The sequence below is a fragment of the Clostridioides sp. ES-S-0123-01 genome (genome assembly GCF_020658415.1).
GTDB lineage: Bacteria > Bacillota > Clostridia > Peptostreptococcales > Peptostreptococcaceae > Clostridioides.
Genome location: NZ_JACVWD010000008.1, coordinates 57,672 through 115,342 on the forward strand (window position 1 = coordinate 57,672; position 57,671 = coordinate 115,342).

66 protein-coding genes and 1 riboswitch (2 of these 67 cut by a window edge) are annotated in these 57,671 nt (G+C 29.3%); of the genes, 63 read left to right on the top strand and 3 right to left on the bottom strand.

Annotation, left to right across the window (positions count from 1 at the left end; all coding sequences use genetic code 11):
- The 42 genes from mazG to IC175_RS17095 all read left to right on the top strand — a co-directional run.
- Positions 1 to 172 carry the 3' end of a nucleoside triphosphate pyrophosphohydrolase gene (gene mazG / locus IC175_RS16890; protein ID WP_227436296.1) on the top strand. Its footprint begins 1,277 nt before the window's first position, so only the last 172 of its 1,449 coding nucleotides appear in the window; its start codon lies beyond the left edge, outside the window; it ends in the stop codon at positions 170 to 172.
- Between the two features lie 88 nt (positions 173 to 260).
- Positions 261 to 539, top strand: coding sequence for an HU family DNA-binding protein (locus IC175_RS16895; protein WP_227436295.1), 279 nt, complete (start codon positions 261 to 263; stop codon positions 537 to 539).
- Between the two features lie 71 nt (positions 540 to 610).
- The gene (locus IC175_RS16900) at positions 611 to 853 is read left to right on the top strand and encodes an RNA-binding S4 domain-containing protein (RefSeq protein WP_227436285.1); all 243 of its coding nucleotides are present in this window, start codon (positions 611 to 613) and stop codon (positions 851 to 853) included.
- A 61-nt stretch (positions 854 to 914) separates the two neighbouring features.
- Positions 915 to 1,169, top strand: coding sequence for a YabP/YqfC family sporulation protein (locus IC175_RS16905; RefSeq protein WP_003421411.1), 255 nt, complete (start codon positions 915 to 917; stop codon positions 1,167 to 1,169).
- Complete coding sequence (gene yabQ, locus IC175_RS16910; RefSeq protein WP_227436283.1) at positions 1,170 to 1,700, top strand: spore cortex biosynthesis protein YabQ; 531 nt, start codon at positions 1,170 to 1,172, stop codon at positions 1,698 to 1,700.
- Positions 1,701 to 1,705: 5 nt separating this feature from the next.
- Positions 1,706 to 1,990: an FtsB family cell division protein gene (locus tag IC175_RS16915; RefSeq protein WP_227436281.1), complete on the top strand. Its 285-nt coding sequence runs from the start codon at positions 1,706 to 1,708 to the stop codon at positions 1,988 to 1,990.
- Positions 1,991 to 2,102: 112 nt separating this feature from the next.
- Positions 2,103 to 3,023 (top strand): Ppx/GppA phosphatase family protein, encoded by a 921-nt coding sequence (locus tag IC175_RS16920; protein ID WP_227436279.1) that lies wholly within the window; start codon positions 2,103 to 2,105, stop codon positions 3,021 to 3,023.
- A gap of 89 nt (positions 3,024 to 3,112) precedes the next feature.
- Positions 3,113 to 5,485 (top strand): stage II sporulation protein E, encoded by a 2,373-nt coding sequence (spoIIE, locus tag IC175_RS16925; RefSeq protein ID WP_227436277.1) that lies wholly within the window; start codon positions 3,113 to 3,115, stop codon positions 5,483 to 5,485.
- A gap of 350 nt (positions 5,486 to 5,835) precedes the next feature.
- Positions 5,836 to 7,725: an oligoendopeptidase F gene (pepF, locus tag IC175_RS16930; protein WP_227436275.1), complete on the top strand. Its 1,890-nt coding sequence runs from the start codon at positions 5,836 to 5,838 to the stop codon at positions 7,723 to 7,725.
- Between the two features lie 117 nt (positions 7,726 to 7,842).
- Complete coding sequence (gene galU / locus IC175_RS16935; RefSeq protein ID WP_227436274.1) at positions 7,843 to 8,808, top strand: UTP--glucose-1-phosphate uridylyltransferase GalU; 966 nt, start codon at positions 7,843 to 7,845, stop codon at positions 8,806 to 8,808.
- 509 nt (positions 8,809 to 9,317) lie between these two features.
- Positions 9,318 to 10,937, top strand: coding sequence for a transcription termination factor Rho (gene rho / locus IC175_RS16940; protein ID WP_227436272.1), 1,620 nt, complete (start codon positions 9,318 to 9,320; stop codon positions 10,935 to 10,937).
- A 151-nt stretch (positions 10,938 to 11,088) separates the two neighbouring features.
- Complete coding sequence (gene rpmE, locus IC175_RS16945) at positions 11,089 to 11,289, top strand: 50S ribosomal protein L31 (RefSeq protein ID WP_003421397.1); 201 nt, start codon at positions 11,089 to 11,091, stop codon at positions 11,287 to 11,289.
- Positions 11,290 to 11,433: 144 nt separating this feature from the next.
- Positions 11,434 to 12,327 (top strand): DUF1385 domain-containing protein, encoded by an 894-nt coding sequence (locus IC175_RS16950; RefSeq protein WP_227436270.1) that lies wholly within the window; start codon positions 11,434 to 11,436, stop codon positions 12,325 to 12,327.
- Between the two features lie 17 nt (positions 12,328 to 12,344).
- Positions 12,345 to 13,196, top strand: coding sequence for a peptide chain release factor N(5)-glutamine methyltransferase (gene prmC / locus IC175_RS16955; protein WP_227436268.1), 852 nt, complete (start codon positions 12,345 to 12,347; stop codon positions 13,194 to 13,196).
- A 43-nt stretch (positions 13,197 to 13,239) separates the two neighbouring features.
- Positions 13,240 to 14,304, top strand: a complete 1,065-nt coding sequence (gene prfA / locus IC175_RS16960; protein WP_227436258.1) for a peptide chain release factor 1 — start codon at positions 13,240 to 13,242, stop codon at positions 14,302 to 14,304.
- A 128-nt stretch (positions 14,305 to 14,432) separates the two neighbouring features.
- The gene (locus IC175_RS16965) at positions 14,433 to 15,113 is read left to right on the top strand and encodes a ZIP family metal transporter (protein ID WP_227436256.1); all 681 of its coding nucleotides are present in this window, start codon (positions 14,433 to 14,435) and stop codon (positions 15,111 to 15,113) included.
- A gap of 28 nt (positions 15,114 to 15,141) precedes the next feature.
- Positions 15,142 to 16,182, top strand: a complete 1,041-nt coding sequence (locus IC175_RS16970; protein ID WP_227436254.1) for an L-threonylcarbamoyladenylate synthase — start codon at positions 15,142 to 15,144, stop codon at positions 16,180 to 16,182.
- 16 nt (positions 16,183 to 16,198) lie between these two features.
- Positions 16,199 to 16,648, top strand: coding sequence for a low molecular weight protein arginine phosphatase (locus IC175_RS16975; protein ID WP_227436252.1), 450 nt, complete (start codon positions 16,199 to 16,201; stop codon positions 16,646 to 16,648).
- 16 nt (positions 16,649 to 16,664) lie between these two features.
- Positions 16,665 to 17,117, top strand: a complete 453-nt coding sequence (rpiB, locus tag IC175_RS16980) for a ribose 5-phosphate isomerase B (protein ID WP_227436250.1) — start codon at positions 16,665 to 16,667, stop codon at positions 17,115 to 17,117.
- 35 nt (positions 17,118 to 17,152) lie between these two features.
- On the top strand, positions 17,153 to 17,782 hold the full coding sequence (gene upp, locus IC175_RS16985) for a uracil phosphoribosyltransferase (RefSeq protein ID WP_227436248.1): 630 nt from the start codon (positions 17,153 to 17,155) through the stop codon (positions 17,780 to 17,782).
- A gap of 291 nt (positions 17,783 to 18,073) precedes the next feature.
- Positions 18,074 to 18,889 carry a selenium-dependent molybdenum cofactor biosynthesis protein YqeB gene (gene yqeB / locus IC175_RS16990; protein ID WP_227483593.1) on the top strand — a complete coding sequence of 272 codons (816 nt, stop codon included), beginning with the start codon at positions 18,074 to 18,076 and terminating at the stop codon, positions 18,887 to 18,889.
- Positions 18,890 to 19,116: 227 nt separating this feature from the next.
- Complete coding sequence (locus IC175_RS16995) at positions 19,117 to 19,554, top strand: deoxycytidylate deaminase (RefSeq protein WP_227436245.1); 438 nt, start codon at positions 19,117 to 19,119, stop codon at positions 19,552 to 19,554.
- 199 nt (positions 19,555 to 19,753) lie between these two features.
- Complete coding sequence (locus tag IC175_RS17000; protein ID WP_227436243.1) at positions 19,754 to 19,981, top strand: AtpZ/AtpI family protein; 228 nt, start codon at positions 19,754 to 19,756, stop codon at positions 19,979 to 19,981.
- Positions 19,982 to 19,985: 4 nt separating this feature from the next.
- Positions 19,986 to 20,372 (top strand): ATP synthase subunit I, encoded by a 387-nt coding sequence (locus tag IC175_RS17005; protein WP_227436241.1) that lies wholly within the window; start codon positions 19,986 to 19,988, stop codon positions 20,370 to 20,372.
- A gap of 2 nt (positions 20,373 to 20,374) precedes the next feature.
- Positions 20,375 to 21,079 carry a F0F1 ATP synthase subunit A gene (locus IC175_RS17010; protein WP_227436239.1) on the top strand — a complete coding sequence of 235 codons (705 nt, stop codon included), beginning with the start codon at positions 20,375 to 20,377 and terminating at the stop codon, positions 21,077 to 21,079.
- A 70-nt stretch (positions 21,080 to 21,149) separates the two neighbouring features.
- Entirely contained in the window at positions 21,150 to 21,410 is a 261-nt protein-coding gene (atpE, locus tag IC175_RS17015; RefSeq protein WP_021386434.1) for an ATP synthase F0 subunit C, read from the top strand.
- A gap of 123 nt (positions 21,411 to 21,533) precedes the next feature.
- Positions 21,534 to 22,031: a F0F1 ATP synthase subunit B gene (atpF, locus tag IC175_RS17020; protein WP_227436237.1), complete on the top strand. Its 498-nt coding sequence runs from the start codon at positions 21,534 to 21,536 to the stop codon at positions 22,029 to 22,031.
- Positions 22,028 to 22,573 carry a F0F1 ATP synthase subunit delta gene (locus IC175_RS17025; protein ID WP_227436235.1) on the top strand — a complete coding sequence of 182 codons (546 nt, stop codon included), beginning with the start codon at positions 22,028 to 22,030 and terminating at the stop codon, positions 22,571 to 22,573. The genes atpF and IC175_RS17025 overlap by 4 nt, the downstream gene beginning before the upstream one ends.
- A gap of 16 nt (positions 22,574 to 22,589) precedes the next feature.
- On the top strand, positions 22,590 to 24,092 hold the full coding sequence (atpA, locus tag IC175_RS17030) for a F0F1 ATP synthase subunit alpha (protein WP_227436234.1): 1,503 nt from the start codon (positions 22,590 to 22,592) through the stop codon (positions 24,090 to 24,092).
- 27 nt (positions 24,093 to 24,119) lie between these two features.
- Positions 24,120 to 24,998 (top strand): ATP synthase F1 subunit gamma, encoded by an 879-nt coding sequence (atpG, locus tag IC175_RS17035; protein WP_227436233.1) that lies wholly within the window; start codon positions 24,120 to 24,122, stop codon positions 24,996 to 24,998.
- Between the two features lie 12 nt (positions 24,999 to 25,010).
- A complete protein-coding gene (gene atpD / locus IC175_RS17040) occupies positions 25,011 to 26,405 on the top strand; it encodes a F0F1 ATP synthase subunit beta (RefSeq protein WP_227436232.1) in 1,395 nt (464 codons plus the stop codon).
- Positions 26,406 to 26,407: 2 nt separating this feature from the next.
- Complete coding sequence (atpC, locus tag IC175_RS17045) at positions 26,408 to 26,668, top strand: ATP synthase F1 subunit epsilon (RefSeq protein WP_227436229.1); 261 nt, start codon at positions 26,408 to 26,410, stop codon at positions 26,666 to 26,668.
- Positions 26,669 to 27,140: 472 nt separating this feature from the next.
- Positions 27,141 to 27,521: a holo-ACP synthase gene (acpS, locus tag IC175_RS17050; protein ID WP_227436228.1), complete on the top strand. Its 381-nt coding sequence runs from the start codon at positions 27,141 to 27,143 to the stop codon at positions 27,519 to 27,521.
- 14 nt (positions 27,522 to 27,535) lie between these two features.
- Positions 27,536 to 27,997: a CBS domain-containing protein gene (locus IC175_RS17055; RefSeq protein WP_227436219.1), complete on the top strand. Its 462-nt coding sequence runs from the start codon at positions 27,536 to 27,538 to the stop codon at positions 27,995 to 27,997.
- Positions 27,998 to 28,017: 20 nt separating this feature from the next.
- Complete coding sequence (gerS, locus tag IC175_RS17060) at positions 28,018 to 28,608, top strand: germination lipoprotein GerS (RefSeq protein ID WP_227436217.1); 591 nt, start codon at positions 28,018 to 28,020, stop codon at positions 28,606 to 28,608.
- A gap of 14 nt (positions 28,609 to 28,622) precedes the next feature.
- Positions 28,623 to 29,780: an alanine racemase gene (gene alr / locus IC175_RS17065; protein WP_227436215.1), complete on the top strand. Its 1,158-nt coding sequence runs from the start codon at positions 28,623 to 28,625 to the stop codon at positions 29,778 to 29,780.
- A 32-nt stretch (positions 29,781 to 29,812) separates the two neighbouring features.
- Positions 29,813 to 30,100 (top strand): antitoxin, encoded by a 288-nt coding sequence (locus tag IC175_RS17070; protein WP_227436214.1) that lies wholly within the window; start codon positions 29,813 to 29,815, stop codon positions 30,098 to 30,100.
- The gene (locus IC175_RS17075; RefSeq protein ID WP_003421356.1) at positions 30,069 to 30,452 is read left to right on the top strand and encodes a type II toxin-antitoxin system PemK/MazF family toxin; all 384 of its coding nucleotides are present in this window, start codon (positions 30,069 to 30,071) and stop codon (positions 30,450 to 30,452) included. The genes IC175_RS17070 and IC175_RS17075 overlap by 32 nt, the downstream gene beginning before the upstream one ends.
- A gap of 171 nt (positions 30,453 to 30,623) precedes the next feature.
- A complete protein-coding gene (locus IC175_RS17080; RefSeq protein ID WP_227436212.1) occupies positions 30,624 to 31,451 on the top strand; it encodes a transketolase in 828 nt (275 codons plus the stop codon).
- The gene (locus IC175_RS17085; protein WP_227483591.1) at positions 31,444 to 32,385 is read left to right on the top strand and encodes a transketolase family protein; all 942 of its coding nucleotides are present in this window, start codon (positions 31,444 to 31,446) and stop codon (positions 32,383 to 32,385) included. The genes IC175_RS17080 and IC175_RS17085 overlap by 8 nt, the downstream gene beginning before the upstream one ends.
- A gap of 433 nt (positions 32,386 to 32,818) precedes the next feature.
- The gene (locus IC175_RS17090) at positions 32,819 to 33,913 is read left to right on the top strand and encodes a hypothetical protein (RefSeq protein ID WP_227436206.1); all 1,095 of its coding nucleotides are present in this window, start codon (positions 32,819 to 32,821) and stop codon (positions 33,911 to 33,913) included.
- 214 nt (positions 33,914 to 34,127) lie between these two features.
- Positions 34,128 to 34,544: a hypothetical protein gene (locus IC175_RS17095; protein ID WP_255613098.1), complete on the top strand. Its 417-nt coding sequence runs from the start codon at positions 34,128 to 34,130 to the stop codon at positions 34,542 to 34,544.
- 179 nt (positions 34,545 to 34,723) lie between these two features.
- On the opposite strand, the gene IC175_RS17100 is transcribed toward IC175_RS17095, so the two are convergent.
- The gene (locus IC175_RS17100; RefSeq protein WP_227845470.1) at positions 34,724 to 35,293 is read right to left on the bottom strand and encodes a 5-formyltetrahydrofolate cyclo-ligase; all 570 of its coding nucleotides are present in this window, start codon (positions 35,291 to 35,293) and stop codon (positions 34,724 to 34,726) included.
- Between the two features lie 154 nt (positions 35,294 to 35,447).
- Between IC175_RS17100 and IC175_RS17105 the strand changes: the two genes are divergently transcribed.
- Positions 35,448 to 36,605: a S41 family peptidase gene (locus IC175_RS17105; protein WP_227436200.1), complete on the top strand. Its 1,158-nt coding sequence runs from the start codon at positions 35,448 to 35,450 to the stop codon at positions 36,603 to 36,605.
- Positions 36,606 to 36,842: 237 nt separating this feature from the next.
- Here IC175_RS17105 and IC175_RS17110 read toward each other — a convergent pair whose 3' ends face one another.
- On the bottom strand, positions 36,843 to 37,715 hold the full coding sequence (locus IC175_RS17110; RefSeq protein ID WP_227825288.1) for an aldose 1-epimerase family protein: 873 nt from the start codon (positions 37,713 to 37,715) through the stop codon (positions 36,843 to 36,845).
- 393 nt (positions 37,716 to 38,108) lie between these two features.
- Positions 38,109 to 38,300 carry a hypothetical protein gene (locus IC175_RS17115; RefSeq protein ID WP_227436177.1) on the bottom strand — a complete coding sequence of 64 codons (192 nt, stop codon included), beginning with the start codon at positions 38,298 to 38,300 and terminating at the stop codon, positions 38,109 to 38,111.
- Between the two features lie 213 nt (positions 38,301 to 38,513).
- Between IC175_RS17115 and cobT the strand changes: the two genes are divergently transcribed.
- The 20 genes from cobT to cobA all read left to right on the top strand — a co-directional run.
- Positions 38,514 to 39,560 carry a nicotinate-nucleotide--dimethylbenzimidazole phosphoribosyltransferase gene (cobT, locus tag IC175_RS17120; protein ID WP_227436176.1) on the top strand — a complete coding sequence of 349 codons (1,047 nt, stop codon included), beginning with the start codon at positions 38,514 to 38,516 and terminating at the stop codon, positions 39,558 to 39,560.
- Positions 39,561 to 39,588: 28 nt separating this feature from the next.
- Positions 39,589 to 40,149 (top strand): bifunctional adenosylcobinamide kinase/adenosylcobinamide-phosphate guanylyltransferase, encoded by a 561-nt coding sequence (gene cobU / locus IC175_RS17125; protein ID WP_227436174.1) that lies wholly within the window; start codon positions 39,589 to 39,591, stop codon positions 40,147 to 40,149.
- 9 nt (positions 40,150 to 40,158) lie between these two features.
- On the top strand, positions 40,159 to 40,932 hold the full coding sequence (gene cobS / locus IC175_RS17130) for an adenosylcobinamide-GDP ribazoletransferase (protein ID WP_227436172.1): 774 nt from the start codon (positions 40,159 to 40,161) through the stop codon (positions 40,930 to 40,932).
- Between the two features lie 20 nt (positions 40,933 to 40,952).
- Positions 40,953 to 41,567 carry a histidine phosphatase family protein gene (locus tag IC175_RS17135; protein ID WP_227436170.1) on the top strand — a complete coding sequence of 205 codons (615 nt, stop codon included), beginning with the start codon at positions 40,953 to 40,955 and terminating at the stop codon, positions 41,565 to 41,567.
- 47 nt (positions 41,568 to 41,614) lie between these two features.
- A riboswitch (cobalamin riboswitch) is annotated at positions 41,615 to 41,794 on the top strand.
- A gap of 119 nt (positions 41,795 to 41,913) precedes the next feature.
- Complete coding sequence (locus IC175_RS17140) at positions 41,914 to 43,428, top strand: cobyric acid synthase (RefSeq protein ID WP_227483586.1); 1,515 nt, start codon at positions 41,914 to 41,916, stop codon at positions 43,426 to 43,428.
- Positions 43,429 to 43,467: 39 nt separating this feature from the next.
- Entirely contained in the window at positions 43,468 to 44,844 is a 1,377-nt protein-coding gene (locus tag IC175_RS17145; RefSeq protein ID WP_227436165.1) for a cobyrinate a,c-diamide synthase, read from the top strand.
- Positions 44,845 to 45,807, top strand: a complete 963-nt coding sequence (gene cbiB, locus IC175_RS17150) for an adenosylcobinamide-phosphate synthase CbiB (protein ID WP_227851754.1) — start codon at positions 44,845 to 44,847, stop codon at positions 45,805 to 45,807.
- Between the two features lie 32 nt (positions 45,808 to 45,839).
- Positions 45,840 to 46,910 carry an aminotransferase class I/II-fold pyridoxal phosphate-dependent enzyme gene (locus IC175_RS17155; RefSeq protein ID WP_227851755.1) on the top strand — a complete coding sequence of 357 codons (1,071 nt, stop codon included), beginning with the start codon at positions 45,840 to 45,842 and terminating at the stop codon, positions 46,908 to 46,910.
- 1 nt (position 46,911) lies between these two features.
- Positions 46,912 to 47,799: a cobalamin biosynthesis protein gene (locus IC175_RS17160; RefSeq protein ID WP_227836407.1), complete on the top strand. Its 888-nt coding sequence runs from the start codon at positions 46,912 to 46,914 to the stop codon at positions 47,797 to 47,799.
- The gene (locus IC175_RS17165) at positions 47,787 to 48,419 is read left to right on the top strand and encodes a cobalt-precorrin-8 methylmutase (RefSeq protein ID WP_227436158.1); all 633 of its coding nucleotides are present in this window, start codon (positions 47,787 to 47,789) and stop codon (positions 48,417 to 48,419) included. The genes IC175_RS17160 and IC175_RS17165 overlap by 13 nt, the downstream gene beginning before the upstream one ends.
- 8 nt (positions 48,420 to 48,427) lie before the next feature.
- Complete coding sequence (cbiD, locus tag IC175_RS17170; protein WP_227836408.1) at positions 48,428 to 49,654, top strand: cobalt-precorrin-5B (C(1))-methyltransferase CbiD; 1,227 nt, start codon at positions 48,428 to 48,430, stop codon at positions 49,652 to 49,654.
- Positions 49,651 to 50,259 (top strand): cobalt-precorrin-7 (C(5))-methyltransferase, encoded by a 609-nt coding sequence (locus IC175_RS17175; RefSeq protein ID WP_227483580.1) that lies wholly within the window; start codon positions 49,651 to 49,653, stop codon positions 50,257 to 50,259. Before cbiD ends, IC175_RS17175 begins: the two co-directional genes overlap by 4 nt.
- The gene (locus tag IC175_RS17180; protein WP_227825293.1) at positions 50,249 to 50,824 is read left to right on the top strand and encodes a decarboxylating cobalt-precorrin-6B (C(15))-methyltransferase; all 576 of its coding nucleotides are present in this window, start codon (positions 50,249 to 50,251) and stop codon (positions 50,822 to 50,824) included. The genes IC175_RS17175 and IC175_RS17180 overlap by 11 nt, the downstream gene beginning before the upstream one ends.
- Positions 50,817 to 51,569, top strand: coding sequence for a cobalt-precorrin-4 methyltransferase (locus tag IC175_RS17185; RefSeq protein WP_227436149.1), 753 nt, complete (start codon positions 50,817 to 50,819; stop codon positions 51,567 to 51,569). Before IC175_RS17180 ends, IC175_RS17185 begins: the two co-directional genes overlap by 8 nt.
- Complete coding sequence (gene cbiG / locus IC175_RS17190) at positions 51,553 to 52,677, top strand: cobalt-precorrin 5A hydrolase (protein WP_227851756.1); 1,125 nt, start codon at positions 51,553 to 51,555, stop codon at positions 52,675 to 52,677. Before IC175_RS17185 ends, cbiG begins: the two co-directional genes overlap by 17 nt.
- Positions 52,674 to 53,399: a precorrin-3B C(17)-methyltransferase gene (cobJ, locus tag IC175_RS17195; protein ID WP_227436145.1), complete on the top strand. Its 726-nt coding sequence runs from the start codon at positions 52,674 to 52,676 to the stop codon at positions 53,397 to 53,399. Before cbiG ends, cobJ begins: the two co-directional genes overlap by 4 nt.
- Positions 53,396 to 54,148 (top strand): precorrin-6A reductase, encoded by a 753-nt coding sequence (gene cobK, locus IC175_RS17200; protein ID WP_227851757.1) that lies wholly within the window; start codon positions 53,396 to 53,398, stop codon positions 54,146 to 54,148. Before cobJ ends, cobK begins: the two co-directional genes overlap by 4 nt.
- Positions 54,149 to 54,166: 18 nt before the next feature.
- The gene (locus IC175_RS17205) at positions 54,167 to 55,645 is read left to right on the top strand and encodes a cobalt-factor II C(20)-methyltransferase (protein ID WP_227436141.1); all 1,479 of its coding nucleotides are present in this window, start codon (positions 54,167 to 54,169) and stop codon (positions 55,643 to 55,645) included.
- Between the two features lie 29 nt (positions 55,646 to 55,674).
- A complete protein-coding gene (gene hemC, locus IC175_RS17210) occupies positions 55,675 to 56,580 on the top strand; it encodes a hydroxymethylbilane synthase (RefSeq protein ID WP_227835025.1) in 906 nt (301 codons plus the stop codon).
- Positions 56,570 to 57,671 carry the 5' portion of a uroporphyrinogen-III C-methyltransferase gene (gene cobA / locus IC175_RS17215; protein ID WP_227851758.1) on the top strand. Its footprint extends 398 nt past the window's final position, so 1,102 of the gene's 1,500 nt are visible here — the first part of the coding sequence; it begins with the start codon at positions 56,570 to 56,572; its stop codon lies off the right edge, out of view. Before hemC ends, cobA begins: the two co-directional genes overlap by 11 nt.

Consider the following 57,671-nt stretch of genomic DNA (forward strand, 5'->3'; position numbering starts at 1 on the left):
TCTAGCTAGATTTTTAGACATAGACTCAGGAGAAGCCTTGAACTGTACTACAGATAAATTCATAAATAGATTTGAGTTTGTAGAAAAAAGTGCAATGAATTTAAATAGGAAATTAGAAGACATGACACTTGAAGAGATGGATGAATTTTGGAATCAGGCTAAAAAACAATAAAATTGTGGAAGGAAATTTGTCAAAAATCTAGAACTTTTATCAGAAAGATAGGAGTCTATATTATAAACATTTTTAGGAGGTAAATATCGTGAATAAAGCTGAATTAGTATCAAAGATGGCAGAAAAAAGTGGATTAACAAAGAAGGAAGCAGAGGCTGCGTTAAACGCATTTATGAGTTCTGTTCAAGATGCACTAGTAAATAATGAAAAAGTTCAATTAGTTGGATTTGGAACATTTGAGACAAGAGAAAGAGCTGCTAGACAAGGAAGAAATCCAAGAGATCCAGAGCAAATTATAGATATACCAGCTTCTAAAGCACCAGTTTTCAAAGCTGGAAAAGGATTAAAGGATACAATAAATGGATAATTAGAAATCTTGTGAAAAAGTGTGGATAAATTTACCACACTTTTTCTATAGAGCTAAGGAAGGTGATAATTATGAGATTAGATAAGTTTTTAAAAGTATCTAGGATTATAAAGAGAAGAACTGTTGCTAAAGATGCATGTGATAAAGGAATTGTCACTATAAATGGAAAAGTCGCTAAATCTTCTTCAGAAGTGAATATTGGAGATACATTAGAAATACAATTTGGAGAGAAGAAGATGAAGTTTAAGATAAATGAAGTAAGAGAGCATGTATTAAAAAATGATGCGAAAGAAATGTACGAAATTTTAGAATAAAATTAATAGTCCTCTAGTATATTAATAGTAGTATTAGTGAAATATTTACTGGGGGGATATTATGGAACAGAACATAACTTTGAAAGATAGATCAAAGCTGGTTATTTCAGGAGTTGAGCACATATATTCTTTTAATGATAAAAGAGTAGAGCTTAAAACTTCTGTTGGTGAGATGGTAATTGAAGGCGAAAACCTAGATATGAGCAAGCTAAGTATAGACGAAAATATAATTAGCATAGATGGAACTATAAATTCTATGGTATATGCAAAGCCTAAAAAGCCACAAGAAAGTTTTTTGAAAAAGGTATTTAGATAGATGATACCTTTTACTCAAGATGTAAGTATTTTCTACGCTACTATTTATGGTGGAATACTCATAGGAGTGTTGTTTGATTTTTATAGAAGCCTGAGAGGGAGTTTTAAATTCATCAATTATTTTGCAATAATTTTTGATGTATTATTTTGGTTTCTAGCAACCATTATAATATTTATAACAATAAACCTTACAGAGTTTTTTAATTTAAGATATTACCATTTTGTGGCTTTGTTTATTGGTTTTATTTTATACTATAACACCATAAGTAAAATTGTTTTATCAATTATCAATAAAATAATTCGTTTTGTGAGGAATTCTTTTAAAAAAGTTACATACTACATAGTCAGTTTTTTAAACAATTTGTATTACGTTATAATCTATTCACTACACCTACTATTTGATATTATATTTTATATACCAAATATATTTATAGCAACAAAAAAAAGTATAAAGAGAAAATCAAATAAAAAATCAAAAAACAAGAAAAAATCAAAATCTAAGAAAAAAACTAAAACTAAAAAAAGGGTGTAGGAAAAATGAACTTAAGAAAAAAATTTTCAGGACAAATTATTGTTATCAGTTTATTTTTAGGAATATCAATTTTTAGTATAATGACAGGATTTGTATTTGAGTACGAAAAAGCTAAAGAATATAAAACAGAAATAGCAAGTCTAAATAAACAATTAAAAAAGACTGAAATACAAATAAACAGCTTAAAGAAAGATGAAAAATCATATGAAGGAGACTTAGAAGAAATAGCTAGAAAAAGGTTAAACATGGTAAAGCCTAATGAAACCGTTTATGTAGATATAAATCGTTGATTAAAAGTTGCCAATAAGTCTACGAGTATTGATTTTAAAATTTAAGATTGAATAAAAAAGTCATTCAGTTTAAGGATGACTTTTTTATTTTGATTTAAGGAGGAATTTTATAATGAAAATAGGAGCTATTGATATTGGAACAAACTCAATGAGATTGTTGATAGTAGATTATGTGGATGGAAAACTTATAAATAGAAAAAAATTTGTTAACACAACTAGAATTGGGCAAGGTGTAGATAGCAAGGGATATATAAAGGAAGATGCGATTCAAAGAAATATAGAAGCATTAAAAGAATTCTCTGACAAGTGTAATGATGAAAAATGTGAAAATATTTATTGTATGGGGACATCTGCTCTTAGAGATAGTAAAAATGGAGATTATTTTGTTAAACTAGCAAAAGAAGAGGCTGGTATTGATGTTGACATAGTTACAGGTATAGAAGAATCAAATTTGGGCTTTAAAGGTGTTTTAGAAGGCATACAAGAAGAGAATGATATTATTGTTATAGATATTGGAGGAGGCTCAACAGAATTTATTATAGGTGATTCAGATGGAATTAAATTTAATAAAAGTGAAAATGTAGGAGCTCTTAGAATGACAGAAAAATTTTTAAAACACGATATCATTGAAAATGAAGAGTTTGAAGCTATGAGTTCATTTATATATAACGAAATCAGTGAGACTTTAAATTACATAAAAGAAAAGGGATTAAAAACTCTTATAGGTATAGGAGGTACAATCACATCATTGTCAGCAATGAATCAAGAATTAGAAATTTACTCTATGGAAAAAATACATAATAGTAAGATATGCAAAAAAGAAATAGAAGAAATTCTACAAAAATTAATAAAGATGACATTAAGTGATAAAAAGAACTTAAAAGGGCTACAAGAAAAACGTGCGGATATTATAACTGCTGGTGTAAAAATATTGAATATAATAATGGAAAAATTAGAAATAGAAGAAATAACCGTAAGTGAATACGATAATTTGGAAGGCTTAATATGTCAAAAGTCAAAAAAAATGTATTAATATTTTTTGATATTTGGAACCGATTATGACAAAAAAAATTACTCCTCTTTGTTACAATTCTTAATATAAACAAAAGAGGAGGTTTTTTTATGCAAAGAAGTGTAGCAGTTGTAAAGAACAAAACTGTAAAACCAAATGTCATAAAATTAATAAGCGGATATATTGATTTTACTACAGTGTCATTCGCTGTAATGGGATTTTTACTTAGTAGGTCTATCATAGTAGACTCTGTAGCTCCTTTAGGGATTGCCTTTTTTATATGTGCATCAAAGATTGATAAGTACAAGATACCTGTATTTATATCAGCATTAATAGGGATATTGTTATCATTCAATGATTTTGGAAATGTAGCAAAATATGCTGTGTGCCTTACAATATTTATGGCATTAAATAAGAAACTAAAACTATTAGATTCAATTGCCAAAGTGGCGCTTATAGGTTCAATGGTATTACTTCCAATTTCCATGGGACAAGCGTTCTTTTCTGATAGGTGTGTGTATAATCTGCTTGTTGCAGGTGTAGAAGCAATAATAATGTTTATATCTATATATGTATTTTCTTATGGTATAGGTTTAATGGCCAATGTAAACAATAGGATGTCTGTACGGACAGAAGAAGCCATATCAATAAGTTTACTGCTAACCTTTAGTATAATGGGGATAGGAGATATATCTTTATTTGGAATATCGATAAGGACCATTTTGTCAACGGTATTGATATTACTGACCTCAATAGTAGGTGGAGCTACCATGGGAGCATCTAGTGGTGTAATTATTGGAGTGGCATCTATTTTAAATAATATGACATCAGCTATTTATATGGGTATATATTCTTTTTCAGGATTAATAAGTGGTGCATTTAATAAAATAAATAAATATTTCTGTATATTAGGATATATTCTAAGTTGGACAATAATATACCTATATACTTCTGGTATTACTTCAAATATGATGCAACTAAGAGATATATTGTTAGGATGCTTGATAGTGATTGTGTTGCCTGAAAGGTTATTCAATAAGATTGAAAAATTAATAAAAAGTAATGTAGCTTCAAATGAAATTGTATACGATTATATTATGAGAAGCAAAAACTTAACGAATAGCCGATTAAACAGTATCTATAAAACCTATGATGACCTTGCAGATACATTTGACAAGATAAGAGAAAAGGATAAGGTTTTAGACCAAAGAGACATAGCTAATGTAATAGATATGATTCATAATGATGAATGTAAAAGTTGTAGTATGAGAAGAATGTGTTGGGAATCAAGATTTAATCATACATACACTATGATATATAATATTCTTGAAAAAATTGAAGAGAAAGGAGAATTAAGTGTAAACGATATACCTAAAAACTTTAGAAAGGAATGTATGAAGCCAGAGTCAATAGTGAAAATATCAAATCACTATTATAAAATGTTTGTATTAGATTATGATTGGAGTGTGAAGTTTTCAGAAAGTAGAAAATTAATAGCAAATCAGATAAGGAGTATTTCAAAATCAATTAAATCGCTGTCTCAGGATTTAGAGGGCGATATAATGTTAGATATAGAAAAAGAAAAAAATATATATGAACAATTAGAGAGATATGATATAACTGTTGATAAAGTAAGTTACTTAACAAAGAGTAACAGCGAGTTTGAAATATCAATAGAAAAGAAAACTTGCAATGATGGTTGCATGTGTGAAAATAAAATTGTAGATATAATTTCAGACCTAGTAGGAGAGAATATGTCTGTTAGAAAAATAGGATGTCACTGTTTAGGAGGTAAATGTAAAGCAACATTTGTTAAGTCTCAAAAATATAAGGCTGTTACAGAAGTTTCAGCAATGTCAAGGGATGGACATATCCTTTGTGGAGATAACTACACATATATGGAGATAAATGATGGCAAATATATGATGGCTATAAGCGATGGTATGGGAAAAGGTAAAAAAGCTTATGAAGAGTCTTCTGCTACTATTGATATACTAGAAAAAATGATAGATGCAAAGATTAAAGATGAAATAGTTATAGATACTATAAATAATATGTTGTTATTAAAGTCTTCAGAAGAAATGTTTTCAACTCTCGACTTAGGTATTTTAGATTTAAAACGAGGGAGTTTAGAAACTATAAAGATGGGAGCATGTTCTACCTATATAAAAAGAGAGGATGGAGAAGTTGATTTAATATCATCATCATCTTTACCTGTGGGTATATTGTCAGATGTAAAGATTGATAGAAAAAATGTAAAAGTTAAGGAAGGGGACTATGTTATAATGGTTTCTGATGGAATTGTAGATGCAGGAAGAAATAACAATTTAGGTGATAATTGGTTAATATATTTCTTAAAAAACATAGAAACTACTAATCCAAAAGAAATTTCAAATTTAATATTAGATAGAGCATTGGAGTTACAAGCGTTACAAATCGAAGATGACATGACTGTTCTAGTTACAAAAATATGTACAAAATAAACTTTATAAATTTCTGTGTATAATATGTGGATAACTTGTGTATAATGTGTTAATAGACTTTTGAAAAAAGTAAAGTTATTAACAAAAAAAACGTATAAATCAACAAAATTTGTTGATAAGTATGGCATAAATGTTAATAAAATGTAAAAAAAGAAAAAACAAAAGCTATTATCAAAAGAGATTCATGTTGAAATAACTAAATTTCTAAGCAAGTAAAGCCTGTGAATATGTTGATTATTATGTGGATAACTATTAATTCGATATTTATTTATATAGTATGAATAATTGAATAATATATCTAAAAAAAGCCATCCTATTATTAAGTAAACTTATTGAAAGGATGGCTTTTTATGAATAGGAAATTGTGCAAAGCAATAATACCTTTATTTATCTCTATTTTTTGCATGTTAATAATAAGTATAAAAGCTGACCAAGGATATCAAAAAAATAATGATAGAGCAATTACTGTCATGAATAATGATACTGAAGATGATGCTGAAAAAAAACAAGAAATAGATTATGAAAAAACATGTTGGAATTTACAGTCTCTATTTAAAAGTGATGACCAATGGAAAAAAGAACTTAAGAGTTTTAATAAAGATACAAAAGAACTTAAAAATTACATAGGTAAAGTTACAAAGTCACCAACGCATTTGTCTTTTGCGTTAGATATCAAAGAGAAACTTGATATAAGATTAAATAAACTTTCTGCTTATGTAAAATTAAAACAAGATACTAATAAAAATTCATATAAATATTTAGATATGAGTGATAGTATGGGTAAATCTTATGGAGACTATATGGGGATTTGCTCAGATTTAGAGTTAGAGATATTAAAATTATCAAATAGAGATTATAAGAAGATTATTTCAAATAAAAATATAAATAGAAAATATGGTGTGTATTTAAGAGATATAAGAAGAAATAAAGTACATTATTTGGACGATAAATCAGAAGATATTCTAAGTAAAGTGTCTTCAATAAGTAGTCTTCCAAGTCAAGTGTATGAGTTATTTAGAAATATGGATAGAAAAACTAATTTGACACCAGCTCAATATGCAAGTGAACTGGAATCGCCAGATAGAGAAAATAGAAAAAAAGCTTATCAAGATGAACTCATTACTTATAATGATAATATAAATACAATTGCGGGCTTGATTACTGGCCAAGTTAAAAAGAATATATTTTATTCTCAAGAAAGAGGTTATGAGTCGTCTTTAGAAATGTATTTAGAATCTGATAATGTAGATGAAAAAGTATACAATAATTTAATAAGAACTGTAAACAGTAATATGGATAGTTTACACAAATATATAGATTTAAGAAAAAAAGTCTTAAAGTTGGATAAGGTTCATTCATATGATATGTCTGTACCTATAGTTAAGGCTGTTGATAGTAATATTAACTATGAAAAAGCTCAGAGTATAGTATATTCAGCATTATCACCTTTGGGAAAAGAATACAATGATGTAGTATACAAAGCGTTTAATGAAAAATGGATAGATGTTTATTCACATGAAAATAAAGTGAGTGGTGGATATTGCCTATCTGTCTATGAAAATCATCCATATATACTTTTAAATTATAATAATTCGCTAGGCTCAGTTTCAACTTTATCACATGAGTTAGGTCATGCTGTATATGAATATCTAAGTTCTAAGAACCAAAATTATTTTAATTCAAGTCCATCTATATTTACTCATGAAGTTGCGTCTACTACTAATGAGGCATTACTTTATGAGATGCTTATAAGAGAATCTAAAAGTAATGGTGAGAAAGCTTATTATATAACACAATATCTAGATTTAATAAAGGATACTCTTTATACACAAACTATGTATGCTGAATTTGAAAAAACTATACATGAATTAGTAGAAAAAGGAAAAAGTGTAAATGCATTAGTGTTAAATGATGTTTGGGGACAACTTCTCAAGAAGTATTATGGGCAAAACTATGAATTAGACCAATTATCTAAGGTCGGATGGGCAAGAATCCCACATTTTTATAATAGTTTTTATGTCTATAAATATGCTACAGGCTGTAGTGCAGGAGTCAGTTTCGCCCAAGATATACTAAAAAATGGCTCAGATAATTATATAAATTTTCTTAAAAAAGGAAGCTCAGATTATCCAATAGACTTATTAAAAGGAAGTGGGATAAATTTAACTAATACAAAACCTATAGAAAATACAATCAAAAAATTTGACAGCTTAGTAGCAGAACTTGAAAAGCTATTATAAAAGATTTATTATAATCCACATGGAAAATATATCGAATTAATGTTAAAATATACTAAAAGTTTAAAGTCCTATTTATAAATAGGGCTTTTTATCTATTAATTAGTGGGAGATGATTCTATGCAAGTTAAAGTTAAGAAAGCTGTAATACCAGCAGCAGGTTTAGGCACTAGATTTTTGCCAGCTACAAAGGCACAGCCAAAAGAAATGTTACCAATAGTTGATAAGCCAACACTACAATACATAATAGAAGAGGCTGTAGCTTCAGGAATAGAGGAAATATTAATAATAACAGGTAGAAATAAAAAATCTATTGAAGACCATTTTGATAAATCTGTAGAATTAGAACTTGACTTAGAAAAAAAAGGTAAAAAAGAGTTATTAGAAATAGTACAAAACATATCTAATATGATTAATATACATTATATAAGACAGAAAGAACCAAAAGGACTGGGAGATGCGATTTATTGTGCTAGACATTTTATAGGTGATGAGCCTTTTGCTGTAATGTTAGGAGATGACATTGTAGACAATGATGTACCTTGTTTAAAACAATTAACAGACGCATATGAAGAGTATAGAACTACAATATTAGGTGTGCAAAAAGTGAATCCAGAAGATACTAATAAATATGGTATAATAGAAGCTAAAAATATAGAGGGTAGGGTTTATAAAGTAAAAGATATGGTGGAAAAACCAGAATCAGGGAAGGCACCTTCAAATATAGCTATTTTAGGTAGGTATATAATAACTCCTGAGATATTTGACATCCTCAAGGATTTACCACCAGGCAAAGGTGGAGAAGTACAACTTACAGATGCTTTAAAAGTATTATCTAAAAAGGAAGCCATGTATGCATATAACTTTGAGGGTAAGAGATATGATGTAGGTGATAAATTAGGATTTTTAGAAGCGACTGTCGATTTTGCTCTAAAGAAAGAAGACCTTAAGGAAGATTTTATTAAATATCTAAGACATGTCTGTAATGAATTTGATAAAGATGACAATGTGTTATACAATAGTACAAATGAAGGAATAGATTCAGATAAGATTTGCGAGATTAAAGAACTCGAAGTTCAAAAATAATTAGGAAAGGTGATGTAGTGTGGCAAAATCAAGTCAAAAAAAGATTAATAGAATAATAGCTGTTGGGATTGTAGGTGTTCTTGTATTAACAAGTATAACAGCTGTTTTAAGCATGATTGCAACTATGTTGTAGAAATAAATAACTACTGTAGTATACATAAATATAAAAACCATATATAACTTGATGTAGTTAAAAATTTACAGAATTCTAGTTATGTATGGTTTTTAGAATTTATAAAGATAAAAAATAATTTTTATAATAGTTGCATATTTTAAGGGAAAATATTATTATAAGATATAAATATAGTGATAAATTTATAAAAACGTGCTAAGATTGGACTTGAGATATAATAAATAAATGGATAATATGGATAATAATGTTTTAAATTTTATTTATTGACCATAATGTATAAATAGTGATATTATTAGACTTAACTGTTTGAATAAAACTTTTCTTTTTCATGCCTTCAATTTCCAAAAAAAAAGTATGTATATAAATGAATATATAGATGAGGAGGATTTTTTTGATTTTAGATGATAAAGTATTAGAAGGATTGGGTAGTAAAACATTAGTTGAACTACGAGAAATAGCAAAAGAATTAAAAATAAAATCAATTACTACATATAAGAAAAATGAGCTAATTGAGATTATAAATTCTAAGAGCAAGAACGAAGTAAAAACAAGTGATATTAAAGTGAGTGAAGAAATTAAAGATAAAAATGAAAATATAAAAGAAGACATAAAAAATAGAAAAGAAAATATAGAGAGCGAAAGCATAGAAAAAGAAGTTGAATATAAGAGCCCTGCCAAATCATATAACAAAAAAGATATGGATAATCAAAATATTTCCCAAAGCCAAGATAACAGAAACCAAAAAAATGATTATAATAAGACATCAAATACAAATGATTACAATAAGGCGTCAAATACATGTAATAGAATGGTCAGAAATAATAATAAAAACTATTATATGCCTAAACAAGTTGATGAATCTAAGATAGTAGATGAATTTAACACATCAAAGGAAGATGAAGTGGTCGGTGTACTTGAGATTTTACCAGATGGATTTGGTTTTTTAAGAGGCTCAAATTATTTATCTACTGAAGGCGATGTATATGTTTCGCCATCTCAAATAAGAAGATTTAATATGAAAACAGGAGATAAGATTAAGGGTATAACTAGACATCCAAAAAGTGGAGAAAAGTTTAGAGCACTTTTATATGTTCAAAAGATAAATGATGAAAATCCTGATACAGCTATACAAAGAAATGCATTTGAGACATTGACACCAATATTTCCAGAAGAACGACTTACACTGGAAACAAATAGAAATGAGATAGCCACAAGAATTATAGATTTAATTTCTCCTATAGGTAAAGGACAAAGAGGATTGATAGTCGCACCTCCAAAAGCTGGGAAAACAGTTCTTTTAAAAAGTGTCGCAAACAGTATAGCTAAAAACCATCCAAATGTTGAACTTATAGTACTTCTTATAGATGAAAGACCAGAGGAAGTTACTGATATGAAGGAATCTATTGAAGGAGATGTTATATATTCTACTTTTGACCAAGTATCAAGTCATCATGTTAAGGTTGCAGAAATGGTATTAAATAGAGCTCAAAGACTAGTTGAACACGGTAAAGATGTAGTAATATTACTAGACAGTATAACTAGACTTGCAAGAGCATATAACCTTACAATATCTCCTACAGGTAGAACTTTATCTGGAGGTATTGACCCTGGGGCACTTCATGGACCTAAAAAATTCTTTGGAGCTGCTAGAAATATAAGACAAGGTGGTTCCCTGACAATACTAGGAACAGCATTAGTTGAAACTGGTTCTAGAATGGATGATGTAATTTTCGAGGAATTTAAAGGTACAGGAAATATGGAATTACATTTAGATAGAAAATTAGCTGAAAAAAGGATATTCCCTGCAATTGATATTTATAAGTCTGGGACAAGAAGAGATGACCTATTGCTTGATGATGAAGAAAAAACAGCTCTTTGGAGATTAAGAAGAGAAATGAGTAATAATTCAGTGATGGAAATCACAGATAAAGTCATTGAACTTATAAAAAGAACCAAAGACAATAAAGAATTTGTAAAATCGATAAAGAGTTTGTAAAATCAAGGAATAATTGTAAAAATAGATTATATAAAGTAATAGAAAAATCACTTGAATGGCATAATAAGTTATGCTATAATAATGTAGTTGATAATGTAAAAAGAAAGTTAATATAATTAATTTTTTTAAATAAAGAGAAGAGGTGACTATAATGCAAAAGGAAATACAACCAAAATATAATCCAGTTGAAGTGCGTTGTGCTTGTGGGAACACATTTGTTGCTGGTTCAACTAAGGACGAAATAAAAGTTGAAATATGTTCAGAGTGCCATCCATTCTATACAGGAAAACAAAAGAACATAGAAAAAGGTGGAAGAATCGACAAATTCAAAAAAAGATTCAAAATGGACTAATTTTTATAAAAGTGGAGTTGGAGGAAGCCAACTCCTATTTTATTACAAAAAAAGGTTCATATTCTACTTTAAATTGTCTTTTTGTATTATAATAATAAATATGTTAAATTAAGTATTTAAAATGCAATTGAATGAGGTGAGTGGATGGGAAAGCAATCTGTAGGTGGTCAAGCTGTTATTGAAGGCGTAATGATGCAATCAAAAGATAAAAGAGCTGTAGCTGTTAGAAAAAGTGACGGAGAAATAGCCTTAAAAGAAGATAGAATAAAAAGTTGGGTAAGAGATAAGAATATAGACAAGATACCTTTTATTAGAGGTTCTTTTGTTATGATAGATACAATGATTCAAGGAATAAAGAGCTTGAACTTTTCTTCAGAGTTTTTTATGGAAGAAGCTGAAGAGGACAAATTTGACTTATTTATGAAGAAGATTTTTAAAGATAAGGCAAATGATATACTTATAGTATTTTCCTTGGTTATAGCCATGATACTTTCAGCTGGTTTATTTATTTTTATACCTACACTAGTAGGAGGGGCTTTTTCTAAGGTAATACCTAGTGATTTTATGCTCAATTTAATAGAAGGTATTATAAGGATAGTTATATTATTTGCATATATAGTATTGATTTCTAGAAGTAAGGATATAGAAAGAGTATTTCAATATCATGGCGCAGAGCATAAATCCATATATTGTTATGAAAATAATTTGGAACTTACAGTAGAAAACGCTAGAAAATTTAAAAGACTTCACCCTAGATGTGGTACAAATTTTTTGTTTATAGTTATGGCTGTATCAATAATACTATTTGCATTTTTTGGTTGGCCAAATCCAATACTTAGGATATTTATGAGAATCATATGCGTTCCTATAGTAGCAGGATTATCTTATGAAGTAATTAGAATTCTTGGAAAATACGACAATGGATTTACTAAGATTATTGCATATCCAGGTATGATGTTGCAATACTTTACGACTAAAGAGCCTGATGATGAGCAGTTAGAAGTAGCTTTAGAAGCATTAAAGGCAGTAGTAGATTAAAGAAAAGGGTATTTATTATGACGATAAAAGATATAATTATTAAATATTCAGAGGAATTTAAAGGTATAAGTGATACTCCAAGACTAGATACAGAATTATTGTTACAAAAAGCATTAGGTGACGTTGATAGATTGTATATTCACTTAAATCTAAGTAAAGAATTAACTGAAGAACAGAAAACAGAATTTATAGGTTTTGCAGAAGAAAGAATAAATGGAAGACCAATAGCATATATAGTTGAAAATAGGGAGTTTATGGGACTAGATTTCTTTGTTAAGGAAGGAGTATTAATCCCAAGACCAGATACAGAAACTTTGGTAGAAGAAATAATTGAAATATGTAAAGGTAGAAAGAATGTAAGCATACTAGATATAGGTACTGGTTCAGGTGCGATTACAGTTAGCTTAGCAAAATATATTGAAAATTCTAAATTGATGTCTTTTGATATATCAGAAACAGCCTTAGAAATAGGAAAGAAAAATGCTATTATAAATGAAGTTGATGAAAAAATAGAGTACATTAAATCAGATTTATTTACAGTATTGAATAATAGTGATATAAAATTTGATATTATAGTTTCAAATCCACCATATATAAAAAAACAAGACATAGAAACACTACACACACAAGTTAAAGATTATGAGCCATATAATGCACTTGAGGGTGGAGAAGATGGATTGGATTTTTATAGAAAAATAACAGAGCAAGGTAAGAAATATTTAAATCAATGTGGAATATTAGCATATGAAGTTGGTCACAATCAAGCTGAAGATGTAATTAATATTATGAAAAGTAATGGATATAAAAAAATATATACAAAGAAGGATATACAAGGCATTGATAGAGTTGTTATAGGATACAATATATGATATAATCAACAATTGATATGTTACATTTAATCGAGGTGAAAGTATGTTAAAAAAATTAGAGGTATTGGAAGATACATATAAAGACTTAAGTGAAAAAATAGGTGATCCTGATGTAATAAATGATCAAAAAGTTTGGCAAAAGTATATAAAAGAACATGCTGACTTAGAGCCTATTGTTATGAAATACAGAGAGTACAAAAGCGTTTTAGATAGCATAAAGGAATCAAAAGAAATTTTACAAGAAGAGTCAGATGAAGAGTTAAGAGAATTAGCTAAAATGGAACTATCTGAAATGGAAGAAAAAGTAGCTCCAATAGAAGAAGAAATAAAAATACTACTATTACCTAAAGACCCTAATGATGACAAGAACGTTATAGTTGAAATTAGAGGTGGAGCTGGAGGAGATGAAGCAGCTCTATTTGCAGGTGATTTATTTAGAATGTATTCGAGATATGCTGAGAGAAGAAGATGGAAAATAGAATTATTAAGTGCTAGTGATACTGGAGTGGGTGGATATAAAGAAGTATCTTTTATGATAAAAGGTAAAGGAGCTTACTCAAGATTAAAGTATGAATCTGGAGTTCATAGAGTTCAAAGGATACCATCAACTGAATCTGGTGGAAGAATACACACATCAACTTCTACTGTTGCAGTATTACCAGAGGTTGAAGATGTAGAAGTTGACATAAATCCAAATGATTTAAGAATAGACGTTTTCCGTTCTTCAGGTAATGGAGGGCAAAGTGTCAATACTACTGACTCTGCTGTTAGGGTAACACACATACCTACAGGTGAAGTAGTATCTTGTCAAGATGGAAAATCACAATTAAAAAATAAAGAGCAAGCTTTAAAAATATTAAAAGCGAGACTTTACGATAAAGCATTGGCAGAACAACACAAAGATATAGCAGCAGAAAGAAAAAGCCAAGTCGGAACTGGTGACAGATCAGAAAGAATAAGAACATATAATTTCCCTCAAGGTAGAATAAGTGACCATAGAATAAATTTAACTTTATATAAGCTAGATGCATTCTTAGATGGGGATATAGATGAAATGATAGACGCTTTAATTACTGTTGACCAAACAGAAAAAATGACTGCAATATAAGGAATGTTTTAAAAGAGCTGTTTCTTTCTAGAAATTATTTTCTATTTTGAAACAGCTATTTTGCATTTTAGGTCATGTTATCATATTCTACTGTATATAATTGTTATATACAAGTACAGGAGGGTTATATGATACTAAAAGTAACAATAATTGGACTTTTGGCAGGTGTTATAGGGACAGGATTAGGAGGAGTTATATCAGCTATCTTCAAAAGAGAAGTTGATAAATACCTAAATTTCTTTATGGGATTGTCTGGCGGAATAATGTTGGCTGTAGTAGTATTTGATTTGATGAAAGAATCCATGGATAAAATGGGAGTAATCAATACAGTTATATTTACATTTGTTGGAGCTCTCATAACTATGTACATAAAAACAAGATTGGATGTATCTGGAAGTATGGCATCTGGATATCTTATATTCATAAGTATATTACTACATAATTTACCAGAAGGATTGGCTATTGGTTCTTCTTTTATGTCAACAGAAAGCTTAGGTATCACTCTTGCTATAGTAATAGGTCTACATAACATACCAGAAGGATTAGCTATGGCATTGGGTCTGATATGTAATAAAATGAGGATGAGTAAAGTTATTTTATTTACAATAATAGCTGGATTGCCTATGGGTCTAGGAAGTTTTTTAGGTGTTTATTTTGGAGGAGTGTTTACTTCTCTTATAGGTGTATTTCTTGCTACAGCAGGAGGTACAATGATGTATGTTGTATTGGAAGAAATTTTTCCGCATTCAAAAAGTGTGTATTGTATAGTTGGTTTTTTGTTAGGTACAATAATTGTAAACTATATCTAAAATTAAAATGAAAGCAGGCATACGAAAGATGAAGACTATTATAAGTAATATTGATATAAATAATATTGATTATGAGGAAATAAAAATACAAGCAAAACTTCTTAGAGAAGGTAAGACGGTTATTTTTCCAACTGAGACAGTATATGGATTAGGTGCAAATGCATTAGATGAAAATGCAGTAAAGAAGATTTATGAAGCTAAAGGTAGACCTAGTGATAATCCACTTATAGTCCATATTTATGAAAAAGAAGAAGTTTATGATTTAGCTAAAGATATAAGTGATAAAGCTAAACTTGTTATGGAAAAACTTTGGCCAGGGCCTATAACCATAATACTAAATAAAAAAGATATAATTCCATATAGAACTAGTGGAGGACTTGATACAGTTGCAATAAGAATGCCTTCTCATATTATTGCCAGGGCAATAATAAAAGAAGCAGGCATACCTATTGCAGCTCCTTCTGCAAATATATCAGGGAGACCATCCCCAACAAAAGCGAAACATGTATATGAAGAAATGAATGGAAGAGTTGATGGAATAGTTTTAGGAGGAGATAGTAACTTTGGACTAGAATCAACTGTATTAGACCTTACAGAAGAGATTCCTATGATATTAAGACCTGGAAGTATAACTAAAGAAGTCTTAGAAGAAATTCTTGGTGAAGTAAGGCTTGACCCATCATTAAGTAAAAAAGAAGATAATCAAAAAGCCAAGGCTCCAGGAATGAAATATAAACATTATTCACCAAATGCAGACGTATATATTATATCTGGCAAAAGGGAGAATGTAGCAACAAAGATTAATGATATGATAAAATCTAATAAAGAAAAAGGTCTAAAAACAGGTGTAATGTGCATTAGTAGAAATAAAGAGTTTTATAATGGAGAAGTAATAGATTTGGGGAGTACTCTTGAGGAAGTAGCAAGTAATTTGTTTGATGCTCTCATAGAAATGGATAAAAAAGGTATGGATGTTATATATTCTGAGGAATTTCCTAAGAGCGGTGTCGGACAAGCAATTATGAATAGATTACTTAAGTCAGCAGGATATAAAGTAATAAAAGCTTAAAAAGGAGTTGTGAAATATGAATATACTTATTGTATGTACAGGAAATACTTGTAGAAGTCCTATGGCTGAAGTTATATTAAAGAAAGCTATTGAGGAGTCTGGAAAAAATATTGAAGAATATTGCATATCCTCAGCGGGTATATCTACAGCAAATGGTATGGATGCTTCTAATAATTCTATAGAAGCTTTAAAAGAGCTTGGAATAGATTTATCAAATCATAAAAGTAGAGTAATTACTAAGGATTTATTAGATAAATCAGATATCATACTAACAATGACTAAATCTCATAAAGAAATTTTAGTCCAAGCAGTTCCAAAATGCAAAGAAAAAGTGTATACTTTTAAAGGGTTCGCAAATCAGGATGAGTCAGATATATCTGACCCATTTGGTGGAAGCTTGGATACTTATAGAGATACTATGAAAGAAATAATATATTCTGTCAACCAAATAGTAAAAAATATATAAAACGGAGGATAAAGAAATGAAAATAGGATTAGGCTGTGACCATGGAGGATATAATTTAAAAAAAGAAATAATAAACTATTTAGAAGGAAAAGGGATTGAATGTGTAGATTATGGAACTAAGAATGCTACAGATTCTGTTGATTATCCTGCGTATGGAGAAATAGTTGCAAATGCAGTTATAGATAAAGATGTAGATTATGGAATATTATGCTGTGGTACAGGGATAGGAATATCTTTAGCTGCCAATAAAGTTCCTGGAATAAGATGTGCAGTTGTATCAGATGTATTTTCTGCAAAAATGTCAAAAGCACACAATGATGCAAATATGTTGTCATTAGGTGAAAGAGTTTTAGGTAAAGGTTTAGCACTTGAAATAGTTGAGGCTTGGATTAGTACAGATTTTGAAGGTGATAGACATGCTAGAAGAGTAAATATGATTAAATCAATAGAAGAAAAACACAATAAATAATAAAAATTACAGTTTTATCAGGAGGAATTATCAAAATGAGCAAAGTGGTAGAGACAAACCATCCATTAATACAACATAAACTAACTTTAATGAGAGATAAAAATACTGGTTCTAAAGATTTCAGAGAACTTTTAACTGAAATTGCAATGCTAATGGGATACGAAATAACAAAAGATATACCATTAAAAGATGTAGAAATAGAGACTCCTATTCAAAAAACATCATCTAAAGTTGTTGCAGGTAAAAAACTAGCTATAATTCCAATTTTAAGAGCAGGGCTTGGAATGGTAGATGGTTTAGTAAGTTTAATGCCTGCAGCAAAAGTTGGTCATGTAGGATTATATAGAGACCCAGAAACATTAAAACCAGTTGAATATTATTGTAAACTTCCTCAAGACATAGGAGAAAGAGATATAATAGTAGTTGACCCTATGCTTGCTACAGGAGGTTCTGCTGTTGCAGCAATAGATTTACTTAAATCTAAAGGAGCTAAAAGTATAAAATTAGCTAATTTAGTAGCTGCACCTGAAGGAATACAAGAAGTACAAAAATATCATGATGATGTTGATATATATGTTGCATCAATTGATGAGAAATTAAATGAACATGGATATATAATTCCTGGTCTTGGTGATGCAGGAGACAGATTATTTGGAACTAAATAAAAATTAATAACTATAAATATTTATTGGGAACTTTCTTATATAGTAAAAATTATTTAATATAAGGAGGTTCCTTTTTATATGTATTTTCTCATAATAAGAATTCTTGAATTGATAAATTTCTCGAATTGAGAATAAAAAGCTTTTACCAATTAATAAAGAATGGCTATTTTACTTGAGTTTACAAATTATGAGCAATTTTAAATATGGCATGTTAGTTGCTTACGATTAAATTGATATATATTAATTGAGTTTAAATTAAAATATTAATGATATTATTGGGAGTGATAATACATGAAAAAATGTATAGTAGTAAGAGGAGCTGGAGATTTAGCAACAGCAGTTATACATAAGTTACACAATAGTGGTTTTAAAGTGGTTGCATTAGAAATAGAAGAGCCTTTAGCAATAAGAAGACAGGTCTCTTTTTGTGAGGCTGTATATGAAAAGGAAGTTACTATTGAAGGTATAGATTGTAAACTTTGTAAAAATAAAGATGAAATCGAAAAAACGTTATCTCAAGATAAAGTAGCACTTATTGTAGACCCAAAAGGAGAAAAACTATCTGAGATAAATCCAGTTGTTTTGATTGATGGAATATTAGCCAAAAAAAATTTGGGTACAACTAAGGATATGGCTCCACTTACAATAGCTTTAGGACCTGGATTTTGTGCAGGAGAAGATGTTGATGTGGTCATAGAGACAATGAGAGGTCATAATCTAGGAAGAATAATAACCAGTGGTAGAGCTGAAAAAAATACAGGAATACCAGGTGCAATAAAAGGGATTTCTAAAGAAAGAGTAATACACTCAGAACATAGCGGAATAATGGAAAATGTATGTAAGATAGGCGATATAGTTGAAAAGGGTGATTTACTTTGTTATATTAATGATTATGGACAAAAATATGAAGTTAGAGCAACAATATCTGGAGTTCTTAGAGGATTACTAAAAGAGGGAGCAAAAGTAAATAAAAATTTAAAAATATTAGACATAGACCCTAGAAAAGAGGAAGTTAAGAATGCTTTTACCATATCAGATAAAGCTAGATGTATAGCTGGAGGGGTTTTAGAAGCCATATTAAAAAATGGAATCTATCCAATAAATTAATTTATGATAAATAAGACTATTAATATTTCATTAAGGTGATATAATAAATTTAATAGATTAAGGAGAGCATATAAAGGGTATTTAAAATTTAAATGGTAAAAATGCTCTTTTTTTATTGGACATTCAATTGACATGTGTATATAATATAAAAATAAGTATTTATTTAGGAAGAAATCTAATAAATATATATGAGACCAGTACATAAACAAAGAGGAGAAAAGTAAATTATGAGACCATCATGGGATGAATACTTTATGGAAATTGCAGAAGTGGTAAAAAAGCGTTCAACTTGTATTAGGAGACAAGTAGGAGCTGTTATTGTAAGAGATAAACAAATTCTAACAACTGGATATAATGGTTCCCCAAGAAATCTTGAACATTGTGAAAATATTGGGTGCAAAAGACAGGAACTAAATATTCCTTCAGGAGAAAGACATGAACTGTGTAGGGCATTGCATGCTGAGCAAAATGCTATAATACAGGCTGCCCATAATGGTATTAGTGTAGCTGGAGCAACTTTATATGTTACTACAAGACCTTGTGTTTTGTGTGCAAAAATGTGCATAAATGCAGGGATATTGAAAATTGTTTATGAAGGCGATTATCCAGATGATATGTCTACAGAATTGTTAGAAGAAGCAGGAATAGAACTTATAAAATTCTAGTAGATAAATTTTTAGTGAATAATTTTAGAATGACAATAAACGATAAAATTTGACACTGAAATACATGCTCATGAAATGATTAAAAGAAAGTGTTTGAAAAATAATCAGATTAGTAGTAAGATATATTTTATAATTAAATAAATTTATGATATAGATTAATTACATGTTATTTATTTTGTAATAATGAGGGATACTATTTATGAGTAAAAAAAATACACATATGGAAATTGCAAAGCTGTTTAGTTTAATAAGTCAAATAGGATTGATGATTGTAATATCAATATTAGGATGTACTTTCTTAGGAAAATTTTTAGATAGTAAATTAAATACAAGTCCAGTTCTAACAATAATATTTTTACTGTTAGGGGTTGGAGGTGCTTTTAGTGGTGTTTATAAAACTCTGATAGTATATACACGAAGGAAGTGATATATTGGATATAAAATTACTTAACCAAGTAAGGTCAGTAACAAAGGGTATAGTAATATTTGATGTAATTTTAATTGTGCTAATGTTGATAACATCAACATTAAGTAAGCCAGTATTTTTAGGACTTATATTTGGCTCTATAATAGCTATGTTAAATTTTAGATTATTAGCAATCTCACTAGAAAAAACAGTGTCATTGCCAGCTGGAAAAGCACAAGCTTATGCATCAGCACAATATACCATTAGGCTATTTATAATGGCAGTTGTTCTATTTGCTTCAGCTAAGGTTCCACATTTAAATATAATCGGAACAGCACTAGGATTATTGAGTACAAAGTTTGTCATATTATCAAAAAACTTTATAAATAAATTAAAGAGGAAGGAGGCGTAAGTATGAGTCAAGCGCATTATTATCTCATAGGAAACTTTAAAATTAGTGAAACAATACTAGTGAGTTGGGGAATAATGGCCTTTTTAGCGATAGCATCTTATTTTTTAACTAGAAATTTGAAAAAAGTTCCAACCAGTAAAGTTCAAATATTTTTGGAATTTGCAATAGGTGGTCTTGCTAAAATGGTTACAAATGTTATGGGTAAAAACACAGTAAAAAGAATGCCATATATGATACCATACATAGGAAGTTTGTTTTTATTTTTCGCGTGCTCAAATTTAAGCCCATTACTTGGATTAAGATCACCAACAACCGACCTAGATACAACTGCTGCATGGGCAATGATTACATTTTTTATGATTTATTTTGCAGGAGTTAAATTTAAAGGAGTATCATACTTTAAAGAATTGGCTCAACCACTTGCCATAATGTTACCAATTAACATTATAGGTGAGTTAGCTAGACCAATATCATTAAGTTTCCGTCCATTTGGAAATATCTTAGGTGGAACAATTATAATGGGTCTATTTTATCAACTTTTAGGTTTTATATCTAGTCTAATACCAGGATTATCAATACCAATTGGACAGATACTAATACCAGTACCATTACACTTGTACTTCGATTTATTTGCAGGATTGTTACAAGCATATATATTTATAATGTTAACAATGGTGTTTATATCAAGTGCAGGGGAATTAGATTAAGAAATCAACTTATATTAAGATAAAAAATAAAAAACAATTTAAATTTTTAAATTTTAAGGAGGAAATAATTATGGAAACAGCAATAGTAGCGGCAGCATCAGCAATAGGAGCAGGAATAGCAGTTGCAACAGGTATAGGTGCAGGAATTGGTCAAGGTGTAGCAGCAGGTAAGGCAGCAGAAGCAGTAGGAAATCAACCAGAAGCTAAAGGTGATATAACTTCAACTTTATTACTAGGTGTTGCTATAGCAGAGTCTTCAGCAATATATGGCTTGGTTGTATCAATAATACTTCTATTCGTAAATCCATTCTTCAAATACTTAGGAATGTAGATTTAGTCCTTAAATATTTTGAGATAGGTTTTATAGATAAATCATCTCAAACTTATAATCATGAGATGAATTTTATCATCTCGTGATTATAAGTAGTTATGATTTATGGAAAGGAGGATAATTATGGAGAAAGCACTAGTAGGTATAACATGGGAATTTGTATTCCAAATTGTTAATACTTTTATAATATTTTTACTTCTAAGAAAGCTTTTATTTAAGCCAGTTTTAAATATAATCCAATCAAGAGAAAATGATATTAAAAATGACTTAGCAGAAGGCGAAAAAGCAAAAAACGAAGGATTGGCACTAAAAAAAGAATATGAGTCAAAAATCAATTTTGCTAAAGACGAAGGTCAAGAAATCATAAAACAAGCAACTATAAGAGCAGAGAAAAAATCAGATGACATAATAAGTACTGCAAAACAAGATGCTCTTAATATAAAAGATAAAGCAAGCAAAGATATAGAACAAGAAAAACAAAAGGTTATGAATGAAATTAAGAGTGATATATCAAATATAGCACTACTTGCAGCATCTAAAGTTATTGAAAAAGATTTAGATAAATCTAAACATGAAGAATTGATAGAAAACTTTATAAAAGAGGTAGGGGAGGCTAAATGATAAACGTAGTAGCAAATAGATATGCCGAAGCCCTGTTTCAATTAGGAGAAGAAGAAAATTCAACTGATATATTATTTAAAGAATTAGAAAAAGTAGTAGATATGATGACTAAAGTTAGCAAAGATTTCTACAAAGTTTTAAAATCACCATTAGTTTCAAAATCAGAAAAGAAAAACTTGGTAGAAATCATTTTTGATAAGGAAGTAAGCTCTAACATAAAAAATTTCTTAAAAGTTTTGGTAGATAAAGATAGAATAGCGTTTTTGGAAGACATAGAGTTAGCTTATAAAGACTTATTAAATAAGAAAAATAATATAATTGATGGTGTCGCAATAAGTGCGATTCCAATGAGTGAAACAGATATTAAAGAACTTGAAGTTAAACTTTCAAACAAATACAACAAAAATGTTACTATAGAAAATGTAGTTGACAAGACTATACTAGGGGGAGTTCTAGTTAGACTTGGAAATGAGCAGATAGATGGCACTGTAAAAACTCGTCTAGATAAGATGAAAGAAAAGCTATCTGAAGTAATATCTTAAGAATGGCGGTGAACCCATGAACTTAAAACCTGAAGAAATAAGTTCTATAATTAAACAGCAAATAAAGAATTATGAGAATAAAGTTGAATTGACAGATACAGGTAGTGTTTTAACCGTTGGGGATGGTATAGCTAGTGTATATGGATTAGAAAAAGCTATGTCTGGTGAGTTACTAGAGTTCCCAGGTGAAGTATATGGTATGGCACTTAACTTAGAAGAAGAAGTAGTTGGAGCTGTTATACTTGGAGATGACAGTGGAATAAAAGAAGGCGATATAGTTAAGAGAACTGGAAGAATAGTTGAAGTTCCAGTTGGAGAAGCCTTAATAGGTAGAGTTGTAAATTCTCTAGGTCAGCCAATAGATGGAAAAGGACCTATAGCTTGTACAAAAACTAGACCAGTTGAATCTGAAGCACCTGGTATAATAGATAGAAGATCTGTTTATGAGCCATTACAAACAGGTATAAAATCAATAGATTCAATGATACCAATTGGTAGAGGTCAGAGAGAGTTAATAATAGGTGACAGACAAACTGGTAAAACATCTATAGTTGTCGACACTATATTAAATCAAAAAGGAAAAGATGTTATCTGTATATATGTAGCAATTGGGCAAAAACGTTCTACTATAGCTCAATTAGTTAGCTCATTAGAAAAAGGTGGAGCTTTAGACTATACAATAGTAGTTTCAGCAACAGCATCTGAATCAGCGCCACTTCAATATATAGCACCATACGCTGGAGCAGCTATGGGTGAAGAATTTATGTACAATGGAAAACATGTGCTTATAGTATATGATGATTTAAGTAAACAAGCCGTTGCATATAGAGAAATGTCATTATTACTTAGAAGACCACCAGGACGTGAGGCATATCCTGGAGATGTATTCTACTTACATTCAAGATTACTTGAAAGAGCAGCTAAGTTATCTGATGAATTAGGAGGAGGCTCAATGACTGCCTTACCTATAATAGAAACTCAAGCTGGAGACGTTTCTGCGTATATACCAACAAATGTTATATCTATAACAGACGGTCAAATATACTTACAACCAGAATTATTCTATTCAGGTGTAAGACCAGCAGTTGACCCTGGTATATCAGTATCGAGGGTTGGTGGTTCTGCGCAAATTAAGGCAATGAAAAAAGTTGCAGGTACATTGAAACTTGCATATTCACAATATAGAGAGCTTGCAGCATTCTCACAATTTGGTTCTGACTTAGATGAAGATACTAAAAAGAGACTTGCTCAAGGTGAAAGAATCGTTGAGATATTAAAACAAGGTGAGCATCAACCAATAAAAGTTGAAAATCAAGTTATGATAATATACGCTGTTATAAATAATCACTTGGAAGATATTCCAATAGATAATATAGCTAGATTTGAATCAGAATTGTATGCATTTGTAGATAATAATTATCCAGAAATATCAAGAAAAATATTAGATGGAGAAGACTTCACTCATGATTTAACAGATGCAATAAATGAATTTAAAGAAAAGTTTGTTGTTGAAGTATAATCCTTTTTAAAAAAGGAGGTAAATTAATTGGCAGGAGCTGGAATTAAAGCGATTAAAACACGTATGGGGAGTGTTGAAAGTACAAAACAAATAACTAAAGCAATGGAACTTGTTGCATCTTCTAAGCTTAGAAAAGCAAAAGAAAAAGCTGAAGATTCAAGAGAATACTTTAATACTTTGTACGATACAGTAAAAGATATTGCCCAAACAACACGTGGAGTTAGAAATGAATTTTTAAAAGTAAGAGAAGTAAAAAATAAATGCTATATAGTGGTAGCTGGAGATAGAGGTCTTGCAGGTGGATACAATTCCAATGTATTAAAGGAATCTGTATCTCACATGGAAGGAAAAAAAGAAACAGTTATCACAGTAGGAAAGAAGGCACACGAGTTTTTTTCTAAGAGAAATTACAATATAGCAAAAGATATAAATAGTGTTGAAGCTTGTGGATATGAAGAAGCGATAGAAATTTCACAAACTGTTATTGACCTGTATAAAAAAGGTGAAGTAGATGAAGTTTATATAGCTTATACAAAGTTTAAATCAGCGTTATTACAAGAAGTTGAAGTTTTAAAATTGCTTCCATTGGTGTTTGAAAAAGATACAGATGACCATGGAATTGTAATAAAAGAAGAAAAACAAAATAAATCGAAAGTACAATATATACCATCAGCAGAAGCAGTCTTAAGTTATATTGTGCCTCAGTTTGTATCAGGTACAATATATGGTGGGATTTTAGAATCTTTTGCATCAGAGCAAGGAGCTAGAAGAACTGCGATGGAATCAGCCACAGATAATGCGAATGAAATGCTATCTAATTTAGAGTTAAGTTATAACAGAGCAAGACAGTCAGCTGTAACTCAAGAAATAACAGAGATAGTTGGTGGAGTTGAAGCTCTAAAATAGGGAGGTTAGGAAATGGCAAATGTAGGTGAAATAGTACAGATTGTAGGAGCTGTACTAGATGTTAAGTTTGATAATGAACAAAGCCTACCTAACTTATTAAATGCGTTAGTAATAAAGTTAGGAGATAAAGAAATAGTTGCAGAAGTTGCTCAACATATAGGTGATGATACAGTAAGATGTATCTCTATGAGTGCAACAGATGGACTTGTAAGAGGTATGGAAGTTGTAGATACAGGAGGACCAATAAGTGTTCCTGTTGGAGATGAAACTTTAGGTAGAATATTCAATGTTCTTGGAAAACCAGTTGATGGAAAACCAGCTCCAAAGTCTGCGCCTAAGTTACCTATACATAGACCAGCACCAGCATATGACGAACTAGAAACTACAGCTGAGATACTAGAAACAGGTATTAAGGTAGTTGATTTGCTAGCACCATATCTGAAAGGTGGAAAAATAGGTCTATTTGGAGGAGCAGGAGTAGGAAAAACAGTTTTAATACAAGAACTTATAAACAATATTGCTAAGCAACATGGTGGTATTTCTGTATTCTCAGGAGTAGGAGAAAGAACAAGAGAAGGTAATGACCTTTATGGAGAAATGAGTGAGTCTGGAGTTATAAATAAGACAGCTCTAGTATTTGGTCAGATGAACGAGCCACCTGGAGCAAGAATGAGAGTTGCTTTAACTGGACTTACAATGGCAGAACATTTTAGAGATGAGCAAGGACAAGACGTCTTACTTTTCGTTGATAATATATTCCGTTTCACACAAGCTGGTTCAGAAGTTTCAGCACTTCTAGGACGTATGCCATCAGCTGTTGGTTACCAACCAACATTAGCTACTGAAATGGGTGCACTTCAAGAGAGGATAACGTCAACTAAGAAAGGTTCAATAACATCTGTTCAAGCAGTATATGTACCAGCAGATGACTTAACTGACCCAGCACCAGCTACAACATTCTCTCACTTAGATGCAAAAACAGTTTTATCTAGACAAATATCATCACTTGGTATATATCCAGCGGTTGACCCTCTTGAATCTACATCAAGAATTCTTGACCCTAGTATAGTAGGAAAAGAACATTATGAAGTAGCCAGAGGAGTTCAATCAATACTTCAAAGATATAAAGAACTACAAGATATAATTGCCATACTTGGTATGGATGAATTGTCTGATGAAGATAAGTTAATAGTTGCACGTGCTAGAAAAATACAAAGATTCTTATCTCAATCGTTTACAGTTGCAGAGCAATTTACAGGAAATCCAGGTCAATATGTTCCTGTTAAAGAAACTGTAAGAGGATTCAAAGAGATACTTGAAGGTAAACATGATGACTTACCAGAGTCAGCATTCCTGTTTGTAGGTACAATAGAAGATGCTGTTAAAAAAGCGAAGGGAAGTATGTAGTCATGGCTAGTGAATTTTCATTGAAAGTTGTAACTCCAAATGATACATTTTATGATGGAGAAGTTGAAATGATAGTAGTTAGAACTACAAAGGGAGACAAAGGGGTATTGAAAGGTCATATACCATTTGTTTCAGGCATACCTGTAGGGACTTTGAAGATAAAAAAAGATGGAAATTTTAAAGAAGCAAAAATATCAGAAGGATTTGTTAATGTAGATCAAAATAAAACCGTTATATTGACAGAATCTGCTGAATGGATTTAATAACTTAATATAAAACATGAAAAGTCATTTTTACTAAAAATATTTTTGGTCAAAGTGACTTTTTTATGTTTTGGTGTTAATAAAATAATAACAAATAGAGTGTAAAGTATGCAGAAAATGTACTGACAATAAATTCACAAAATGTTTGAATTTACTGCAAAATTATGTTGTAATTAATAAGATAAAGAAAGTTTAGATAGATTATATAGAAGTGAAAAAATATTCATATAAGGAATCTATATAAAATTTTTATAAAATTTAAAAAATTTGCTTAGTTGTGTAGTATAATAAATAATATAATAGATTTACATAGGTTATTTATTATAAATAATTTTAAAAGTTACAATTTTATTATAATGATTATTAAATTGGGATAAGTAACATAAACTAAACAATAATAGGTATTATCAATAGTAAATTTATAAATTCATTATTAAATGGAAAGAGCTATTATAAATTTTCTGGAGGAAAAATGGATATATTTGATATTGGAGTAGACATAGTTGAAATTGACAGAATAAAAAAAGCTGTAGAAAAAAATAATCGGTTTTTAGAGAAAATGTTTACAGATAAAGAAATTGAATATTTTAATTCTAAAAATTTTAAGGCAGAAAGTATAGCTGGTAATTTTGCGGCTAAGGAAGCTATAAGTAAATCTATGGGTACAGGAATCAGAATGTTTAACTTTAAAGATATAGAGGTTCTCAGAAATGAAATGGGAAAACCAATAGTAAAAACTTATAATAATCTGGCAAAAATGTGCATAGATTATAATGTTTTAGAAATAAAAGTTTCAATATCACATTCAAAAGATTATGCTATAGCAAATGCGATAACTATAATTAAGGACTAAGGAGTGATTACACTATGATGGATAAAACAGCAAAAGAAATAATGACAACAGATGTAATAGTAGCAAAACAAGATGATAGTATAGCAGATGTAGCTAATATGCTAATTGCAGAGAAAATAGGAGGATTGCCAGTTGTAGATTCAGAAAATAAAGTTGTTGGAATAATTTCTGAGACAGACATTCTTAAAAAAGAAAAATATATAGAAGCACCTCTCTATATAAATTTATTACAAGGACTGATTTTTTTGGATGATTTAAAAAAGGTAGAAAAAGACATAAAGCAAGTAGCAGCGTATAAAGTCGGAGAACTGATGTCTAAAGACATAATAAAAGTTCATGAAGATGATAAGTTCGATGATGTGGCTAATATAATGATTAAAAAATCAATAAACAGAGTTCCTGTAGTAGATGATGACAATAAAATTAAAGGTATAATCTGTAGATATGATATAATAAAAGCTTTATATAATGAATAAACTGAAGTAGGAGGTGTGATGTGAGAAAAAAGTGGACTATAGTATGTATTATGTTCTTGGCACTGGTTATAATTGTAATAGGATGCCAAAAACGACAGTCCACAAAAGAAGAAGTATACAAAGACTTTCAAAAGCAGATTTCTGATATGAATTCTTACAGTTGTAAAGCTGAAGTAGAAGTAGTTGGAAATAAGAGCCCACACAATTATGTTTTAATTCATACTTATAAAAAAACTGATAACTATAAATTAGAAGTAATTTCCCCAAAACACTTAAAGGGAAAAAGTATAGAGTATCAAGGTGATAAAATATTAGTTAAAAATCCAAATATCAGTGATATAGTGGAATTGCCTAATACAGGAAAAAATAATCAATATCTTTTTATAGGAGACTTTATAAAAAATTATCTTCAAAACGAAGAGATGAAAATAAAGTTATCCAAAGGAAATTTGGTTTTAGAGACTTTTATTCCTGGGGATAATAAATATTTTAATAAGCAAGTATTATATGTAAATGCTGACACAAAGAACCCTGAAAAGATGGAAGTGTTAGATAATGAAGGAGTGCCAAGATTTACAGTAAAATACAGAGATTTTGAATACAGAAACTAAGGGGGACTAAAGAAATGCAAAAAATAACAGTGCCTACATGGGCAGAGATAAATCTAGATAACTTAAGATTTAACTTAAAAAATATTAAAAATTTATTAGAAGAAGATATTAAGGTTTGTGGAGTAATAAAAGCTGATGCATATGGACATGGTGCAGTAGAAGTTGCAAAATTATTACAAAAGGAAAAAGTAGATTATTTAGCAGTAGCAAGAACTGCTGAAGGAATTGAACTTAGACAAAATGGTATAACACTTCCTATTTTGAACTTAGGATATACTCCAGATGAAGCTTTTGAAGATTCTATAAAAAATAAAATAACTATGACAGTTTATTCTTTAGAAACAGCACAAAAGATAAACGAAATTGCAAAATCTTTAGGAGAAAAAGCCTGTGTTCACATTAAAATAGACTCAGGAATGACTAGAATAGGTTTCCAACCTAATGAAGAGTCAGTTCAGGATATAGTAAAATTAAATAAATTAGAATATATAAATTTAGAAGGTATGTTTACTCATTTTGCTACAGCTGATGAAGTAAGTAAAGAGTACACTTATAAACAAGCTAATAATTATAAATTTATGTCTGATAAGTTAGATGAAGCTGGTGTAGAAATAGCTATAAAGCATGTATCAAATAGTGCAGCTATTATGGATTGCCCTGATTTAAGATTAAATATGGTAAGAGCAGGAATAATATTATATGGTCATTATCCATCTGATGATGTATTTAAAGAAAGACTAGAACTAAAACCAGCCATGAAATTAAAATCAAAAATCGGACATATAAAACAAGTTGAACCAGGTATAGGAATAAGTTATGGACTAAAATATACAACTACTAGTATGGAAACAATAGCTACAATTCCAATAGGATATGCAGATGGATTTACTAGAATTCAAAAGAATCCAAAAGTTATTATTAAAGGAGAAGTATTTGATGTAGTTGGTAGAATTTGTATGGATCAAATAATGGTTAGAATTGACAAAGATGTAGACATAAAAGTTGGAGATGAGGTTATACTATTTGGAGAAGGTGAAGTTACAGCTGAACGTATAGCCAAAGACTTAGGAACTATAAACTATGAAGTGTTATGCATGATATCAAGAAGAGTTGACCGTGTTTATATGGAAAATAATGAGCTTGTACAAATAAACAGTTATTTGCTAAAATAAAACCATGATATTATAATCTGGGAGGCGATTTTGTGTACGATAAGAGTAAAGAAAAAATAGAAGTTACTTTACCAGACTCTCTGATTTCTGAAGTTGATAGTATTGTTCAGATGGAGAACAGTAACAGAGAAGATTTTGCAAAAGCTGCTTTTCAGTTCTATATAACTCAGAAAAAGAGAATTCATATTAAAGAATCTATGAAAACGGGTTATAGAGAAATGGGTCAAATTAATCTGTCATTAGCTGAACTAGGTATGACAGTTGACGAAGTATCTTCTGATGATAAAAATGAAGGGAAGATTGCCCAAGGTGAGTACTAATTGTGAAATAAAGCGTGGTGATTTATATTACGCTGATTTAAGTCCAGTTGTTGGTTCAGAACAGGGAGGAGTTAGGCCTGTTCTGATAATACAAAATGATGTAGGTAATAAATATAGTCCTACAGTTATAGTATCAGCTATAACATCTCAGATTAATAAAGCCAAATTACCTACTCATGTAGAGATAAGTTCCAATGAATATGGGCTTAATAAAGACTCAGTGATTCTTTTAGAACAAATCAGAACTATTGATAAAAAGAGGCTGAGGGAAAAAATTGGTTGTCTAGATGAAAATATGATGATAAAAGTAGATGATGGACTTCAAATAAGTTTAGGATTGTTTACTTTTTAAAGAGGGATTTGTCTTTTGTTAGACAATCCCTTTTTTCTTTAAAAATATTTCATAGAGTTTAATTTTAGTGCCTAAGCTAATAAAATCAAAAATAACGAAAAAAAATAGCATAAAAGTGATATAATAATATGGAATTGATATAAAAATTACAAACTCAAGGGAGGTAATTACATGAGAGACCATAAAGGATTAAATGAGATTGCGCGTATCATAAGAAGAGATATAGTTTCTATGATACATAGAGCCAAATCTGGACATCCAGGAGGGTCATTATCAGTAGTTGAAATACTTACTGCGTTATACTTTGATGAAATGAATGTGGATTCTTCAAATCCTAAAATGGAGGATAGAGATAGATTTGTATTATCAAAAGGACATGCTGCACCAGCATTATATGCAACATTGGCTGAAAAAGGTTATTTTGATAAGGAAGAATTAAATGGGCTGAGGAAAATAGGAAGAATGTTACAAGGGCATCCAGATATGAAAGGAACACCTGGTGTGGAGATATCTACAGGTTCCTTAGGTCAAGGTTTCTCGGCTGCATGTGGGATGGCTATGGCATCAAAATTAGATAATGCACCATGGAATGTGTACACTTTACTTGGTGATGGAGAAGTTCAAGAAGGTATTGTTTGGGAAGCTGCTATGAGTGCAGCACATTATAAACTTGATAATTTAATTGCTTTTTTAGACAATAATGGACTTCAGATAGATGGAAACATAGAAAGTGTAATGAACTTAGGTTCAATAGTTGATAAATTTAAGGCTTTTGGATGGAATGTAATTGAAATAGATGGTCATGATTTTGACCAAATATTTGCTGCTCTTGATATAGCTAAATCAACAGTTAAAAAGCCTACAATGATAGTTGCAAAGACTATAAAAGGTAAAGGAATATCTTTTATGGAAAATCAAGCAGGATGGCATGGGACAGCTCCAAATGATGCAGAACTAGAACAAGCCTTACTTGAATTAGGAGGTGCTGACAATGAATAAAATGGCAACAAGAGAAGCATATGGTAAAGCCTTGGTAAAATTAGGACAAATAAATGACAATGTTGTAGTATTAGATGCAGATTTATCAAAGTCTACAAAGACACATGATTTTTATGAAGCATTTCCAGATAGATTTTTTAATATGGGTATAGCCGAACAAAATCTAATAGGTGCTGCTTGTGGGTTATCAACTGCTGGAAAAATACCTTTTGCTAGTACTTTTGCTATGTTTGCTACAGGAAGAGCATTTGAGATTATAAGAAATTCAGTTTGTTATCCAAAATTAAATGTAAAAATTTGTGCTACTCATGCAGGACTTACTGTTGGAGAAGATGGAGCATCTCATGAAAGTGTAGAGGATATTGCAATAATGAGAGCTATACCAAATATGACAGTTCTTGTTCCAGCTGATGGAGTAGAGACGGAGAAGATGATTTTTGAAATAGCTAAATACAATGGACCTGTTTATGTTAGACTAGGAAGAAGTTCAGTTCCAGTTTTATTTGATGAGGATTATCACTTTGAAATAGGAAAAGGTGTAGTACTAAGAGATGGCAATGATGTCACGATTATAGCTTGTGGGATTATGGTGAATGATGCTATATTAGCACAAGAAAAATTGCAAGAAGAAGGTATTAGTGCTAGAGTCATAAATATGTCAACAATAAAACCTATAGATAAGGATTTAATATTAAAATCAGCAAAAGAAACTAATGCTATTGTAACTGTAGAAGAACATAGTATAATTGGAGGATTAGGTTCTGCTGTAAGTGAGACAGTTGGAGAATCTTATCCAACTATTGTAAAAAAAGTTGGGATTAAGGATTCTTTTGGAGAATCTGGTGCTCCAAACGAATTGTTAAAAAAATATGAATTAACTTGTGATGACATAGTAAAAGCTGTAAAAGAAGCTATTCTTGCAAAAAGAATGTAAGAAATATAAATTATGCATGTTTGTTAACAATATAATATGTGTAAAAGAGAGATATAAAGCATTATATGAATTTGTATCTCTCTTTTTTATACACTATATCAATTTATCAAAAACCTAACCAAATATTCAAATTTTTACAAAAATAGAGAAAATATTCAAATATATATTGACTATTCAGAAAAATATGACTAATATATAGTTTATAGGGAAATTAGTTTTATACATATAATAACTACTTAGATAAAAAGAATTTAAAGAATTGTATGAAGGGAGGTATACTGTATAAAAAATATGCTATAAGTTTTAAGTTATTATACAAAATACAAAAAGTTTTAAAACAGTTATCATGGATTTTATGTTAAAGGAAATTGTAAGTAGTTTATCGAAGTAATTAAGCAGATGAAAAAATTTCACGTGGGGAGGTAACTGAGATATGTCAGAAAAAGTAAATGTTAAAACGGTCATCAGTTTCGCAGGAGCTTATGTAGCAACAGTAATCGGTTCTGGATTTGCAACAGGACAAGAAATAATGCAATTCTTCACTTTTTATGGGTTTGCAGGTATTATTGGTGGGATAATTTCAATGGTATTATTCTCATGGATGGGTGCTTCAGTAATGTCAAAAGGTAAAGAACTTCAACTTAAGGAACCTATCAAAATTTATCGTGTTTATTGTGGTAAGTATTTAGGAATATTCTTTGAGTGGTTTGGACCTTTATTCTTATTTGGTGTTTTCGTAGTAATGATTTCAGGAGCAGGAGCAACTTTAACTGAATACTATGGATTAAATCCATTTGTAGGTAGAATAGGTATGGCAGTAGTAGCATTATTAACTGTTTCATTAGGTCTTGATAAATTATCAAAGATACTAGGTGGAATAGGACCTATAATAATAATCTTTACACTTTTAGTTGGAGCTATAAGTTTGAGCAGTAATATAGGTAACTTATCTCAAGCAGGAGAGATTCTTAGTACTGTAGAGGTAACTAAGCCAGTTCCAAACGCATACCTATCTGGTGTAATATATACTACTTATAATACAATCGTTGTCATGGCGTTCTTAACAGGATTAGGAGCAAGTGCTGCTAATAAAAAAGAAGCTGTTTGTGGTGGTATACTAGGTGGTGTAGCACTTATGGCAGCAGCTATAATGATGAACTTAGCAATGCTTTCTGATATAGGGAACTTATATTCAAAAGCAATACCTTCATTATTCTTAGCTGATAAGATTTCACCAATAGTTGGAGTTTTATTCTCAGTAGTTCTTATATTAGGAATATATACAACAGCTGTACCTTTATTATGGTCAGTAACTAATAGATTTGTAGATGATAATCATCCTAAATTCAAATTAATAACATTAATAACAGCTATATTAGGTCTTATAGGTGGATTCTTACCATTTGATAAGCTGGTTGGTATCTTATATCCATATACCGGATATATGGGCGTCATAATACTGGTTTGTGTTCTTTATAGACAGATTACAAAAACATCTGGCTATCAAGAAGGAGTTAATGGTAAATAAGTAATTTGGAATTGTAAAATAAAGAGTTATATAAAAACAATTTAATTGTTTTTATATAACTCTTTTTTATTTTATAATTTATTTGTCATAAAATCCCTTTTTTAATTGTTTTATACTTGAAGACAATTGTTAATAAACATTTTATTATTGATGATTTAAAGTCTAAGACAAAATTATAAATCATATATTTAAATAGATGGGAGGAGTGATAAAATTGAATGTAAAGTTTAATATTAAAGGTATAATTTATGGAGTTATAGCTCTTATATTTGTAATAGGAGGATTTATATTCATACCAAGTATGTTTATAGAAAAAACTAAACCAATAGATTATACAGTATTGCAAAGGAATTCAATACCAGAAAAGATACTTGACGTTATGGACAAATACACGAATGAAGAAAGGGCATTAGCAGCTAAAATTGATAATAAAATATACATCATAGTAACTAGGGGAAATAATAAATATGGTATTGAGATGGATAACATAGAAAGTGTAAGTGAAGAAGGAAAAGAAGTTTTGAGAGTTAAGATAAAGTATAAGGATAAGGAGGATTCTCTTCCATACATAGTGGTTGAAACAAATATGAGTGAACTTCCAGATAGAATAGAATTAAATTCTACTAAATAAAAATATATTTGTAATTAGATAACTATTTATTTGTATAGTAAAATAAAGTCATGGTTTTTATTAATGTAAATAAATCATTTCGAGGCTTTATTGATGTAAAAGCCATGACTTAAAATATTCATTGAATGAGATAAAAATTAAATATTAAACAGAGTGTTATATTAATAGTATTGAGAGTGTTAATTATTTGGTGTAAGAATTCTAGTCTCAGTAACTATATAGTTTAATTGAGCATCATGAGTTTCTTTTGGAATAGAATCGAATACCTGAAAGTCAAATGCTATTCCTATAGTTATTGCGTCTTTTCTTAAGTTCTCTAAAAATCTATCATAAAATCCTCCGCCATATCCCAATCTATAGCAATGTATGTCATATGCAACAGCTGGAACAATTACAACATCTAAAGCTTTAATATCAATTTTAGGCGATTTTTCGTTAGGTTCTTTTATTCCATATGCACCAATTTTTAGTCCATTATCTAAATCTGTTATTTGAGTAGGAATTAATGTATGATTTTCTTTTATTGTAATAGGACTTGAGACTATTTTCTTTAGAGATAAAAGTTTTTTGATTAAATTACCTGTGTTAACTTCGTTATTAAAATCTAGATAAAGCATTATGTTAGTTGCGTTTCTTATATCCTCCATTTGAAGTAATTTTTCTGTTATCAAATTTGAATTATTTAGTATAAAATCAGCACCTTTATTTTTTCTATGCTCAATAACTTTTTTCCTAAATTCTTTTTTCATAAAATATTCCTCCCTTAATATGTTATAATGTGAACAGAATTTATATTCTAATATAAATTTTAGTATAGTTTATTGTAATAAGGCAATATATTTGGGTAAATGTAATAAAAATAACAGCTAGTCATATAATATATAATAGTTTATGTAAAAGGAGATGTATCTTGTGATTTCAAAAAAGAAAGCTATTTTTTTAGGGGTGATTTTAGTAATTATAACAGCTATGGCCACATCGGCATTTCAGCTTACATTAGGGAACAAAGTTGTAATATCAAAAGAACTCTATGAAGGCTATAAAAAATATGATAAGTTGTTAGGATTAGAATCTATTATAAAACAAGATTTTTATAAAAAAGTCTCTGATAAAGATTTAGTGGATGGAGCATCAAAGGGGTTATTCCTAGGAACAAATGATAAATATTCTGGTTATTACACTAAAGATGAAATGAAAAAGCTAATAGAAGATAGTGAGGGCTCTTATGTTGGTGTAGGGATGTATATAGGAGCATCAAAAGATGGAGGTCTTGTAGTAGTTCCTATGAAAGATTCTCCAGCAGAAAAAGCAGGAGTAAAAGCAGGAGATAAATTAATAAAAGTCAATGGAAAATCTGTATCATATAAAAATTCGGATGAAGCTGTAAGTATGATGAAAGGTAAAAAAGGCAAAAAAGTAAAGTTAGTAGTATTGAGAGAAGATAAACAACTAAGCTTTGAGCTGAAAACAGAACAGATAGTTGAGAAAAGTATAGAAAGTAAAGTAATTGATAATGATTTAGGATATATAGAAATTACCCAGTTTATATCAAGTACATATACTGATTTTGACAAAGCTTTAAAAGGGTTGAAAGAAAAGAATATTAAGGGATTAGTAATAGACCTTAGAAACAATCCTGGAGGAATGTTGGATATATGTAAAGAAGTTGCTGATGAATTAATTGGTGAAGGAACTATAGTATATACTAAAGACAATAAAGGTAATACAGAATACTTAAAATCTGATAAAGAAAAATTGGGACTTCCAATAGTAGTTTTAACTAATGGAGAAAGCGCCTCTGCTGCTGAGATATTAACAGCTGCAATTGTTGATAATAAAGAAGGTATTTCTGTAGGTACTACGACTTATGGTAAAGGGCTGGTACAGTCAGTTGTAAGATTGAAAGATGGAACAGGATACAAGCTAACTACTGCTCAATACTTTACACCTAATGGAGATTATATCAATGAAAAAGGGATAAAACCTACCATTGAAGAAAAAGATGAGAAAAAGCAACTGGATGTAGCAACTGAATGGCTTAGAGAGCAGGTTAATAAATAGAATTTAAAGTTTGTAGATATAAAAATATTACTGGAAATTTAGCATTCCAGTAATATTTTTTTGATTTAAGAAATATTAATATTAATAACACTATTTTCTAATACTATACCTACTCTCATTTCAGTAATATAGAAACTTATTTGTTTTATACTGATTATAAGAATATTTAAGGTATTTTCTATTTTGAATTACATTAATATTTTGTAAAAACACATACATGTAAATTAAATTTTTTATCTAATGTATGTCTATACTATAAGAAGTTGTAAAAATTTTTCCTTTACCTAATTTGTTTATAAATTTCTTATCTTTATAAATTTTATTAGAATGTATACTATCAGCGAGACCATACCATGGTTCTATACATAAAAATGGAGCAGTAGAATTAGTTTCGCTATAATAAGGAGTCCAAATGCCAACTAGAGGAAAATTCTTCATAGATATAGTTAGGCATTTACTATCTTTATCATTATATATAGATACTTTGTCTATGTTAGTGTATATTAAAGCATCATTTTTAAATAATTCTGGATTTAATTGTAACTTTTTTAAATCTCCAATAAATTTTGTATCATCAGTAAAGGACCCATTTAAATTAATTTTTTCTACATTATTTCTTCCTTTAAACTCAAGATAGTATTTAGAAAAGTCATCTTGTTCATAAAAAGGAAGATTAAATGCAGGATGTCCACCTATAGAAAAGAATATATCTTTAGAGTCAGTATTTTTTACAATCCATTCTATATTTATGCTATTGTCATTTAATGTATAATTTATAAGCAGTTCAAAAGAGTAGGGATATTTTTTTAGAGTAGATTCGTTGGATTTTAAACTATAAGATATGAATGTATCACTTTTATTTGTAATTTCAAAATCCATATCTCTAGCAAATCCATGTTGAGTCATATTGTATAAATTTTCTTCTATTATGGTTTCATTATCAAGCAGTTTACCAACTATAGGGAATAATATAGGTGATTGTCTACTCCAATGCTTTTTATTACCATCCCAAAGAATATTTCTGTTATGTTTTTTAGAAAATATCCTAGTAAGCTCAGCACCAGAGCTACTTGATTCAATAATTAAGTTTTCATTTTGTAATATATTCATTTAAAATCTCCTTTATTATACTTTGTTAGTATATTATACTATAAAGTATAATGAGTTTTAAATTGTATTTGATATTATATTTGAAAGGTAGATTTTAGTATATTTTGAAAATTTTGTTTTGAAAATTTGGGATTATTTAAGAAATTTTGTATTATAAATAGAAGGAAATAGATAAATTGTATAGAATTAAATATATTAAGATAAGTTAATAATGTTAAATGGGAAGTGAGTTTATGGAAAAACCAAATACAAAAGTTGTTAACTTTCAAGAGTATAAAGACAGAAAAAAACAAAGAGAAGTAAACCGAGACGAACTTTTAAAGCTTATTAAAAAAATTGTGACTTCAAAATAGGGAGTTGTTAAACTCCCTATTTTAATGGGTTCCCAAAGAATTAAGACATTCTAAGTCCATCTATATAATCTTTAAATTGTGAAAAATCTGATTCACTACTTAACTCTACAGTTTCTGTACCTTCCGTATAAAAATTCTTAAGATAGATAGTATAATTATTATCAACACAATTATGATAAATACATCTATATCCATCTTCATATAAATTTTTTAATTTAGAAAAATCATCCACAATATCAACTCCTTAAAGTTCTTTTAATTATATTTTTACAAAAAGTATGTGATTGTATGCAAATTAGAAATGTAAAATAAAGGAAATTAAGATAAAATGTAGAATAATCTCTATATGTATGTAAAAATAAAAAGAAAAAGTTGAAATTTTTAGAAAATAAGAGTATCTTTTATCTAAAAAGATAATTAAAAAATAATATTGGGAGGATAGAAAATGAGTTTATTAGAAAGTATATCAAGGAATATATATTCTCTAGATAAGTCTTCTATTGAAAAAGCAAAACAGAGGTTGGACAGGCTTATACATCCAACTGGAAGTTTAGGAAAGATAGAAGATATTTGCATGCAATTAGCAGGGATATTTGGTAATGAAAATTTTGATACAACTAAAAAAGTTATAATTGCTTTTGCTGGAGACCATGGAGTATATGAAGAAGGAGTTGCACCTGACCCTCAAGACATAACAAAGTTACAATTTCCAAATTTCTCAAAAGGGCTATGTGGAGTTGGGGTAATAAGTAAATTTGTAGGAGCAGATGTTGTAGCTGTAGATGTAGGAATAAATTGTGATGAAAAATTAGATGGAGTATTAGATTATAAGATAAGAAAAGGTACTTCAAATATGGCAAAGGGACCAGCCATGAGTAAACAAGAGGCTATAAGATGCTTAGAAATAGGAATTGAAATAGCAGAGCAATGTATAGAAAGAGATTATAAAGTAATTGGTATTGGAGAGATGGGAATAGCAAATACTACTCCAAGTACTGCAATAATATCTGTAATCTCAGGATGTGACCCATCAGAAGTGACAGGAATAGGTGCAGGTCTTAAAAAAGAAAGATTAAAACATAAAGCTGATGTAATTAGAAAAGCTATTGAAATTAACAATCCAAATCCAACTGATGGTGTAGATATTTTATCTAAAGTAGGTGGATTTGAAATAGGTTCAATGGCAGGTGTTATATTAGGATGTAGTGCTAATAGAATCCCAGTTGTTATAGATGGGTTTATTTCTTATGCTGCTGCTTTAATTGCTTATAAAATAAATCCAAAAACTAGAGAATATATGATAGCATCACATTTATCAGCAGAATCAGGAACTAAAAGAGCATTAGATATATTGAAATTAGACCCTATACTAAATATGGATATGAGATTAGGTGAAGGAAGTGGAGCTGCTTTGGCATTCAATATAGTGGAAGCTTCAAATTATACTTACAAAAATATGGCGACTTTTGATGAGATAGATATGGGTCGATAAAAAATTTAATATATTTAGGAGTGTTTTGATGAGTCAAATTATTCTGGTAACAGGAGGAGCTAGGTCAGGAAAGAGTAATTTTGCAGAAAAATTGTGTTTAGATAGGAATAATAATACAGCCTACATAGCGACATCTATTCCATTTGATGATGAGATGAAAGATAGAGTAAGAAAGCATCAAGAGAGTAGACCTAAAAGTTGGAAGACATATGAAATATATGAAGATATATATTCTATAATTAAAAATATATGTGGAGAACATGAGACTGTTATACTAGACTGTGTCACACTATTAGTAAATAATTTAATGTTTTCACATAATTTAAACATAGAAGAATCTACTCAAGAAGAAATAAATAAATTGGAAGAGTACATAAAAGAGCAAATTAGTAAACTGATTAAAGAAATAGAAAAAACAAATCTATATTTTGTATTTGTGACAAATGAATTAGGTATGGGAATTGTTCCTGGAAATAAACTTAGTAGAATATATACTGATATTGTAGGTCGTATAAATCAATATATAGCATCAAAAAGCAATGAAGTTTATTTTGTAGTTAGTGGAATACCTATGAAAATAAAGGAGTAGTATGTGACTATGAAAAGATTTATTTTGATACTACAGTTTTTGACAAGGATACCTATAAAATTAGATGTAGGATTTGATGATGAATTTTACAAATCCATAGTATATTTCCCACTTGTAGGTCTTGTTATTGGTATATTAACTTATTTAATAGGATGGGTTTCTATACTTTTGTTTCAGCCATTTATATGTGCGATTATAATAACACTTGCTGGTGTTTTGATTACTGGGGGGCTTCATATAGATGGATTAGGGGATACATTTGATGCAATATACAGTTATAGAGACAAAGAGAAAATGCTTGAAATAATGAAAGACTCTCGATTAGGTACAAATTCGCTTTTAGCAATTATGTTTGTACTTTTATTAAAGATTGGATTTGTATATAGTATTATAAGCAATAATTCACTATGGGTTATAATATTCATGCCAATGATTGCAAGGTTAGGAGTAATGTTATTGACATATAAAACGGTAACACCAAGAGCAAAAGGAATGGGGAATTTATTTATAGGAAAATTGACTACAAGTATGTTAATAACAGCTATAATATATACATTATTGATAGTTAGTATTATTGCTAAATTAATATTTTTAGTGCCTAATATAGTATTGATTAAAGTATTATGCTCAGCTATAGCAGTTTTTATATTTATAACATTGTTTAAAAATCATATTTATAAAAAAATTGATGGAGTAACAGGAGATATATTAGGTTGTGGAATAGAACTTTCAGAACTTGTATATTTGATTTATATATATTTGTTAATTTTTATGTTTATTTAAAACTAAAAAGTGGTGATAATGTGATAAGATTAATATTAATAAGACATGCATTGACAATTGATAATGAAAAAGGAAGATTATCAGGTCATATAAATAGTTATATAAGTGAAGAAGGTAAATTGCAAATAAATAAAATTACAAAATATATGAGTAGTGAAAGTATAGATAAGATTTATACAACTCCATCTTCACGTACTAAAGATACAGTAGAGAAAATATCAAAGCTGAAATCAATAGAAATAGAAGAAAGAGAAAATCTAAGAGAAATTAGCTTTGGAGACTTTGAAGGAATAACTTTTGAAGAAATAAAAGTTAAGCATCCAAAAGAATTTGAAAAAATGATAGAAGAAGGTAGCAATTATAGATACCCAAATGGAGAAAGTTTGATAGATTCATATGAAAGAGTAGCAAAAGAGATTGACAATATAATTTTAGAAAATGATGACTATTTAAATAGAAAAGCAATACTTATATGTTCTCATGCAGGTACAATAAGAAACATAATAACACATTTGATTTCTGGTAGTTATAAATATCATTGGAACTTTAAAATTGATAATGCATCTATTACAATTTTGGAAGTTGATAATGGATTTACTGTAATAAATAAAATGAATTTTACTGATTTTATATAAATTAAACATTAAACGATATGTGCTTATAAACTTACTAACAAAAATAGAATATTAGATTAAAATTAGGTTCTCAATTAGATGTAAAAAGGGAAAAAGGTTAGATGCCTTTGCAGCCCCCGCTACTGTGAAACCAACGAAACTATAAATACCACTGTCAATTTGATGGGAAGGTTATAGGAGTAGGATGAAGTTAAGCCAGGATACCTGCCTAATTTAATTTAAAACATGAGGTCTTCGGGGTGAAAGATTTTTAATTGATATATATATAAAAGTCCTAGCTTTAGAAGCATTAGGACTTTTTTTATTTTATTTGTAGGTAAAATTTAACTTTAAGGAGGGGGAGAAAGTGGGTAAAAAAGTAATGTTACAGGGAACTGCATCAAATGTAGGTAAGAGCATTTTATCAGCAGGATTGTGTAGAATATTTAAACAAGATGGTCATACTGTTGCTCCTTTTAAGTCACAAAATATGGCTTTAAATTCTTTTATAACTAAAGAAGGATTGGAAATGGGGAGAGCACAAGTATTTCAAGCAGAAGCGTCAAAAATAGAGCCAATAGTAGATATGAATCCAGTCTTATTAAAACCTTCTGGAAATCATAAAAGTCAAGTGATTGTAAGGGGAAAAGTTGTAGGAGAAATGCATTCATCTGAATATCATGATTATAAGCTAGAATTGGTAGATGTATTAAAGGAAACCTTTAATAATTTAAGTTCAATGTATGACATTGTGGTTATGGAAGGTGCAGGGAGTACTGCAGAGATAAATTTAAAAGATAGAGATATATCTAATATGGGTATGGCAAAAATAGCAGATGCACCAGTAATAATAGTTGGGGATATTGATAGAGGAGGAGTATTTGCATCATTAGCAGGTACAATGCTTTTATTAGATGATGATGAGAGAAAAAGAGTCAAAGGAGTAATAATCAATAAATTTAGAGGGAAAAAGGAACTCCTACAAGATGGTTTAAAGATGCTTGAAGATATTATAAAAGTACCAGTTTTAGGTGTGGTTCCTTATATGGATATAAAAATAGAAGATGAAGATAGTGTAACAACTAGATTTAAGAAAAAAATGGATAAAAATGATATACATATAGAAATAATTAGAACTCCACATATGTCAAATTTTACAGATTTTAATATATTTGAAACACAAGAAGATGTAAGCCTTAGATATGTAGACTATGGAGAAGCTATAGGAAATCCAGATATATTGATAATACCTGGAACTAAAAGTACTATAGATGATTTAAAGTACATAAGAGAAAGTGGTCTTGAGTCACAAATTAAAAATTTACATAGTCAGGGTAAATTGATATTTGGAATATGTGGTGGGTATCAAATGCTAGGTAAAAAATTAAAAGACCCTTATCATGTTGAAAGTGAAATTGAAGAAGTAGATGGCATTGGTCTTTTAGATACAGAAACAATATTTGAAGAGGAAAAGACTACAACTCAAGTAGAAGCCACCATTATTGAATGTACTGGCGAATATATGAACAACCTTAAAGGTAAGAAAGTAAAAGGCTATGAAATACATATGGGAATTACAAATCGCAGTAATAAAGTAAGTAGCTTAGACTTAATAACAAAAAAACTAGATAAAGAAGTCAATTATACTGAAGGAAGTGTAAATAAAGAAGGTAATGTAATTGGTACTTATCTTCATGGAATATTTGATGAAATAGATTTTACAAGAGCAATTTTAAATAATATAAGAAAGAAAAAGGGATTAAAAGAATTAGAAAGTACTGTAAGTTCTTTTGATGAGTTTAAAGATAAAGAGTATGATAAATTGGCAGATTTCTTGAGAGAACATTTAGATATAGAGCAGATATATGAAATTATGAAATAAGAATGACTTTATATTTATACTTTAGGTAGGAGGTGTATTATGAAAAAGATTCTGATTGCAGGTACTAGCAGTGGAGTTGGGAAGACTACAATATCATTAGGCATAATGCAGGCTTTAGTTAAGAGAAATATGAAAGTACAGCCGTATAAAGTAGGGCCAGACTATATAGACCCTTCATATCACACATTTATAACTGGAAGACATTCTAGGAATTTGGATTCTTATATGTTAGATGATGAAAAGATAAAGCATATAGTAAATAAATCTTCAAAGGATGCAGATATTTCAGTAGTAGAAGGAGTTATGGGATTATATGATGGTTTTGGGATAGATTTAGATAATTGCACAAGTTCACATACTTCTAAGGTATTAAAAGCCCCAGTTATACTAGTTATAAATGGAAAATCTATGGCTGCATCTAGTGCTGCTATGGTACTAGGATATAAGGAACTAGATAAAGCTGTGGATATAAAAGGTGTTATAGTAAATAATGTAAAAACTAAGAGCCATTATCAAATAATTAAGAGTTCTATAGAGAAATATTGTAATATCGAAGTGTTGGGATACTTTCCTCCAAATAATAAATTTTCATTAGAATCCAGACATCTAGGTCTAGTTCCTAGTGTTGAGATGAAATCTTTAAGAGAAAAGTTTTATACTTTAGCTGATGAGATTGAAAACTACATAAATATTGATAGAATAATCGAAATCTCAGAAAGTGATGAATTTGAGAGTAGTTTTGATTTTCAAAATCTAATAGAAAATAATAAGATAAAAGAGCATGTTAAGGATAAATCAATAGCCATAGCATATGATAAAGCCTTCAATTTTTATTATAGGGAAAACATAGAACTTTTAGAAGAGCTTGGATTAGAAGTAAACTATTTTAGTCCTCTTGAAGATACATCAGTGCCAAATTCAGACTATATTTATATTGGAGGCGGTTTTCCAGAGATATTTGGGAAAGAACTAGAAGCAAATGAATCAATGAGAGCCTCTATACTAGAAGCACATAATAATAATATTCCTATTTATGCAGAATGTGGTGGATTAATGTACTTAGGTGAGAAGTTACTTAATCAAGAGGAACAAGAATTTAATATGGTTGGCATATTTAATGGAACTAGTAAGATGACACCTTCTTTAAAGAGGTTTGGATATTGCCTTGGTATAGCTAAAGAAAATACAATTTTATCTAAAACAGGTGAAATTATTAAAGGGCATGAGTTTCATCATTCAATATTTGAAAGTGATGAGAAATGTGCATATTCAATGAAAAAAGAAAGAGAAGGAAATTTAATAGAAGAATGGGATGGAGGTTATAGCAAAGGAAATACACTGGCAACATACCTTCATACACATTTTTATAATAACTTAAATTGCATAGAAAATTTTTTGGAAAAGGGAAATGAGTAAATGAATATTTTATCTATTTATATAGGGTATATAACAGATTTAATTGTAGGAGACCCATATTCTTTCCCTCATCCAGTAAGGTTTATTGGAAAACTTATAAATCTTATCCAAGGGATAATAAGGAAGGCCTCTAAAAATGAAAAACAGTTAAAAATTGGTGGCTTTATATTATGGTTTGTAACTGTTGGAATAACTTACTTAGCAACTTATGTTATAGTGAAGCTATGTAGTTTTAATGTATTATTAAGCACTGTAGTAAATGGGTTTATAATTTATACGACATTAGCAACAAAGTGTTTAAAAGATGAAGCTGTAAAAATTTATGATGTATTAAAGACTGGAGACATAGAGAAATCTAGAATTCAATTATCTTATATAGTGGGTAGAGATACAACTAATTTAAGTGAACCTGAAATAATAAGAGCAACTGTGGAAACTGTGGCAGAAAATACTGTAGATGGTATAATTGCACCTATGCTTTATGCATTTATTGGGGGAGCACCACTTGCTATGGCGTATAAAGCCATAAACACTCTTGATTCAACTGTCGGATATAAGAATGAAAAATACAAAGATATTGGTTTTGCTTCTGCTAAAATTGATGATATAGCTAATTATATACCAGCAAGAATAGCTGTTATTCTTATGACAGTAGGGAGTTTTTTTCTTGGTTATAACTATAAGAATTGTTTTAAAATTTCTATTAGAGATAGAAAAAATCATAAAAGTCCAAATTGTGCTTTTTCAGAAGGTGCAGTATCAGGAGCCTTAGGAATTCAACTAGGAGGAACCAATGTTTATTTTGGAAAAAAAGTAGATAAGCCAACGATAGGAGATAAAACTAGAGAGATAGATATAGAAGATATAATTAAAACAAATAAAATTATGTATGCTTCTTCATTGACCTCTATATTAGTATTTACGCTGGTATCTGTGGTATGTAGGATGATTTTAATTATATAAATTAATTGTGTATTGATTTAAGGGGGATGTAGATGAAGGATTTAGGGCATGGTGCTAATGTAGACGAAATGGCAAAATTGTATGGGAAAGACCCAAAAGAAATAATAGACTTTAGTTCAAATATAAATCCAAAAGTTTTACCAAATTTAGAAAAATATATTTTAAGAGGGTTAGATGAATGTAGGAATTATCCAGATATAAATTATACAAACTTGAGAAAAAATATATCAAAATATATAAATATAAATTCAAACTTTATAATACCTGGAAATGGAGCAACAGAGATAATTTATTTGCTTATGAAGAGTATTAAAAAAAGATTGGCTATAATAAACCCCACTTTTTCAGAGTATAGAAGAAGTGCCAAACTAAATAATATAGATATTATAGATTTAGAATTAGATTCAAATAATAATTTTAAACTTGATATAGATATAGTAAAAAATAACATTGAAAAATTTGATTGTTTATTTATATGTAATCCAAATAATCCTAGTGGGAATGTTCAAGATTTAAAGGAACTTGTTTGTTTATTAAATGAAAACAATAAGATGCTAATAATTGATGAAACTTTTATGGAATTTGTTGAAAATGAAAATGAATATAGTTTAGTTAAATATATAGAGTCAAATAAAAATATATTTATAATTAAAGCTGTGACTAAATTTTTTGGAATGCCTGGTTTAAGATTAGGGTATGGCCTTACAAGTAATAGCAACATTATGGATAAAATTTATGAGTATAAAGAACCATGGACTATAAATTCTTTTGCTGATATGCTATCCAATTTTGTTTTTGAAGATAAAGATTATATTAGAAATAGTAAAGAGTACTACATAAAAGAAAGAAAATACATGTTACAAGAGTTAAAAAACATAAGAAATATAAAAGTTTATGATACAGATGCTAATTTTATCCTAATAAAAGTTTATAAAAAGACAGCTGATGAGTTAAAAAAAGATTTGTTTAAGCACGGAAATATATTGGTTAGAGATGCGTCTAACTTTATAGGATTGGACGACAGTTTTATAAGGATAGCTATAAAATCTCATGAAGATAATAAAATTCTTATAGAAAATATAAAAAATTTATTAGGTGATTAAAATGAAATCTTATGGAATATGCCCAGCATCATGTGGAGAGTTTGTTCAAGGGATAATAGATGATGAAGAATATCTATGTTCATATGCTATAAATATGTACTCTAAGGTATGTATTGAAGAGAAATTAAAAGATATAAATTTAGGTAGACATAAATCAAGAATAGCTATAGAAAAGGTATTTGAAAAATTTAATTTGCCTAAAAAAGATACCAAAAACATTTCTTTAAATATAAACAGCAAAATACCTGTTGGAAAAGGGATGGCAAGTTCGACAGCTGATATAGGGGCTACTATAAAAGCAACATTATCGTTAATAGATAAAGATTTAAATAGTGAAGAAATATCGAAATTGGCAGCAGAAATAGAACCAACAGACTCTATATTTATAAATAAAAATAGTATATTTAATCCCTTAAATGGTACTGTTATAAAATACTTGGGAAATATAACTAATGCAAAAGTTATAATTCTTGAACCTAATAAAGTATTAGATACGATGAAAATTAGAATGAGGAAAGATTATAGTAAGCTAAAAATCGAAAATAAGGAAATTATAAAAAAGTCATTTGCTCTTTTAGAAGAAGGTCTGAAGAAAGATGATTTATCCTTAGTTGGAGAGGCTTGTACATTAAGTAGTTTAGCAAACGAAAATATAGAAAAAAAAGAATACTTAAATGAAATAATAAAAATATCTAAGCTATATGGAGCCTATGGAGTAAATATTGCCCATAGTGGTACAGTAATAGGGATTTTAATTGATAAGCTTATGAATGATAAGAAATTAATAGATGTATTATGTGAGTCTAATATAAATTCTGTTTATAATAAAATCTATACCTTGGATATAATAGATGGTGGAATTAAGGGGGAAGTAGAATGGAATACATAAAGAATCCTATGAAAATAGAAGAGAGAAGTTTTGAATTAATACAAGGAATAATAGATGAAATCAGACCAGATTATAAATTTAAAAATGAGATTGAAGAAAAAATAATAAAAAGAGCTATACATACTACTGCTGATTTTGATTACTTGGATATATTAAAAATATCAGAAAAGGCAGTTGATAGTATAATAGATGCGCTAAAAAATAATGCAAGTATTTATACAGATACAAATATGGCTCTGAGTGGAATAAATAAGAAGAAGTTGGAAGCATTGGGATGCAAATATAAATGTTTAGTAGCGAATGATGAAACTGCAAAAGTAGCTAAAGAAAAAGGTATTACCCGCTCTATGGCAGCTGTAGAAATTGCATCAAAAGAAGAAGGAAGAAAGATATTTGTACTTGGGAATGCACCAACAGCTTTATATAAAGTTATGGAAATGAAATCAGAAGGGAAATTGGATGTAGATGCAGTTATAGGAGTTCCTGTAGGTTTTGTAGGAGCACAGGAGTCAAAAGATGAAGTTGAAAAGACAGATATACCATATATAATTTCTAAAGGTAGAAAAGGTGGTAGTAATTTAGCAGCAGCAATAGTGAATGCTATCTTATATGCCATGTAGGTATCTATATGGAAGAATATGTATATATAGATGGGAAAAAGTATAGAAGAGGATATACTACAGGTTCTTGTGCTACAGGTGCATCTAAGGCTGCTGTGTATATGATGATTACAAAAAATAAAATTGATACAATAAACATAGATACTCCTAAGGGAATACCACTATCATTAAATATTGATAATATAAACATTTCTGATGATTTTGTGGAATGTTCTGTAAAAAAAGATGGTGGAGATGATATAGATGCAACACATACTATGGATATCTATGCAAGAGTTGAAATTATATCTAAAACTGATGATAGCAATAGTTATCTTACCTTAGAAAATATTGATAACATAAATATTAGTGAAGAATGTCAAAGTGAACTCTATAAATTTATTAGGGTCTATGGTGGAACTGGTATTGGAGTAGTAACTAAAAAAGGATTAAGTGTAGGTGTTGGTAAACCTGCCATAAATCCAACTCCATTAAGAATGATAAATCAAGAAATAATAAAGCTTATAGAAAGTGATTTTGAATCTATGCTTGGGCATGATAAAGTTTTAAAAATAACAATCTTTGCTCCACAAGGAGAAAAAATCGCAAAAAAAACATTTAATCCAAGGTTAGGAATAGTTGGAGGAATATCTATAATAGGTACAACTGGGATAGTTGAGCCGATGAGCGATGAGGGCTGGAAAAAATCTTTATCTATAGAACTCCAAATGAAAAAAGAACAAGGTTTAGACAAGATAATATTAGTTCCAGGAAATCATGGAGAACAATTTATAAGAGAGAAACTGAACTTAGATATTAAGTATGTAGTAAGAACCAGTAATTTTATTGGTTATATGATTAAAGAGGCTCAAAGAATAGGATATAAAAAAATATTGATGGCTGGGCATATAGGTAAATTTATAAAAGTATCAGCTGGGATTTTTAATACTCATAGTAAAGTAGCAGATGCTAGAAGTGAGATATTAGTGGCAAATCTAGCTTTAATGGGAGCTACACATGAATTTTTACATAAAATAAATCAGTGTTTAACTGCTGAAGAAGCTGTAGAGTTGATAAATAATAGCGAATATAAACAGGTTTATAATATATTGAGTAATAAATGTAGAGATAGAGTAAAGCAATATTTAAATGAAGATGTAGATGATATTGATGTAGAAGTAATAATTTTTTCAATGGATAAGTCTTTGTTAGGAAAATCAGATAATACAGATGATTTATTGGAGGTTTTTATATGATAAATATAATAGGTTTAGGGCCTGGTAACTTAGACTATATAACAAAAAAAGGTGAAAATTTAATTTCTACTTCAGATGTATTAATTGGTGGCAGAAGGAATTTAGAATCTGTAAAAAACTTTGAAGGAGAAAAAATAATATTAGATTCTAATTTAAGAGAAATTGTAGAGTATATAAATAACAATAGTGAAAAGCAAATATCAATAATAGCTTCAGGTGATCCACTGATATATGGTATAGGTAAGTATTTATCTAAAAATATTGATAATAAGATGTTAAATATGGTTTCTGGAATTAGTTCTTTACAATATATATTTTCAAGGATATATGTTGATATGAATGATTTATATATTACCAGTAGCCATGGTAAAATACCAGATTTCGATTATATACTATCACATAAAAAAGTATGTATGGTTACAGATTCTAAGATAGGACCAAAGCAAATAAGTAAAGAAATAATAGATAGGAATTTAAATAAAATTATTGTTGTAGGTGAGAATTTATCATATGACAATGAAAAAATAACAATAGCAAAGCCAGATGAAATAATAAGAATGGACAATTTCGGAATGAATGTTGTGGTGATTTTAGATGAGGAATAGTGAATTTATAACAGGTAAGGTTCCAATTACTAAAGAAGAAGTTAGAGCAATATCAATAAGCAAACTAGATTTAGTAAATGCTGAGAGTTTTATAGATATAGGTGCTGGTACAGGAAGTGTAAGCATTGAAGCTGCATATAACTATCCCAACCTAGAGGTTATATCTATAGAGAAAAATGATGCTGCTGTAGAACTTATAGAAAAAAATATTAAAAAGTTTAATTTGAAAAATGTAGAAGTAATAAAAGGCTATGCACCGATAAAGATAAGCTTAAATACTAAAGTTGATTCTATTTTTCTTGGGGGTACTGGAAATAACTTAGAAGAAATAATAGCATGGTCTAAAAAAACTTTAATTACAGGAGGAAGACTTGTAGCTAATTTTATAATCATAGAAACATTTAACCAAACTCTAAAGTTACTTAGAAAATATGGGTTTAAAGAAATAGATGTATGTGTTTTAAATGTTTCTAAACTAGAGAAACTGGGAAAAGGTGAATATTTTAAACCACTAAATCCTATATATATAATATCTTGTGAAAAAGGGGAAGATGATGATGAATAAAGTACATTTTGTAGGAGCAGGACCTGGAGACAAAGAGCTAATAACTTTGAAAGGGTATAAACTATTAAGTAATGCAGATGTAGTAATATATGCTGGCTCACTTGTCAATCCTGAGCTTTTAGAATATTGTAAAGAAGATTGTCAAATACATAATAGTGCACATATGGATTTACAAGAAATAATAGATGTTATGAGAGATGGTATAGAAAATAACAAGTCTGTTGTGAGATTACAAACAGGAGATTTTTCTATATATGGTTCAATTAGAGAACAAGTGGAAGATTTAAATAAATTGAATATAGACTATGATTGTACACCAGGAGTGAGTTCTTTTTTAGGGGCAGCTTCATCTCTAGGAGTGGAATATACAGTTCCTGAAATTTCTCAAAGTGTTATTATAACGAGAATGGAAGGAAGGACTCCAGTTCCTGAAAAGGAATCAATACAATCTTATGCTAAGCATCAGACATCTATGGTAATATTTTTATCAGTTCAAGAGATTGAGAAGGTTGTATCTAAATTATTAGAAGGCGGTTATCCAAAGGACACACCTATAGCAGTTATATATAAAGCTACATGGGCAGATGAAAAAATAGTTAAAGGAACTTTAAATGATATAGCTGTAAAAGTTAAAGAAAATAACATAAATAAAACTGCTTTAATAATGGTAGGTAGATTTTTAGGAGAAGAATATAATAACTCAAAGTTATATGATAAGGATTTTAAACATGAGTATAGAGGGTAATATCGCTATAATTTGTATTACTGAAAACGGAAAAAATTTAGCTAGAAAGATAGAATCTTTAGTGGACAATTGTGTTGTATATCAAATAAAAAATAAAAAAGGTACTTTAGATATTAGTCAGGAAGATTCTGTACAAATAATACAAAAAAAACTAAGTGATTTTGTAGGAGAGGTATTTAATAAATTTGAGTATATAATATTTATAATGGCGACAGGGATAGTTGTACGAAGTATAGCACCATATATAATAAGCAAGTTTAGTGATCCTGCAATTTTAGTGATAGATGAGAAAGGACAAAATGTAATAAGTTTATTGAGTGGACATATTGGAGGAGCAAATAGTTTAACGCATTATATAAGTAGTCTTATCAATGCGAATCCAGTAATAACAACAGCTACTGATGTAAACCAAAAAGCTTCTTTAGATATGATAGCAAAAAAATTAAATGCTTATATTGATAACTTTAGAGAAAATGTAAAAGAAGTAAATTCTATGTTAGTAAATGGTAAATGTGTTGGTTTGTATGTTGAGGAAGGCTATCAAGTTGACACTAGAGGATTTAAGCTTATAAAAAGTAGTAAAGGATTAAAAGATAGTTTTTTAAATAAAGATATAGAAAAGATAGTTATAGTAAGCAACAAGATAAATTTTACTAAAGATATAGAAAGTTTAGATGAGGATAATAACTTTACACATAATTATTACAGAGAAAAAATAATAAAAGTGATTCCAAAAGATATAGTTATAGGGATTGGGTGTAGAAGATACACAGATAGTAAGTTGATGTTTGATTCTTTACTAGAATTTTTTGAGGTACAAAATATAGATATTAAAGCTGTAAAAATCATTGGAAGTATAGACCTAAAAAAAGATGAAAAGGCAATCATTGATTTAGCAAAAAAGCTAAAAGCGCCATTTAAGACATTTTCAATAGATGAAATATCCAAAGTTGATGATATGTTTGATAAATCCGATTTTGTGAAAAAAAATGTAGGTGTATATTCAGTAGCAGAACCTGTAGCATATCTTTTAAGTAAGGGAAACTTAATAGTTGAAAAACACAAATATAAAGGAATAACTTTTTCGGTAGGGAGAATAAAAATATGATATATGTTGTAGGAATTGGACCAGGAAATAAAGATACTATGACTTTAGAGGCGATAAAAGCGATAGAGGACTCTGAGGCTATTGTTGGGTATAAGACTTATATAAATTTAATAGAAGAATTTATAAGTGATAAAGAAATAATTCAAAATGGTATGAGACAAGAAGTTGATAGATGTAAACAAGCAGTAGAAGAAGCGAAAAAAGGGAAAAAAGTAGCAGTTATAAGTAGTGGAGATGCCGGTATATACGGAATGGCAGGACTTATTTTAGAATTAATATCTAAGGAAAGTGAAGACATAAGAGTTAAAGTAATTCCAGGTGTTACTGCTAGTATTGGTGCAGCAGCTATACTTGGAGCACCTATTATGCATGATTTCTGTCATATAAGTTTAAGTGATTTAATGACTCCATGGGAAGTAATTGAAAAAAGATTAAAGTTAGCTGCAGAAGCTGATTTTGTAATATGCCTGTATAATCCAAGAAGTAAGGGAAGAAGTGAACATCTAAGTAAAGCATTTAAAATAATGGGAGAGTTTAAAGATGGAAATACACCTGTTGGAGTGGTCAAAGATGTAGGTAGAGAAAAAGAAACTAAGTTTATATGTACTTTTGAGAATATGGATTTTGAAAAAGTTGATATGACTACTATGGTTATAATCGGAAATAAATCTACTTATATTGATGGTGAACTGATGATAACTCCAAGAGGTTATACAGTATGATTTTGATTCTAGGAGGAACTTCAGATAGTTTAGCTATATGTGATATGATAAATGAATTGGAAAATCAGTCCTATGTACTTTCAGTAACTACAGAATATGGAAAAGAACTTGCACAAAAACATACAAATAATATAGTTTTAGGTAAGCTTGGAAAAGAAGAAATGCTAAGGTTTATAAAGGATAATCATATAGCTAGAATAATAGATGCTACTCATCCTTATGCAGTTGAAGTATCTAAAAATGCTATTACTTGTGCAAAGTTATCAAACATAGAGTATATAAGATTTGAAAGAAAATCGTTAATAGAAGAAATAAATTATGACAATAAGTTTATAGTAGATACAATTGAAGAAGCCTGTAAAATTGCAAATAAAATAGGAAAAAATATATTTATAGGAACAGGAAGTAAAAACTTAAACAGATTTGTAGAAGGAATAAGTAATAAAAATTTAGTGGTTAGAGTTCTTCCGACAAGTGAAGTTATCTTAAGTTGTGAAAAATTAGGTTTAAATGCAGACAATATAGTAGCAATGAAAGGTCCGTTTAGCCAGTGTATAAACAAGGAAACATATAAACATTATGATGTAGATTTAGTTATAACAAAAGAAAGTGGGGTAGCAGGAGGTTTTTTAGAAAAAGTAAATGCATGTAAAAATCTCAATATACCAGTAGTAATTATTAAACGAGAATCGATTAACTACGAAAATGTAATTAATGACATAAATAAAATTAAAGACATAATTGTGTGATTTTTAGGAGGAGAAGATATGAAGAAAGCCTTATTAGTAGTAAGTTTTGGGACAAGCTACCATGAAACAAGAGAAAAGACAATAGATGTGTGTGAAAATAAAATAAAGAATTCGTTAAAAAACTATGATTTTTTTAGAGCGTATACATCAAATATGATAATAAACAAAATAAAAAAAAGAGATGGCATAGAAATAGACAACCCTATACAAGCTTTAGATAAAATATATGAGCAAGGGTATGACGAAGTAATAATTCAAACGCTTCATATTATATGTGGAGAAGAATTTAATAAGCTAAAAGAACAAGTAGAAAGCTATTCTTCTAAATTTAAAAAACTTATATTAGGAAGACCTTTACTTACTCACATAGAGGATTATCAAGAATCAGTAGAGGCAATTAAACATCAAATTCCTCATATGGAAAGTGATGAAGCAGTAGTATTTATGGGTCATGGAACAGTTCATGAGTCTCATTCAGCATATCCAGCCTTGGAATATATGCTTAGAGATAATGGAGTAAATGCTTATGTTGGTACGGTTGAAGGTTATCCAGAAATAGAACATGTAATGAGAAGATTAAAAGAAGGCAATATAAAAACTATAAATTTAATGCCATTTATGCTAGTTGCAGGTGACCATGCCATAAATGATATGGCAGGAGATGAAGAGGATTCTTGGAAGACAATACTTGAAGATAATGGATTTAATGTGAAAATTCATTTAAAAGGGCTAGGAGAAAATCCTTATATACAAGATAAATTTGTTCGTCATACTCTTAAATGTGCAGAAACTGCTAAGTTTTATGGTATAGGAACAGGACCAGGAGATAGCTCTTTACTTACAATAAAAGCAGTTAATACTCTAAAAAAACTAGATGTTTTATACACTCCGGAGTCAAAAAGGGGTGGAGAAAGCTTGGCATTATCAATAGTTAATGAATATTTACCAGAATCACTAGAGATAAAATCTAGACATTTCCCAATGAGTTTTGATGGAAACGAAAAAGAACTAGCTTGGGACAATGTAGCAGAGGAAATTATATCAGATGTTAATAATGGTAAAAATGTAGGATTTGTAACATTGGGTGACCCTATGCTTTATAGTACATATGTGTATATAATGAACAGAATAGTAGATGAGATAGAAGTAGAAACTATACCAGGAATTTCTTCGTTTTCTAATATAGCATCTAATCAAAATTTTCCATTAGTTATGGATAGAGAAGCATTAGTAGTAGTTCCTTGTACTATGGAAGATGATAAGATAGAGAATGCTCTACAAAATTATAATTCTATAGTGTTAATGAAAGTGTATAAGAATTTTAAAGAAATAATAAAAAAATTAGAAAAATATAATCTGATAGAACATGCTATTTTAGTTAGTAATTCGTCTCAAGATAGTGAAACTGTATTTAAGGATTTAAGAGAAGCACATCTTGAAGATAAGATATCTTATTTTTCTACGATACTAGTAAATAAAGAGAACAAAATAAAATAGACGAATGTAATATTTAAAGGAGATTTAATATGAATATCGTGGTTGGAACTAGGGGTAGTAATCTAGCACTTATACAAACTGAATGGGTAATAAATGAGCTAAAAAAGAAATATCCTTATATTAATTTTGAAATCAAAATTATAAAAACAAAAGGAGATATAATTCAAAATGTTTCATTAGATAAAATAGGTGATAAAGGATTATTTGTAAAAGAAATAGAGCAACAATTATTGGATGGACAGATAGATATAGCAGTACATAGTATGAAAGATATGCCTTCTTATTTGGCAGATGGACTAAAATTTGCTCATACACCTAAAAGAGAAGATCCAAGAGATGTGTTAATACTTAGAGATGAATATAAAAGCTTAGATGATTTACCTCATGGAGCAGTAATAGGAACAGGGAGTAAAAGGAGAAAGTTTCAATTATTAAAGCAAAGACCTGATTTAAACATAGTTCAAGTTAGGGGAAATGTAGAGACTAGAATACGAAAAATCAAAGATGAAAATCTACATGGAATTGTATTAGCTGCATCAGGAATAATAAGGGCTAATTTACAAGATAAAATAAGTTCTTATTTACCTGTTGATGTTGTCATTCCAGCACCTGCTCAAGGGGCTTTAGCTATAGAGATAAGAAGTAATGATAGTGATGTTGAGGAGATAGTGAACTCACTAAAAGATAATGATACAGAAATCCAAATATTAGCTGAAAGAGGATTTTTAGATGGTGTGAATGGAAGTTGTCATATTCCAATGGCAGCTTATTGTGAAATAAATCAAGATAAAATACATCTTACTGGTTTATATGGAGATTCAGAAGGAGATAAAATAGTAATTAAGTCCATAGAAGGGGATATCTCTTCTCCTAGAGAGTTAGGTTTAAAGTTAGCTAAACTTGTATTGAAGGAGTATGAAAGTTATGAAGGGTAAGGTTTACTTAGTAGGTGCAGGACCAGGAGATTATAAACTCATGACTCTGAAAGGCTTAGAGTGTATAAGAAAATCGGATGTAATAGTATATGATAGATTAGCAAATAGTAGTTACTTAAGAGAAGCTAAAGCAGATTGTGAATTTATATATGTAGGAAAGGCATCAAGCAATCATATTTTGCCACAAGAAGATATAAATAGAGTTATAGCAGAAAAAGCTAAAGAAGGAAAACTTGTGACTCGTTTAAAAGGCGGAGACCCTTACGTATTTGGTAGAGGTGGAGAGGAAGCAGAGACTCTAGTGGATGAAGGTATAGAGTTTGAAGTAGTTCCAGGGATAACTTCTGCAATAGGAGGTTTATGCTATGCGGGTATTCCTATAACACACAGAGACCACGCTTCATCATTTCATGTAATAACAGGTCATCTGAAAGGTGATGATAGTGGGGAATTAAATTGGAATGCTCTTGCAAACAATAAAGGCACTCTTGTGTTTTTGATGGGGATTTCTAACTTGAAGAAAATAAGTGAAAACTTGATGAAAGAGGGAAAGAGCAAAGATACACCAGTTGCTCTTATAAGTTGGGCAACTAGATATAATCAAAGGGTTGTTACATCTACACTTGAAAATGTCTATGAAGTTGCTATCAAAGAAGAAGTAAAACCACCAACTCTTATAGTAGTTGGAAGTGTTGTAGGACTTAGAGAAAAACTGAATTTCTTTGAGGGGAAACCTTTGTTTGGAAAAAGTATAGCTGTGACTAGGTCTAGAAATCAAAATAGTGTATTAGTAGAAAAGATAATGGATTTAGGTGGGAATCCAATAGAGATACCTACTATTAAGATAGAAAAAATACAGAATAATACTAAATTGGAAAATGAAATAAAAAATATAAATGAATATAACTATCTAATACTAACCAGTAAAAATGCAGTAGAAATATTTTTTGAGAAGATTTATGAAGTGAATTTTGATTCAAGAATATTATCTAACCTAAAGATATGTGCAATAGGCTCAGCGACATCAAGTGAATTGAAGAAAAGAGGAATTACAGCAGATATAGTACCAAAAAAATTTGTAGCAGAATCAT

Coding starts and splice junctions, on each gene's coding strand:
- IC175_RS16900 (WP_227436285.1), top strand. CDS start 611: ATGAGATTAGATAAGTTTTTAAAAGTATCTAGGATTATAAAGAGAAGA.
- IC175_RS16905 (WP_003421411.1), top strand. CDS start 915: ATGGAACAGAACATAACTTTGAAAGATAGATCAAAGCTGGTTATTTCA.
- yabQ (WP_227436283.1), top strand. CDS start 1,170: ATGATACCTTTTACTCAAGATGTAAGTATTTTCTACGCTACTATTTAT.
- IC175_RS16915 (WP_227436281.1), top strand. CDS start 1,706: ATGAACTTAAGAAAAAAATTTTCAGGACAAATTATTGTTATCAGTTTA.
- IC175_RS16920 (WP_227436279.1), top strand. CDS start 2,103: ATGAAAATAGGAGCTATTGATATTGGAACAAACTCAATGAGATTGTTG.
- spoIIE (WP_227436277.1), top strand. CDS start 3,113: ATGCAAAGAAGTGTAGCAGTTGTAAAGAACAAAACTGTAAAACCAAAT.
- pepF (WP_227436275.1), top strand. CDS start 5,836: ATGAATAGGAAATTGTGCAAAGCAATAATACCTTTATTTATCTCTATT.
- galU (WP_227436274.1), top strand. CDS start 7,843: ATGCAAGTTAAAGTTAAGAAAGCTGTAATACCAGCAGCAGGTTTAGGC.
- rho (WP_227436272.1), top strand. CDS start 9,318: ATGAGGAGGATTTTTTTGATTTTAGATGATAAAGTATTAGAAGGATTG.
- rpmE (WP_003421397.1), top strand. CDS start 11,089: ATGCAAAAGGAAATACAACCAAAATATAATCCAGTTGAAGTGCGTTGT.
- IC175_RS16950 (WP_227436270.1), top strand. CDS start 11,434: ATGGGAAAGCAATCTGTAGGTGGTCAAGCTGTTATTGAAGGCGTAATG.
- prmC (WP_227436268.1), top strand. CDS start 12,345: ATGACGATAAAAGATATAATTATTAAATATTCAGAGGAATTTAAAGGT.
- prfA (WP_227436258.1), top strand. CDS start 13,240: ATGTTAAAAAAATTAGAGGTATTGGAAGATACATATAAAGACTTAAGT.
- IC175_RS16965 (WP_227436256.1), top strand. CDS start 14,433: ATGATACTAAAAGTAACAATAATTGGACTTTTGGCAGGTGTTATAGGG.
- IC175_RS16970 (WP_227436254.1), top strand. CDS start 15,142: ATGAAGACTATTATAAGTAATATTGATATAAATAATATTGATTATGAG.
- IC175_RS16975 (WP_227436252.1), top strand. CDS start 16,199: ATGAATATACTTATTGTATGTACAGGAAATACTTGTAGAAGTCCTATG.
- rpiB (WP_227436250.1), top strand. CDS start 16,665: ATGAAAATAGGATTAGGCTGTGACCATGGAGGATATAATTTAAAAAAA.
- upp (WP_227436248.1), top strand. CDS start 17,153: ATGAGCAAAGTGGTAGAGACAAACCATCCATTAATACAACATAAACTA.
- yqeB (WP_227483593.1), top strand. CDS start 18,074: ATGAAAAAATGTATAGTAGTAAGAGGAGCTGGAGATTTAGCAACAGCA.
- IC175_RS16995 (WP_227436245.1), top strand. CDS start 19,117: ATGAGACCATCATGGGATGAATACTTTATGGAAATTGCAGAAGTGGTA.
- IC175_RS17000 (WP_227436243.1), top strand. CDS start 19,754: ATGAGTAAAAAAAATACACATATGGAAATTGCAAAGCTGTTTAGTTTA.
- IC175_RS17010 (WP_227436239.1), top strand. CDS start 20,375: ATGAGTCAAGCGCATTATTATCTCATAGGAAACTTTAAAATTAGTGAA.
- atpE (WP_021386434.1), top strand. CDS start 21,150: ATGGAAACAGCAATAGTAGCGGCAGCATCAGCAATAGGAGCAGGAATA.
- atpF (WP_227436237.1), top strand. CDS start 21,534: ATGGAGAAAGCACTAGTAGGTATAACATGGGAATTTGTATTCCAAATT.
- IC175_RS17025 (WP_227436235.1), top strand. CDS start 22,028: ATGATAAACGTAGTAGCAAATAGATATGCCGAAGCCCTGTTTCAATTA.
- atpA (WP_227436234.1), top strand. CDS start 22,590: ATGAACTTAAAACCTGAAGAAATAAGTTCTATAATTAAACAGCAAATA.
- atpD (WP_227436232.1), top strand. CDS start 25,011: ATGGCAAATGTAGGTGAAATAGTACAGATTGTAGGAGCTGTACTAGAT.
- atpC (WP_227436229.1), top strand. CDS start 26,408: ATGGCTAGTGAATTTTCATTGAAAGTTGTAACTCCAAATGATACATTT.
- acpS (WP_227436228.1), top strand. CDS start 27,141: ATGGATATATTTGATATTGGAGTAGACATAGTTGAAATTGACAGAATA.
- IC175_RS17055 (WP_227436219.1), top strand. CDS start 27,536: ATGATGGATAAAACAGCAAAAGAAATAATGACAACAGATGTAATAGTA.
- alr (WP_227436215.1), top strand. CDS start 28,623: ATGCAAAAAATAACAGTGCCTACATGGGCAGAGATAAATCTAGATAAC.
- IC175_RS17075 (WP_003421356.1), top strand. CDS start 30,069: ATGAAGGGAAGATTGCCCAAGGTGAGTACTAATTGTGAAATAAAGCGT.
- IC175_RS17080 (WP_227436212.1), top strand. CDS start 30,624: ATGAGAGACCATAAAGGATTAAATGAGATTGCGCGTATCATAAGAAGA.
- IC175_RS17085 (WP_227483591.1), top strand. CDS start 31,444: ATGAATAAAATGGCAACAAGAGAAGCATATGGTAAAGCCTTGGTAAAA.
- IC175_RS17090 (WP_227436206.1), top strand. CDS start 32,819: ATGTCAGAAAAAGTAAATGTTAAAACGGTCATCAGTTTCGCAGGAGCT.
- IC175_RS17100 (WP_227845470.1), bottom strand. CDS start 35,293: ATGAAAAAAGAATTTAGGAAAAAAGTTATTGAGCATAGAAAAAATAAA.
- IC175_RS17105 (WP_227436200.1), top strand. CDS start 35,448: ATGTATCTTGTGATTTCAAAAAAGAAAGCTATTTTTTTAGGGGTGATT.
- IC175_RS17110 (WP_227825288.1), bottom strand. CDS start 37,715: ATGAATATATTACAAAATGAAAACTTAATTATTGAATCAAGTAGCTCT.
- cobT (WP_227436176.1), top strand. CDS start 38,514: ATGAGTTTATTAGAAAGTATATCAAGGAATATATATTCTCTAGATAAG.
- cobU (WP_227436174.1), top strand. CDS start 39,589: ATGAGTCAAATTATTCTGGTAACAGGAGGAGCTAGGTCAGGAAAGAGT.
- cobS (WP_227436172.1), top strand. CDS start 40,159: ATGAAAAGATTTATTTTGATACTACAGTTTTTGACAAGGATACCTATA.
- IC175_RS17145 (WP_227436165.1), top strand. CDS start 43,468: ATGAAAAAGATTCTGATTGCAGGTACTAGCAGTGGAGTTGGGAAGACT.
- cbiB (WP_227851754.1), top strand. CDS start 44,845: ATGAATATTTTATCTATTTATATAGGGTATATAACAGATTTAATTGTA.
- IC175_RS17155 (WP_227851755.1), top strand. CDS start 45,840: ATGAAGGATTTAGGGCATGGTGCTAATGTAGACGAAATGGCAAAATTG.
- IC175_RS17160 (WP_227836407.1), top strand. CDS start 46,912: ATGAAATCTTATGGAATATGCCCAGCATCATGTGGAGAGTTTGTTCAA.
- IC175_RS17165 (WP_227436158.1), top strand. CDS start 47,787: ATGGAATACATAAAGAATCCTATGAAAATAGAAGAGAGAAGTTTTGAA.
- cbiD (WP_227836408.1), top strand. CDS start 48,428: ATGGAAGAATATGTATATATAGATGGGAAAAAGTATAGAAGAGGATAT.
- IC175_RS17175 (WP_227483580.1), top strand. CDS start 49,651: ATGATAAATATAATAGGTTTAGGGCCTGGTAACTTAGACTATATAACA.
- IC175_RS17180 (WP_227825293.1), top strand. CDS start 50,249: ATGAGGAATAGTGAATTTATAACAGGTAAGGTTCCAATTACTAAAGAA.
- IC175_RS17185 (WP_227436149.1), top strand. CDS start 50,817: ATGAATAAAGTACATTTTGTAGGAGCAGGACCTGGAGACAAAGAGCTA.
- cbiG (WP_227851756.1), top strand. CDS start 51,553: ATGAGTATAGAGGGTAATATCGCTATAATTTGTATTACTGAAAACGGA.
- cobJ (WP_227436145.1), top strand. CDS start 52,674: ATGATATATGTTGTAGGAATTGGACCAGGAAATAAAGATACTATGACT.
- cobK (WP_227851757.1), top strand. CDS start 53,396: ATGATTTTGATTCTAGGAGGAACTTCAGATAGTTTAGCTATATGTGAT.
- IC175_RS17205 (WP_227436141.1), top strand. CDS start 54,167: ATGAAGAAAGCCTTATTAGTAGTAAGTTTTGGGACAAGCTACCATGAA.
- hemC (WP_227835025.1), top strand. CDS start 55,675: ATGAATATCGTGGTTGGAACTAGGGGTAGTAATCTAGCACTTATACAA.